Origin of the sequence: Metabacillus sp. YM-086 (assembly GCF_048059995.1) — a bacterium.
In the GTDB taxonomy this organism is placed as follows: Bacteria; Bacillota; Bacilli; order Bacillales; family Bacillaceae; genus Metabacillus; species Metabacillus litoralis_B.
Map to the genome: position 1 here is coordinate 8,678 of NZ_JBLUOI010000010.1, position 57,671 is coordinate 66,348.

A 57,671-nucleotide genomic window follows, 5' to 3' on the forward strand; every position below is an offset into this window, starting at 1 on the left:
CAAACTCAAAAGTAAACGTATCTCCTGCCTCGTTTAACACACCTTCTACACCACCAAAAGTTACTTCCTCTACTGTTGGCGCTTGATTATCTGCTTCTTCAAAAACCAATGTATATTCTTTTGGATTTCCAGCTTCGTCTTCTACTGTTAATGTAATTGTTCCTAAGTTAACTAAATATTCTGCTGTTAAATTTGGTGTTGCTGCTGAATATGAATTTTCTCCACTTCCTGGTGAGAATTCAAACGGCTGATCCACAGTTGGTGTCCCTACTTCACTTAATCGAATTGTTGCTCCACCCGTTGTTCCAATATCCTGTGCTAGATCGTCAAACTCAAAAGTAAACGTATCTCCTGCCTCGTTTAACACACCTTCTACACCACCAAAAGTTACTTCCTCTACTGTTGGGGCAGTTTGGTCATTTGGTGTTGTGTCTTCCACTGGTGTTGTTGGAGCATTCGGAGTACCTCCTCCACCACTTACCGGCGGCAAAGGCGTATTCCCCGGTACCTCAACCCCATCCGAATCCTCAACTCGACCTTTATTATCAATAACAATCTCCTCTGTTACCGACTTATCCTTCTCAATCTTCTTAACAACTGCATTCTCTGCAATTGAAATTGCAGCATTACTATTAATTATTTTTACAAGTGTAGAAGATAAATCCCCTTTTAACAGAACCAGAGAATTTTTATCTTTCGTCTCAACTTGAAGAGATTGTAATAATGCACCATTTTCTGCATCGATTGTTGCTTTAGCATTAAGAATCATTTCTAATACTTTAGCGCTTGCACCTAATTTAACCTCTGCACCTTGTCCGCCTACTGTTACCTTAGAAGATGATAGATCTCCATTTAAGGAAACAATTCCAAGATCTTGAGCAGGGCTGATTACTAAGGACGGAATTTTCACGCCAGTTTCTGCTGTGATATTTGCACTTTGATTAAGCACTAGTTCACCTATGATGCTAGATTTTCCAAGGATTAATTGAATAGGCACTGGTATATCTAAAATACTTGAGATTCCTTTAGTTGTTGATACAACCTTTTGTTCCTCAACTTTCACACTTCCTGTTACATTTACATTTGTTAATGTAACTTTACCAGCTGAAGCGTCTGCACCTTTAAGGATGATATTTCCTTTGACCTCAAGGTTTTTAAGCTCAATGAATGTACCTTTAGGAACTGTAACAACGACATCTTTTTCAATTGTTTGAACTTCATCTTCTCCGTATATTGTTGGCTTGCTAGCATCTGTTGAAGTTGCTTCTACAGTAATTGTAAAGCCACTTTCAATTACTTCTTTAGCTTCTTTTAAAGAGTCAGCCATTTTCTTTAATTCAGGGTATTTTCCTGGGTGAAGTTTATTTCCTTCAGCTTTGATCTCAACAGCTCTTTTTTCTAGGCGATCTAATTTTGCGAAGTTTTCTTCAGCATCTGCAACCTTTCCTTCTTCTAACTGTCGAGTGATCAGGTCTTGTAAAGTGTAGCGTGATACTTCATAGATAACTGATTCTCTAGCAATCTTTGCATCTAGAAGAAATTCCCCACGGATTAGTTCACGGTTTTGTTCACCGTATACTTTACTAAAAACACGTTCTGCTCTATTAATATCTGCTGATAATTCATGGTATGTTTCGACCATATCTTCATCAATAACATCTTCGTTTATGTATTGTGTTAATTCATTTGTTTTCGCAGTTAAAGCATCTCCAACTTTGATTGCGTCAATTAATCTTGCTGCTTTTGATTGAGTATTTTTTGCTGCATCTAATTGAGCAACAAGAGCACTTTTATTTGCGGATACGTTTGCAAGTGCTTTTTCAGCTACTACAATGTCTTTCTTCGCTTTGTCATAAGCATTGACGAATTCTTTGGAAAGGCTGATACTTTTTACTTTACTTAGATCGTAGTATCCTTTTAATTGATTGGAAGAATCATAGGCTTGTTTGACTAGTTTTGAAACATCGGTTGCTGCAGATGCGTCAGATGGTCCAGCTGCTACAAATGCCGCCCCAGTTAAAGCTGTAATTGCTGCTGCTTGTACGAGTTGTTTTTTCATTTTTTTCTTTTTCTTCAAAATAAACACTCCAATACTAGTATTTTCCACCTAGTCATATTACCACATTTATACAATACATGTGTAATAATATGTATTTTTCTTGAAGAAAATTGGTAAAATTGTATTTTAAAAGGATTTCTCACTAATTTTTATAGTATAAAAGGATTATTCAACACGAGCTTCACGATCATTATTAATTAGCAAGTAACAATTTCTCATTAAAGAATCCAATCTAAAAAACTATATTAAAATTTCAGCATAGGTAATGAAACCTATTTTCCATTCTCTGCAAATTAAGTTAGAATACAAATATAGACATATTTTTAAAAGGAGCACACAAATGAATTACCATTTGAACATAGTGAAAGGGCTATTTAGACCACAAATCAGCCTTTATCAACTACAGAAAGCAGAAGCCATCAAAGGAGTTTTCCCCAAACTGATTTTGCTATATGTTTTATGCTTAATCACTTATGCAACTAGTACATATTTCGGGATCGGAACGGAAACTTATTCTGGAAATATTACAAATTATACGTTATCAGAATATGAATCTGGCAAACTTCTATTACTTGGCGGAAAGCTTATTTCTAGCATTCTGTATCCAACCCTTTTTATCTGGTTTGCCTCCATATTTTTTTGGATCTTTCTAGAAATCCCTTATATAAAAGTAGTCATCGTGCAATCGTTTGGATTTGCTTTTCTACTACTTGGACAAATTGTAACAATACCAGTTTTGGTCCTACTTGATCTAAATCTGGTAAGCAATCCTTTTTCTTTTGGTGTACTTAGTCAATACGCATTTGAACATGAGTATTGGAACTCATTTTTCGGTTCCATCACATTGTTTCATCTAGTAGCATTAATGCTTCAATACTATTACTTAGCATCTCTTAGTGAAAAAAATAGATATGTAGCTCTTACTCTTTTGATATTGTTCTACCTAATAACTTGGCTACTAACAGGGTTAATGGCATACATTAAAATCCCTGTATTATTCTAAGGAGGTGGAAGATATGAAAAGATGGGTAAGTATTGTATTAGCAGTTTTGGTAATTGGATTTATTGGAACAAACGTTTATTTAATTTTTAAAGACGATAGTAAGGTTCAGCATACCGTTCATGTTGAAAAATGGTCTCGAGTACAGGAACGAGATATTGTTGAGACGTTTGAAACAGATGGGATCTTGGTCCCGAAGGAAGAACAGGATGTATATCTTCCACTGGAAAACATTGAATTTCAGCAATTTCTTGTAGAAGAAGGAGATGAAGTGGCGATTGGAACTCCTTTATTTTTATATACATCACCTGAAATCGATTCTTTGAAAGAAACACTCGAATCAGAAATCACACAGGTTGAGGGTGAAATAGAAGGTGTTGAAGACTACATTGACTCTCTAGAAGACTATCAAAGCTCCATCCCTACGACCACATCTGAAATAGAGGTAGACTCTATTCTTGAAGATGGGTTAAAGATTGATGTACACGCATCCTCTGAAATGATTGAAAGCACAATTGAGCAGGAAATTTATAAGCAGGAGCTTGAAAAACGAAAGCTTGAAGAACAAAAGACGAAGTACGAAAATCAGTTAGACAACATTAATGAACAAGAAAATTCGGCCTCTATGGTCAGTAATATCGACGGAGTTGTTGTTGAAGTTAATAAAAATCTCGGAAACCCTATTATTACAATCGCATCAAATGAATTAGCAATTGAAGGAGAATTTTCAGAAAAGCAACTCAAAAAAGCTGAAACTGGTATGAAATTGACTGCAACTGCTTCTGGCGAGAAAAAGAAGCTCGAAGGTACACTTGATAAAATCAATCCATATCCAGTCAATGAACCAACAATTGACCAGGAAAATGCGTATAACTTTGTTGCAAGCATTCTTGAACAGCCAGAAACATCTCCAATCGGGACAAAAACAACGGTTTCTGTTGTAACGTCGGAAGCAATTGAAGTACCTGCAATACGTGATGGAGCAATTCATGGAAAGAAAACTTCTTATGTTTATCAGTTAAATGAAGATGGACAAATTAAGAAGAAAACGGTTGAAAAAGGTTTGAGTTTTGATGGTTATACGGAGATTGTTAAAGGTTCTGACATTGGAGAAGTTACGATGCTCAGTCCAGAGAAATCACCTCAAACTAACACTAGCTTTGTAACCGAAATGAAGCCGAAGCAGATTACAAAGGCCGCTTTGAAGGACTTTACTTCTCGTGAAGTATGGAAATATATATTGATTGGTTTGGTGGAGAGATAATTAAAAAACCCGAGTATGTAAGAGATACTCGGGTTTTAGTTTTTGAAGTGCAAAATTAGAAATAATTTTACTATTCGCACTTAGATTAGCAAAAATGCTTGGAACATTGTGACTCCAAGCATTTTTACATTATTTTGCATAGAACTTTTACTAAATTTCAAAAGATAAACGGAAAAATTCCGTCTAAATAGAGAAATACCAGCATTTTTCACAAAATAAGGGGAATTACTCCGCTTATATGAACTTATTCTTTAAAATTAGCTATATAGAGAGCAGTTAGCCGGAATATTTCCGCTTATATCGGCCTTTTAAGCATCTATTGTATACTATAACCGGAATTTTTCCGCCTATTAATTGCTGTATTTCTTCGAAAAAATCAACAATGAATAACATCAGAGAGTCTTAACTACCATAACCCTGCCACTTTCAGTACATCAATCTCCTCGCACACTGACACTAATTTTGCCATCCTGTTAAAAGAATGCTAATTAAGCTTTTGTACTCGAAAACCGAATTACTTAATAGTAGAAACTCAGGTTTCTTATTGGTTATGATTCAGCGTGTAACAATCACCCGAACTTCTTTCTCAACTTCTTCCAATGTTTCCTCAATCATTACCGGCAGTAACTCATATCCACCTACCTGCTTAATCGCATCAGCTCTACCTTTCAGACGTTCTAAGACAGATAAATTTGCCTCAGCCTTCACTAACTGATTTTCGGCAGTCAATTTCCGCATTACTTCTATTAATCTAAGCTGCGAAACTTCATAAATTGTCCGTTCTACGGCAATTTTTGCAGGTCTAACATAGGTAGTATTTAATGCCTGTCGATTTGAAGCTCCACCAACTTGTCCAATTTTCACTTCCGTTAAGCGAAGCTGTGCTGTTAGTTGATCATATTGGCCGTCCACTACATAAAGATCTCCATTGTTAATCGCTTGGTTATATCTATTTAGTAAACGGATTAACAACGCACCCTGTGTCTCCGCTTCATTTTTTCTTAAATCTGCATTTATCTTACTAGGCAGCGCTTGATATCCACCTGCCTGCTTAATGCCAATTGCTCTTTTCTTTAAACGTTCAAGTTTCTTCGTCTCACTGATAGCTTGAGCGTAGTTCTCCTTACTAACAGTTGCTTGAATCGCATGTAATAAACGATATTGCGAAACCTCAAATATTGTTCTCTCCACTGCAATTTTTGCAGGCCTTACATAGCGTTCATTTAAGTTAGCACGATTAGAGGAACCTGAGACTTTACCTATTTTCATTTCTACATTTTTCAATTGCTTTGTAAAAGAGTCATAGAGTGTATTTACCTTATTAATATCTCCAGCTTCAATTGCTTTGTTATAGGCTGCTAACTGCTGAATTAATTTTTCCCCTTCAGCTGAGGCAGAACCATTCAAACCAAAGAAGCGATCAACTCCGTTCGCCATTCCTTCTGCAAGCTTTTCTTGGTAGGCATTTGTTGATAGTTTTTGGTCTTCCTCTGGATTTGACATAAATCCTACTTCAGGAAGAACAACAGGCTGTTTCGCCCAGTTAAAGCCCGTGATATCGGTTCGCGGTGATAAACCGTCGCCATTCGCCTTATTGGCACTGGTTGACTTGATCACTTCATTAATCATGTGAGTGGCTGCTAGTTTACTTTTTTCATTGATGCTTTTTGTATATGAGCCTGATGGATATAAAACATGAATACCTCTTATATTTCTGTTTGTGCTTCCATCTGCATGAACTCGGATTGTTAAATCTGCACTTTTTGCATTACAAAACTGCGCGCGATCCACATTGCTTAAATTCACATCATGGTGTGTTCTCGTCATATAAACTTGATAGCCTCGTTCTTTCAACTTCGCTTCTAACTTCTTAGAGATTTCTAGAACTAGCACATATTCAGGCTTTTTCGTTGAAACACCTTGTGTTCCTGAAGATACTTTAGCTTTCATTGTTTTAGACCCTGGTGCGTTTGGTTCTTTCGTATTATTACCTTTTCGTTGATGACCTGGGTCAATACAGATGACCTTGGATTCAGCGGCTTGTGCTTTAGCATTTGGTTGTAGCATTACCACAACTAAAAGTATAGCAATAAGAATGTTACCTATCTTTTTGTACATTTTTCTTCTCTCCAGACGTACTTTTTTTGCATATATATAGTATCGGCAATAGATTAAGGAATTTATAGTAATTTCCCCAGAAAACTCCACACCAAATTCACTAGGTTCAGTAGGGAAATTAAGTTTAATTTGAAGTTATTTTCCAATAACATCTTCACTTCTTCCAGAAAAATAGTATAATAGACTTATCAATCAACCACTAAAAAAATACTATGAAAAAGGCAAACTTACTGAAAAGTAAGGACGCAAAGCCATGAGTCTAAGGCAGTCACAAGCTGCTATGATCGTCAGGTTGCCATAGCAAGGAAGCACTATGGCCAAATTCTGTCATAGTGTTTTTTTATGTTTAAGGGGGTTTTTGGCAAGGTTACTCGCTTTTTATTACTTATTTCAACTTAGATTATAGGAGGAACTTACTTTGAATAGTAAAATTTTAAAGAATCTAGCCATATTGTCTGTTTTAGTTGTTATTAGCTTATTTCAATTTGATACAAAGGCACAAGCAGCAGAGAACACACTTCCATTTGATGTAGAAACAACCGGAAGCTTAACAGAACAAACAAAAAGTAATGATTATACGATCGATGTTACAGAAGCAGGACGTATTTCTTTTGATTTGACTTCATATGTGCATTCTTATGCATACATTAAATTCTATGATTCCAATAACAAGGAAATTTTTAATAATTATGTGTACGGGAGCTCTTCTACTCCTGGAAGATTCACACGTTGGGAAGATGTAGAACCTGGCACTTATCACCTGAAGATCTATAATGGAAGTTCAAATACTGTTCACACAGGTTCTTACAAAATTATCACTAACTTTACATCAGCAGGGAGTACAGAGGTTGAACCTAACAATGGAACAGTTGAAGCACAAGAATTGGCTTTTAGCGAATCTGTTAATGGGTTTCTAGCATGGGATGATAAGTTTGACTTCTTTAAAATAACTGTTCCTAAATCTGGACAAGTTGATTTTAATTTAACTTCTTACGTTGACACGTATACCTATATTTCTTTAATCGATAGTAATAACAAAGAAATATTTGAACATTATGTTAATGGCAGTTCAAAAAATCCCGCTAAATTTATTCGTTCTGAGGATTTGAATAAGGGTACTTATTATGTGAAAGTCTATAATGGTAGCTCAAATAACCGCCATACAGGAAAATATACTCTTAATACAACCTTCACTTCAGCTGGTAGCAATGAGTCAGAACCTAACAATGGAATTGTTGAAGCTGAGTCAATTGCTTATAACAAAACAAAAACAGGTTTTCTTACTTGGGATGATAAAGTAGATGTTTATAAAGTGAATGTTACGGTTCCTGGAAAAGTAGGCATTGATTTATCTTCATACGTAGACTCAACTGTTTATATCGAAATGTTAGATTATAATAATAACTCGCTTTTTGAAAAATATGTTCACGGAAGTGCTGTGACACCAGGAAAATATAAAAACACGCTTGAATTGGAAACAGGTACTTACTACTTAAAAGTCTATAATGGTAGTTCAAGTACAAGACATACAGGTAAATACCTACTAACTGTTACACCACCAGCTAATACTCATATTGGCCGTGTGTTAATTCGCAGTAATGACCAGTATTTATACAGTCCAAATGGTTCTAAGCATCGTAAATTAAGACAACATGAAGGTCTTCGCATTTACAAAGTGTTAAGTGATCGCTACGATGTTGGTGGTGGATATTATGTGAAGAAAACCAATGTAAATCTATTTTATATAGGACATGTTTGGAGTAAGGAATACAATCTAAAGGTGTACAAGCCAGATGGTTCATTCTATAAATACTTTGATCGAAATGAGCCGGTTCGTGTATATGGCTACAGCAACGGTCGTTACGATGTTGGTGCTGGTTATTTTGTCAAACCATCAGATGATGTGCAGCTTGATCGCTAACAGCACGTTATGAAAAATGCTCTGTAGAGAAATTCTACAGAGCATTTTTTTCAAGTTTCTGCCGGAATAACCGATACTTTTTCCATTAATTCGTATCAATCATGACCTTCGATACCTTCATATCTTTAAAGTAATAGGAATCGCCTATCTTTTCAAAATTAATATCTGCTTCAACACTGCTGTTCTTCACATGAACTTTATTTCCTTCTACCTCTACTGTATAGTCGTAATATCCTCCCTCATGGTCACTTGGAAAACGAAAAGCCGCTTCATACGCCAGTAACTGATCAAGCATGCCAGGATTTGAGACAATTCTTGATAACATATCAGCATTTTGATTTGTTAATCCATATAGTAAGGTTTTCGTTGAACCTAAGATATGGCCTGTTAGGAAGTATTGATTTCCTCCTGTTAATCTTTTTGACTCTTCATCTTCAAGTGTTGAGATTGAAATCTCTCCTCTATGTGTTTCTAGTAACTCGTCATATAACTTATAAATCTCTTGATAAAACGCTTCACTTTCATAGTAATCTCCACCTTCTGTTGCCGTTTCTTGCTCTTTTTTTGGCTCAGTGTAGAAAACGGATTGTGAATGTAAAACATAATCACCATCTACTAGTTGAAAAGAAAGAAGCTCTTCTGAGGTTGGACTATAAATATCTGCGATAACTGGTGAAATGTCCATTCCATCAACACTTCTCTCATCAGCTCCAATTCCTAGATCTTCTACTTGCTTAATAAAAATTTGATCATTGTATATGGCAAAACTTACGCATTCAGGAGAGATAGCTTGCACCTTATTAGTGCCGTCGATATTGCTTTTGAAAAGTCGATTATTTTCTATAAAATATAGCTCATTACGATAAATTTGCATATCTCCAAGTGCATTTGCTTCAAATACTTTGCTCATCTGTCCTTCTTTCAGGTCAAGCTTATGTAAAGCATCTACTGTGAAGGAGTCCTTCATATAATTTGTTGTAAAATAAAGAGTTTCGTTTGCGATATTAAGATCACCTATTAAAATCTCAGATGGTGAGTCAAATAGCACCTTTACATCACTACCGTCTGTTTTCATACTAAAAAGTAACTCCTTTGTTGCATTACCAGGAAAAGATTCTAAACTGATAAAGTAGATCGTATCTTGGTAAAGAATAAAATTTGTGATGTTATGTTCTTGTTCATCACTAAAAACAATTTCTGCTCGTTCTTTTCCATCTTTTTTCGCCTTCCAAAGGGTAGAGCCCTTTAAGTAATAAACCCAATCTCCATCACTTGTGACTGACCAAATTTTGTCATATTCTTCTGTTACTTCATCCACAAAGTACTTCTTATTTCTATCTTGTTTGTTTTCTGTAAACAGATGATTTCCATTTGTATATAGTAACCAGTTTTCATTTTCATAGCTTAATTTAGCAGGTAAGATCGTGTCGCCGGTATATAAAGCAGCTTCTGGGGTATCCTCGTTTTCTTCTACATCTTCTTCTGTTCCTGTTTGTTGTAATGTTACAGCTTCTTCATTGGTTGTAACGCTTTCCTTTTTCATCACTTCTTCTTTTTTGTTAGAGCATGCACTTAACATCAATATACATATAAGACCAATTACTACTAACTTACTCTTCATGCTGTTTCCTCCTGAAATATGGTGTTTTCTAAAAAAAATAAAAAAGTTGACCACAAAAAACGGGCCAACTTTACTTATAAATTGGTAACCCAGCCGTCATTGCAATGCATGCTTTAGACCTGTGGCTTTGCGTCCCTGCTTTTCAACAGGTTTGCCTTTGTCTCTATTATTCTATTTTTCCACTATAATCTTATTTTACTATGAAAACATTAGATCTTCATCACTATTAAGATGCCAATTTTAACCAAAACCTAAAAAAGAAACAAGCCTATTTAACTCAGGCTTGTTTCTTTTGCATTATTCCGCTACATCCACAATACGACCTTCAATCACCGGTTCAACCGTCACAAGATTCGCCACATAATCTCTTAAGTTTTCCCAATCAGATAAACCTAAGTCTGTTACACGTCCTGCAGCGTATGCATCAGCGAATACTGTATAGCCGTCTCCACCTTTTGCTGTGAAGGCATTAGTTGCGATAGAGTATTCTTTTGCTGGGTCAAGTTGAACAAAGTTACCTTCTGTTTCTTCTACTTCAACTGATACGATTCGCTCACCTACTGGCTTGCTGCTGTCATAAGTGAATTTCATACCCGATATGTGTAAGAATCCACCACTTTCGTTTGGTGCTTGACTTACGCTGTGTTCAAGGGCAGTTAAGATTTCCGCTCCAGTTAGGTTCATTGTTGCTAGTGTATTTCCGAATGGTAACACTGTTAACACATCACCTAACGTAATTTCACCTGTATCGATAGAGGCACGAATTCCACCACTATTTTGCATAGCAATGACTGTATTTGGCTTAAATTGTTTCGCTTTCGCTAACATACCATCTGTAATTAAGTTTCCTAATTCCGTTTCGCTGTTACGTACACTTGGAGCTGTTGGATTTTCAGCTGTTGTACGTGGATTTGCTAGTTCTTTTGCTGCTGTTGCACCAGTTGAAGTGTCTCTTATAGTAGCAATTTGATCTGAGTACTTTTTCAACAATACAGCTGCATCCGCGTTTTCTTCTTTATCTGCTACTTTAATTAACTGAGCTGCTTCATTCGTAATAATGCCTTCATTATTAAACTCAACATCTACCGTACCTAGATATTCACTGTATTGGTCAGCTTGCACAATTAGGGTCGGATTTTTATCCACACCCGCTTTATCTTTGTTAACAACAGTACCAGAGTTTAACCTCGTATGACTATGACCACCAACGATAATGTCGATTCCATCTACCATTTTTGCAAGCTCAAGATCATTATCATATTCTACATTGTCGTCATAGCCGATATGAGTAATCGCAACAATTTTGTTAATACCTTGCGCTTCAAATGCCGCAACTGCTTTTTCCGCTTCAGCAATGTAATTTTCAAAAACAACACTACCCGGGCTTGAGAGAGTAGCTGTTTCTTCTGTTGTTAAGCCGAAGAAACCAACTTTTTCGCCGTTAACTTCTTTGATAACACCACTATAAGCTTGACCATTAGCAGGCTCTTCAGTAATTTCATCGTGAAATAGGTCCTTCATGTTCTCATCCGCTGAAAAGTCAACGTTCGTGCTAACAAATGGGAACTCGGCACCTTTTACGAAATCAGCTAATGCCTTATGTCCTTCAGGGCTTGAGCCAAGGTCAAACTCATGGTTACCAAATGTCATAAGATCATATTTTACAAGGTTCATAAATTCAAGATCTGCTTGTCCTTTGAATTCATTGAAGTATAGCGTTCCAGAGAAAACATCTCCTGCGTTTAGTAAAAGTGCATCTGGATTTTCAGCTCTTACTTCATTCACAGCTGTTACAAACTTTGCGACATTTTCAATATGTGCATGTGTATCATTTGTATGCATAAGAGATAATTCAAATGGAAGCTTTTCTTTGATCTTGTCTTTACGTTCTTTAGCTTTTTGAGCCATTTCAGGTAAATCCGGATACTTACCTGGGTGTAATTTGTTTCCTGCTTCTTTAATCTTTACCGCTCTTGTTTCTAAGCGATTGAGCTTTTCATACGCTGCCTTCGCTTCTTCTATTTTATTGTCTACTAACAATTGATCAATTTGATTTTGTAGAGTATGCATAGACACTTCGTAAATAACTGTTTCTTTCGCAATTTTCGCATCGACTAAGAATGCATCGCGAATCACTTGTCGATTTCCTTCACCGTACACCTTACTGAACACTCTTTCTGCTTTGCTCATTTGTAAGGATAATGCATGATAAGCGTCAACAAGCTCTGTATTTAATGTATCAGCTTCAACTAATCCGTTTAACGTCTCTTGTAATGTTTGTAGATCTTGTCCAGTTTTAATAGCATCAATAATTCTAGCTGCTTTTAACAATTTATCCTTCGCTACATCAAGCTGTGCTGTTAGATTCTTCTTTTCTGAACCGTCTTTTAGCTGCTGCACTGCTTTTTCAGCTTTTTTAATATCTTCACTTGCTTTTGCATATGCTGTAGAAAAGTCCGTTGAAATCGCAACATTTTGTTGATTTCTCACATCATAAAACTTCACTAGCTTGTTTGCTGAAACATGTGCCTCTGCGACAGCGCTTTGAACGTTTGATGCTGCCTCCGCCTGTGGACCTGCTGCAACAAATGCTGCTGTAATGATTGCTGAAGTAGCTACTACTTGTGATACTTTTTTTGTTTTTTTCATTTTAAAAAAAGCTCCCCTTTTTCGTTTGTTTATAAAAATACAGCCACAATTAAAAACTGGAGAAGACGTTTTCAGTCATCCCAAAATGAGTATAGTATACAACTTACTAGTTTACTAGACATAAGTAAGATAATATATCTAACTTTTTACTTACTTTTTTGGACTATTTTGGTTTTTTTAGAAAAAATGAGAGGAAAGAAACAAGTATGAGCGTGTCGAAATAAAACCTTTCTATCTACAAAAACACATATCATTCGCTCCAGTTTTTTACATTTTTTTCATCTAGTAAACTTTATACTTGATAAAAAGAATCTAATAATTTTAGTGGGTGAGAGTATTGAAGAAAATCGGGATAATTTTACTTTTTGTAATCGGATGTTTAGTAGGATTACAGCAACCAGCGCAGGCAGCAGGGAATGACCAATTTATCATTATTAACAAGGCGAATAACAAACTAGCATTTTTCGATAATTGGAAGCTTGTAAAAGTATTTGATGTAGCGACCGGAAGACAGGACTCATATACTCCTGAAGGCAGATTTAGAATTGTGAATAAAATCAAAAATCGTCCTTATTATACGAAAAACATACCTGGCGGAGATCCACGTAACCCATTAGGAGACCGCTGGCTTGGATTAGATGCAAGAGGTACATATGGAACAACATATGCCATTCACGGCAACAGTAATGAAAGCTCGATTGGAAGATATGTTAGCTCTGGTTGTGTAAGAATGCACAATAGCGAAGTACGCTGGTTATTTTCACAAGTTGAATTATACACAACGGTTGTGATCACAAATTCAAGTTCATCTTTTGAAGAGCTAGCAGTGAAGCATAACTATTTATCTCCGGACGTTCTTAATAAAGTGAATGCTCAAAAAGCAGGAAACGCACTTCTTAATGAATTATCAAATTATCAAGCAGCAATGAATGCTGGCTCTGTTACAAATATGAATAGCCTATATGACCGCTTTACAAAACAATTAAGAGCAACAGAAATAGCAATTGGAAAAGTTAGTGGAAAAAGCAACCGTGATCAACTTGAAGCAACCTATGTTCGCCCTGCTAAAGTAGCTGTGGAACGTACCATTTATGAAATATCTCAATATCGACTATTAAAGACTGTAGAGGAGCATCTCTCAAAAAATAAATTAACACATGCAGAAAATGAAATCACAAAGCTAGCAGGCTTAAAACGACGTGCCATTGCTATTAAAAATGCCGGTAATTACGAAGCGTTAAACCCTAAAATTGGCCGATCACTTCAATCTCTTGAAGCAACTGTTCAAGGAACCATTACACAGAAATCTCTTGCCCATTTTAATCAGGCCATCGGCAGTGCAAACATAGCGAATGTGAATAATCTATACGATTCCTTCACACGCAAAATTAGAACAACAGAGGTAGCCATTGGTCAAGTGTACGGAAGTGCCAATCGTAAAGCCCTTAATGATCAATACATCACTCCTGCCAAAATCGCAGTGGAAAGAACCATTTATGAAGTATCGATTTATCGCCTATTACTAAAAATCGATGTGTTAATTTCATCTAATAAAATCGATCAAGCGAATAGTGAGCTTTCAAAACTAGATCGACTCAAGCGCCGTGCAATAGAAATTAAGCGGGCAGGTGGCTATCAAAGCCTACCAAGTCGCATTTCTTCAGACCTAACTAAGCTAGAAGAAAACCTTCGAGCAAAGCTATAAAAACATAAAAAGGTGACTCATATATCGTGTGTATGAGTCACCTTTTTTATGCCTACCCTTCCTTTTTCCGGTCGTAAAAAGGAATCATCGTATACTTAATAGCAACAGCTAAAAAAATCAAAGCAAAGCACTGAAGATATTCATTCAGCTCAAACATCACTTCTTCTTTAAACATAAATACATCTAAAAGGATCGCAGAAAGAAGTAAAGCACCTGAAATACTGCTAAGGTAAAACAAAAATCTTGAGAAGATTCGCATGTTTATACTCATCCCTTCGCTCAGAATGGAGGTTTTTTCTACAGAATATCCCTTCACCAGTGGATCTATACTGATTTTCATATCGAAAGTATGTATTTCTATACATGCAAAATAAATTGTAAAAGTTGCAAAAATCATATTAAAGTTGCAAGATCTTAGCTAGAAGTTGCAAAGAAAAAACTAAAGTCGCAAAGAAACTAGAAATAGTCGAAATAACCTGCTTATCACCTCTTTCCACCCAGAAAATTTGCTAGGCACCATTGACTAATTCCGACAAAATTAGCCGAATTCTCCAGTTATAATGAATGAGTTGTAACAATTTCATAATCCGGGAGGAAAGTACGTGAAAAATTTCTTTAGTAAATTCTTTATTCTTGTGATTGCTCTAACATTTGGGGTATCAACACAAGCATCCGCTGCACCTAGCGTCGCTTACAAAGATGCTGACAAAAGTGGAAAAGTATTAACTGAACTACGTTTATCGTTTGAAGACTCGATTGATGCTGGAAACCTAGAACTTATTGACTTATCTTATGATGACTACTCAGCAGCAATCAAAAAAACAGAGCGAGCAATTGGTAAGGTTTCAGGAAAAACAAACCGCCGCGCTTTACTAGATAAGTATGTAACACCAGCCAAAATCGCTAGAGAAAGAGTGATTTATGAAGTATCACAGCTGCGATTACTACATATTATCCTTGGATTACAAAGCTCTAACCAATTTACAGAAGCTGAAGCAGCTTTCCAAAAGCTTGAGCGCCTTAAAAAACGTGCAGTAGAAATTAAAGAAGCAGGCGGATATGATCAGCTTCCTGAAGAAGTTGCGTTAACATTAGATTATTATGAAGAAACAGTAGTAGAAATTTTTGAATCCTATAAAAATGGCGATCAATTAAAGCTATTAATTAACCTTTTATCTACTTACGGTTATTTAAACTCTAGCAGCCCAAACGAGTATTTTATTCTAGGTGCTGATCCAGAAGTGGAAAATGGGTTCTGGTTAGGCTATCAGTCACCAACTTACGGTGATGATGTTTTCATGGCAACACTGAAAAGCTTCGACGGAACAAAAGCTACCTTTGAATATGATCTTACTTGGGACGATAGCGATGAAATAAGAACTGGTGAAATCTTCTTTGAAAATGGTGTGATTACTCTACACTATCTTGATTTTGAAGGTAATGATGTGGCTGTGGAGTTTGCGTTATATTAATAAATCCAGAAAAAACCTGTTCCATAACGGAGCAGGTTTTTTTCTTTATTCGCTAATAAGCTCTCCATGAGTATTAGATGGGATATATTGAGAAAAAGAATAAAAAAGAAGCGCACAATCATTATGCGCCCTTCTTCTTAAAACCTATTTATAATAATCCAAAACTCCCAATAAAATAGCCTCCGCTGCATTATCACGGAATTGACTTGTTTTAAGTCTAGCCGCTTCAGCTTCGTTCGAAATAAAACCAAGCTCAGCTAGTACGCTAGGCATAGTCGTATACTTAATTACATAAAAACCAGCATCTTTTACTCCGCGATTTCTAGTACCTAGCTTTTCTATTAATCTAGTTTGGATTTTTTCTGCTAACTTTTTACTTGCAGCACTTTCATAATTTCCATTCCAATATGTTTCTGTTCCATTAGCCGATTCGCTTGTGGCAGCATTAATATGCAAGCTGATGAAAATATCAGTTTTTGCATTATTTGCAACCTTTGCCCGATCTTGCAGTTCCAAGAATGTATCATCTTTTCTTGTCATGACGACCTTTGCACCCTCAGCTTCAAGCAACTTCTGTACCTTTAAGCCAACATCCAGCACAATATCTTTTTCTTTAAGGCCAAAACCTACAGCACCGGAATCCTTACCGCCATGACCAGGATCAATGCCAATTACTTTGCCTGATAACAAGGCGTCACCTGTACCTTGAGACGAACCAATTACAAGATAGTTTTTATGCACATAACAAACAGTTCCATTTATCTTGATTTGTGCCCAATCACCAACAAACTTATATACAGTGACACTGTCTCCATTATAAAGCTTCCCGACAACATCTGAGTCTAAGGACGGCTCTGAACGAACATTTAACGCACTAGCCGTGACGACTGCTTCAACTGGAGATGAACCTGAGTTTCCACCAGCTGCATAATCTTGCTTCAGCTTTTGTTCTGTTTGAAGTAAAGATTGTGTAATCGAGGTTGGTACATTTGCATAATTACCAGCTTTTTTAATTTCTACTGCTCTGTTTTTTAACCTTTGTAAAACAGCAAAATTGCTATTAGCTTGTGTTAAACTTCCTTGAGAAATATACGTATTGATTTTGTTTAATAGTCGATATTGAGACACTTCGTATATAACACGTTCTTTGGCAACTTTTGCAGGTGTTATGTAATAATCAAGAAGGATACGGCGAGATGTTGATCCGTAGACTTTACCAATTGTTGCTTCCACCTTTTTTAGCTGTGTGGAATATTTATCATATTGACTATTAATCTCACTGATTTGTCCCTTATTAATAGCCGCTTCAAACTGCTGCATATACTTACGAAGTGTATCACCGTTTGTTACACTATCAATTAAATAAGCAGCACGAAGACGATAACCATTCGCTGCATTTAATCTTTTTTGTAAATCGCTTTTTCTAGAATCACTTAAGTTATAAATAGCTGTTTGCGCCTCATTAATAGAAGCTTTTGACTCGTCATAAACAGACATAAACGAGGAGGAAATATTAATTTGCTTTGACGAACTAAGATTATAATACGATTTTAAGGCTTCTGCATCTTCTTCCGCTTCACTGACTAATTTCTCTACCGATGTGTATGAAGTTGCCGCCGATACATTTGATGGAGAAATGTACCCAACTACACATAACAAGACTGTAAGAAACATAGCCGTGATAATATGTCGGTTCTTCAAGCTTTCAAACTCCTTTCAATCTGTGATTAGAATAATATACCAATGTGTTTATTTTACTAGAAAAGTGGATAATTTTATATGAAAATTGTAGAAAAGTGTTGTTTTTTAGGTAGGTATTTTGAACGATTTTTAACAAAACGAACCCCCTAGGAGATTATTTTTATGTTAAGAGTCTTGAAAATGAAATATTTCACTCAAAAACCCTTAACATTTTTAGGAATATTCTGTAAAATATTCCTAGAAAAAATAATTTGATACACAGGAGAAAAGCTATGATTAAGTTAAAGATTTATTTTCTTAAATTACGGATTTATATCTTAAGAAAACAAATGGTCTCTACAGGAATGAATAAAGGGCTTAATCATCCAACTACTCTTAAACATAGTCAAGAGCTAGATTATCTTTTAAATACATATCGTTATTATAAGGAAAAATAAAATAGGGCAATTCTTAATTAAAATAAGAATTGCCCTAAGCGGGACGCAGGGACAGGTTCTTTGTCCCAAATGGGACAAGGAACCTGTCCCTTAGTTTGCCTTAGTTTGCAATATGCAAGATTGTTACATGGTCATGGTCAACGCCAACACCAGAGTAGCTAATATCATTTTGGAGTAAAATTTCTCTGTTTTGTGAGCTGTTTAGTAATTCTGAAACAGTTTTACGTGCAGATCCCCAATTCTTGGCGATATTAACACCGTAGCTTCCACCACCTGATGTTAAGCCGTAGCGTTCTAATAGGTCTTCAATTGAGCCATATTTTGAAGAATAAAGAGAAAAGTAATTACTTACATACATATCGTTTGATTTCTTTCTTGCTACTGCACTTAGCTTTTTATGTATTGTTAATGGTTTAATTCCATTTTCGTGGCGTTCCATATTGACTAGCAATAGCACATCAAGCTCGTAATTGTTAATTGTAAAGCTTACAGCTGGATCTGGAATGGCAAACGTATTATTTTTTAAAGGAACTTCGATACTTTCCAATTGTTTATTGATTGATCCTGGTACAGCTGCATAGTTACCAGCTTTCTTAATTTCCACTGCTCTTCTTTTTAAGCGATCAAGCTTTTGTAAATCACTATTTACTACGCTTACCTTGTTCGCAATTGCGTTCTTCCCAATTGCCTTAAGCAAGCGGAATTGAGAAACCTCATATATAACGCGCTCTCTTGCAACCTTTGCAGGTCTTACATATTTTGCTTGTAAAGATTTACGTGTACTAGATCCTGAAACTCTTCCAATTGCTCTTTCCGTTTTCTTGATTTGATTAGATAGTGCATCGTATTGTGCATCAATATCATAAATCTCTCCACTGTTAATCTTTTTATTAAAATCATTTAACAAATAAAGAAGATACTCCCCTGCATTAACAGCAGTTCCCTTTGATGATGCCTCTGCCTTACCTGGAGTATAAAGAGTTAAAATTAGAACTACACTTAAAACCAAACTAAATGCGATTTTTGAAAACCTCATTCACTTAACCTCCTAAATTTTACATTTATGCCTAACCTACCCAATTATCCTATTATTGTCATATATGTGTCTAGAAAAATTAAAACCTGCAAATCTACATTCTCAGTTATATCAAGGGTTACAACGTCTAAAACACAACTTTTTCAGTAGATAAAAAAGAGGATAAAAGGCCTAAAGAACTAAAATGTGTTTTTTTTAGATAAAAAAGTACTGTTCTAAGCTCGACAAAATTCGCGGTGCATGGGGACAGGTTCCGCGTCCCGTTCTCATGGGACAGAGAACCTGTCCCTTTGGACCTTCATGAGACACAGAACCTGACCCTCTGTCCCACAGGTCCTTCGTCCCATTTCCAATAAAACCCCCTGGAAAATCCATTTCATTTCCTTTACCATAGGCGATGGATATCAATTAAGGGGGTATTCTTTTGATTAAAAAGAGAAAAAAGATACTATTAAACACATTACTATTAGGTACAACATTATTAATCGCTCCAGTTGTGACGAATGCGTCTCCGGGTGGACTTGATGGGAACGGTGGTCATACTTGTCGTACCAACTGTTCACAGTACGGCTTAGAAAACGGTGAATATCACTATCACAGAAATGGTGAGATTGTTAAGGTCACTACTCCAACTACAAACACACCTACAACAAATTCGAGCAATGTAGCTTACCAAGATGCTGTAAATCAAGGTAAGATCCTCAATTCAAAATTATCAGCTTATCATCAGGCAATAAACAGTGGCGATATCGCGAAAATAAATGGACTATACGATGCTTTTACGAAGCAATTAAAATTAGTAGAATCAAAGATTGGTAAGGTATCTGGTTCATCTAATCGCTCAAGCTTAAATGAGCAGTATGTAAGACCTGCAAAAATTGCGATTGAAAGAACAATTTATGAAGTGTCACAGTACCGTTTGTTAAGTGTTATTAGTGCAGATATTGCAAATGGTAATATTGAAAAAGCTATTTCAAATACAGAAAAGCTTGAGCGTTTAAAGGATCGAGCTGATGAGATTAAAGATGCTGGTGGATATCAACAGCTGCCAAGTGGAGTGAATAAATCATTACGTGCTTCTGAGGCTAACCACCAAGGAAATCTTCTTACTCATTTACTTGCAAAATATAATGAAGCAATAAATAGCGGTGATATTTATGAAATTGACTTCCTTTATGATCAATTTACAAAGCAGCTACGCATAACTGAATTAAAAATTGGACAAGTTTCAGGTCCGAATAATCGTACAGCGTTAAATGAAAAATATATTACACCAGCCAAAATCGCAGTTGAACGCACGATCTACGAGGTTTCACAGCTTCGTTTAATGTACGTAATCGTTGACTTAATTGAGAGTGGTCAAACAAGTGAAATTGACTCGAAATTTAAAGTATTAGATCGTTTAAAAAATAGAGCAGATGAAATTAAGGATACAGGTGGCTACAAAGCACTTCCTTCTATTATTAAAGAAGATCTAGAAGGCTTTGAAGGAGAGTTAAGAAATCCTCAAGACTTTTCAGATTTAGGACTTTTTGAAGCTCATTTCATTGATGTTGGACAAGGTGACAGTACGTTATTAGTTACTCCTAACGGTAAAACAGTTTTAATTGACGGTGGTAAAGAATCTGAAGCAGATCAATTGATTCAACACCTTACGGACTTAGGAATCCAAACGATTGATTTAATGGTTGCCACTCACCCTGACGCAGATCATATTGGTGGACTGGTTCCTGTTTTAGAAAAATTTGAAGTGAAAAAAGTGGTTGATTCAGGTAAATCACATACAACTCAAACATATATGGATTACTTGTCACTTATCGATCAGAAGAATATTCCGTTTGAAATTGCACAAGAGGGTTCATTTTTGAATGTAGATTCTGCAGTTACGATTGAGGTTTTAAACTCCTTAGATGAAAGCAGTGATACAAATGATTCATCTGTCGTATTGAAGGTTTCATATGATGAATCAGATTTCTTACTAACTGGTGATGCTGATGCTGAAATCGAAGCAGAAATGATCGCAGAAGGATACAATCTCGACTCAGAAGTGTTAAAGGTCGGTCATCACGGTTCTGACACATCAACATCACAAGCATTCCTAGAAGCAGTTGATCCAATCATAGCAGCTGTCTCTGTTGGAGACAATAGCTACGGACACCCTGCCCCAACTGTTATGGATCGCCTAACAAGCTATGGAGTAGACCTCTACACAACACTCCAAAGCGGCGACATCATCATCACAACAGACGGACAGGAACTCACAGTTTACACAGAACGTTAACAAGGGGACAGGTTCCTTGTCCCACTCTAATGGGGTGTTTTAGTGAAAGCCAAAGTTTACACAATTGACCGCTTTGAAAAGGACTTGGCTGTTTTGCTTCTAAGGGTAGATGAAACAATTCAGGTTGATGTTCCCCGCAAACAGTTGCCGGATAGAATAGAAGTAGGTAGTATTCTCGAGGTTGAGTTTGCTGATGACGGGTCTGTTTTATTCGCAAACGTTCTAGAAGACGAAACAAGTACTGCTAAGAATAATGCTCAAGAGTTACTAAATAAACTAGCCAATAAGAATTAAAGCAGTGGGACGTGGGGACAGGCACCTTGTCCCACCATTATAGAGCTAGGATGAATTCTCCATATTGAAGATAAAGAAGGGGTATCCAACGGATACCCCTTCTCCTATGGGACAGTGAACCTGTCCCTCTGTCCCGACCTTTGGGACAATGAACCTGTCCCTATTAAGCCTCAAATCTTTTAATCAATCCATTTAGGTCATCAGATAATTCCGATAGCCCTTCTGCACTTCTGGCTATTTTTTCCATAGAAGTGCTTGTTTGCTGGATTGAAGCAGATGTTTGCTCGATTCCTGCGGCTGATTCCTCTGAAATTGATGCTATATTTGAAATTGAGTTGTTCATTTTTCCACATTCAATGTCAATATCGCTTAATCTCATGGCTACACCCTGAATTTTATCGACAACTTCCGTAATAGCCTGGTGAATTTCTTCAAATGTTTTCCCGGTAGTTTGAATATCACTCGTTCCTTTTTCCACTTCACTGTAGCCTTCCTCTAAAGACAACACAACATTGTTGGATTCCTTTTGAATGCTGGATACTATTCCTGTTATATCAGAAACAGATAAAGTAACCTGCTCAGCCAGCTTACGAACTTCACTGGCTACAACTGCGAATCCCTTACCATGTTCCCCTGCTCTAGCTGCCTCTATCGCCGCATTTAAAGCAAGTAAATTTGTTTGTTCAGCAATGGATTGAATAACGCCAACTAAGTTTGATATTTCCTTTGATTGAGTATCAAGTTGTTTTACTTTATCAACAGACTCTTTCACAATTGTATTAATTTTATCCATTTGACTAATGGAGGATTCCATAAGTCTAGTTCCTTCCTCTGTAAGCCCTTGTGCTGAAACTGCAGAAAACACAATGGTTTCTCCAAAAGAGTTGGATTCTTTAATTTTATCTACAAAGCCACTCATTGTTTCTGCCAGCTCTGATGCATCATTCGCTTGGGTTTCTGCACCAGCTGATAATTCTTGCATGGTGACTGCCACTTGGCTGCTTCCTTCTCTTACTTCAGCAGAAGATTGTGTTAGCACTAAACTTTGTCCTGATACATTTTCTGAAACAGAAGAAATCTGCTTGATCATGTCTCTTAAATTAACCAACATAGAGTTCATCGCCACACTAAGTTGACCAATCTCATCTTTACTATCATAATCACTTTCTTCTACTAATAGATTTCCATTCGAAATCTCGGTTGCCATATTGATAACATTATTTAATTTTTGCTTAATTTGACGGTTCACAAAAAATGCAATAATTACTCCTATGATGATATTAAAGAGAATAGCACTGAAGATGATTATGATCGTCTCTTTAATACTAGCCTCTGTTGCAACTATCGCTTTACCACGCGCTTCGTTGATCATTTCCTTTAATTCCATTAAGTGCCCAACGACCTCATTGCTCAATGCCTGAGTTAAATTTCTTTTAGCATCAAGACCTTCTGTACTCCCACTTTCTACTTCTGGAACAATTTCTTCCAAAAACACTTTATTCATTTCAGTATCACTATTTTGAATAAAAGTGAAAAGCTCTTCTTCTCTCTTAGTATCAGTCGAACTTTTTAGTTCTTCTTGAAGACTATTAAAAAGTGCTCGTTTTTCTTCAAAGTCAGTAACAAATTTTTCTTCCGGTGAGTAAATATAATCTGCGATTCGACCATCTTTGTCTCTAAAGATACCCGCCATATCAGCTGTTTTTACTGCTCGTTCTGATCTTCTCTCAAGTGCAGATAATTGATCTTGTATTTCTTGCATTTCATTGTATATAAAAAATGCAGAAATCGTGAAAAGAATAATCGAAATACTCAGTGCAAGATTATACTTCACACCAAGTTTAAGGTTTTTAAAGCGTTTAAATAACATCCTAAGTGCCCCCAAAAATAGTCTTTTGTTTTTATTATCGGTTAATTTTGTAAGCACTTTAGTAATTAAGCAGATAAAGTGACAAAAAGGGAGATTTCTTTCGACAAAATTCGGGAAGTGACAGGCACCCCCTACCTACCTATCTACCTATCTAGGTCTCCAGCTAATCAAAGCCGCATTATACTCATTCCTATAAATAAACTTCCCGTTCTCACACACAATATATTTACTTAGAACATCCTCCACCAATGATATATCTACGTTATCGGTTAGAATTTTACTCATATTTTTCTCTAAGCATTCTTCATACGATGAATATACTTGTGTTCTGGATAAAGGAATGATCTTACAATCTGCATAAATTCCTAGTTCATATAATAGATTGAGCAAATCAATATAATCTTTACGTGGAAACTTCACCTCAATACCATATTGTTCATGAAGTTCTAGGTAATGTGGCTGTATTGGACCTGTTGTCATCCCAATGACCGCTAATCGCTTCGCATGTTTATGAATATGAAGCAATGCTTTTTTAATTTCAAACATCCGATAAAAGCAATTAAAGCCAAAGATAACATCATAGTTTTTATTTAGATCGATATGTTCCCACTTTTCATGAATGAACTCAACGTCCGTCATATTTCGTTTATGTAATTCTCCCTTTAAAAAATCAAGAATTGCTGAAGAACTATCCACAAGTGCTAGCTTCTTTACTCTTTCAGCTAACGAAAACGTATAATTTCCCCATCCTGGTCCAATTTCAAGTAATTCATCTTGATCATCTATTAAACTTGAAACATGGTTCATTATTTCTATGGCATAAGGATCTGGTTTCCCGATGTTGTTTTTCTTTTTTAGCAACTCTTGCCAGAAGTTCTCCTCACTCTGATCATTTATCATTCTCTCAGGCAGATTTCCTTGCCAGTCTTTTATCCCTTCCTGCCACTTTTCTTCAATACTCAGTAACCTATTCTTTATATTTTCCATGTGACCTCCAGCATAAGTTTTTGTTTCCACTGTTCCAACATATATATTTATCTTAGCTACTATTATTATATCTTTATTATTGGCTTTATTACTAAGGAATAGGCTCTGCTAAATAACAGTAAGAGGTAATCACTTTATTTCAATTCCCGAAACTTTTGATTCACATTTTCACCATAATAATGTAAAATAATTAGGTAAATATACCTATCAGGAGTGACTGAGATTGGTTACTGCATTAACATCCAACACTCTAGAACTACTAGAGAAACAACTTGAAAAATCAATTATTGAACTACAAGAAGAACTAAAGAAAACTGTTAAAAGCTTTGGCCTCAACAGTACTAGAACAATAGGCAAGAGTAAACAATTAGATAAATTCATTTTCGAACTACAAGTATTAAAGCAACTTAAGAAGAGTTTATAGGGGGACATGCACCTTGTCCCATTTTTTAATTCAACATTAAAAAGGGTGTCCAATGGCGGACACCCTTTTTTGGTGGGACAAGGGACCTGTCCCTCTGTATTCTTCCTAAAAAACAGAAATTACAAAATACCTTGATTTAGGTTCAATTTCTATAACCTCTTCATGACTACCATTTTTGTCGTTCCAATTTATTGTTACAAACACTTCATCCGTTTTATTTTCTATCATCCTCAGTTTGATTTCCTAGGTTATTATTTTTGCACGGGACAGAGGGACAGGTTCTTTGTCCCCATTAAACTTGGCAAAATCAGTTAGTTTAGTGGGACAAGGGACCTGTCCCCTTGTCCGCAATTTTATTGTATACTTAAAAAAGAGCTTAGGGACGAGGGTGATTTTCAATGGTTAATGTATTAGTTGTCGATGATCATATCGCAGTAACTGAAGGAACGAAGGCTATATTAGAAACGTGTAATGACATTTTTGTTGATACTTTGTCGCCACCTTTTTCTATCGATTTGATCAAGGACAAAGATTATGCAAAATATGATGTTATTTTAATGGATATTAATTTAGGTTTGGATCAAAACGGAATTGAAGTGTCTAAACTCATTCTGAAGGACCAGCCTGATTGCAAAATCATTATTTATACGGGATATGATATTGAGGATTATTTTGTAGAGGCTGTCAAAAATGGGATTTACGGAGCTATAAATAAAAATACAACGAAACAGAATATCGTTACCTATATTCATCATGTTCTTAACGGTGAAATTGTAATGTCTTTAGAACTGTGTAAAAGATCGCTTAAGACCTCGGCAAAACAACCACCAAGAGAGAAAGTCGGCTACACGGAGCGAGAACGGAGAATCCTGGAATTATTAGGCGAAGGTCTAACAAATCAGGAAATTGCAGATAAAATCTACGTTAGTAAACGAACAGTAGAGTATTCCATTACTGAGATATTCAATAAGCTAAACGTATCGTCACGTGCAGAAGCGGTTTTAATCGCAAAATCTGAAGGATTGTTATAAAAAAAAGATAACCTCTCCTTGTCTTAGGCAAGGACAGGTTATCTTTTTATATTTCAATGATTACTTTAAATCCGTCACCAGGGTTCGTATCAATTTTCATTGTTCCATTTAACAACGCTACTCTTTCACGTATTCCAGACAATCCCATGCTGCTTTCTTTGGAGAAAACTGAATCTAAACCAGCACCGATTCCATTGTCTTCATAATGAATAACGATGGTCTCTTTAATGTTAACAAGGATTAGATTAATATGGGAAGCTTCTGAATGCTTAGCAGCGTTGTTTAATAGCTCTTGGACAATTCGATATAAGTTTAATTGAACATCCAAATCTTCAGGCTCGTTGAGATTATTCACATTTAAATTTACCGTCATATGATGGTTTTCTTCATGTTGATAAATTAACTTTTCCAATCCCTTTTTCAACCCTAGATCATATAAAACATTCGGTCTTAATTCATAGCATGTTTCTCTAGTTGTTTTAATGACCTTTGTGATGTGATTCATCATTTTGTTTATCTCATCAATACTTACATCATTACCGCTTATATACCATTCACTCGCTCTTTCAAAATTCTTTTGAAACGAAAGCAAATCTTGTAAAACGGAATCATGAAGGTCCTTCGCAACCTCTGATCTTTGTTTTTCTTCTAACTTATAGAGCACGCGGTTAAGCCATATTGGATTCGATTCTTCCTTTGAATGCTCCAAGTTTTCTAGATAAGACATGAGGTTTTCGATCTTTAAGAAGTTCTCAAGGGTTACATGGGTGTAATAGGCAAGAGTTTTTAGATACGAGAGTTCATCTCTCGTTAGGATAGGAGTATTTATTCGGGAAATACATACAAGTAAGTAAAAGTTTTTATCCGCTTCACCGACATTGATAATAAATCCCCTATTTAATTCAATTATCTGCCCGACAGCCTTATTACATTTCTTAATTTCTTGTTCGTAGTCCACAATGTCTTGGTCTAGCTCACTCAGTATAGTTGAATTCTTACCAATCTCAATATGGTAGATATCACTAACCAGTGTTATTTCTAGGATTGTTTTTTTCAGTTCATCCATGACCTGACTAATATTGTTAGCTTTCCTTAAGCTCTCCGTATATTGGAGGATACTATGTTGATAGTTTTTCTTTTCTGAGAAACGATTAAATTTTGTATCTAATATTTCCTTATAGTAGAAGGTTATCATATAGATCACTAATAAAAAGATAAATAACCGGATTGAATATAGTATTGGATTATTCCCTTTCGTCATTGCGACAACAGAAATACTAATTAATCCAGGGATTAATCCAATGAGAAAATAGTACCTTACTCGCCCAATCACAAAATCGATATCATGGATTTTATCTGCTAAAAATTGATAAACTAATGCAGTTGGGATAATGATTAGGAATCCAGCTAAAATAATTGGAGGAAAGATATAAACCTTGAATAGTGCATAAGGAATGATATAAAAAACGATAAAAGGTGAGATAGCAATGATATTTGATATAAGCAGAATTTTAATTAAATATTTTTGTGCCCTATATTCAATTCGTCTTAATCCTAAAACCATCACCAAAAACCCTACTAAATATAGGATAAAGAATGACAATAGATTTAAAGACTTTCGAAAAGATAATTCTACAAAGGGCAGTTGCTCAAGCAAAACATTTAGAATAACCAAAAGATAGCCAAGTTTATAGAAACATCTACTAAACCAAGCCCTTCCAATATCTGAGAAGTAGTGGTAAATAAAGTGCAGAAACAATACCGGAACCGCTAAAAACGTAACAAGGTTTAAATTTCTAAGGAGAAAATCCCCTCTCGTAGAACCACCTGCGCTAAAATGTGCAATGGAGAGATCCAATAGGAAAATAATTAAATAGATTGAAGGAAGATTTAAACCACCTTCATATGTTCTATAAATATGGAAACACGCATAAAGAACAAGGATACCAACAATAGATGGTACGATAATTAGAAATACGGTTTGTAAATCAAAAGTATAATCAAATTGAAATTCTTTTACTTCCCCATTATCCTTTTGCACAGTTATTCTTTCAGACTGTTCAATTCTTTCGTATTTATTTACTAATTCATATTTATGTGGATCTTCACCATTAACTGTAAGAATAATGTCCCCTGGTTCTAGTCCAAATGATTCAGCTATTGAACCCGGCTCTATCTCAACGACTGTAACAGGTACAGCTGGATCATTGGTAACCCTAGCCCCAATAAATGGATGCATAGTAATAAAAATTGTATTATATGCAATTATAATTAAAAAGACAATAACAGCTAAGGTGAAGAACCCTTTTGATTGTCTTTTATTCACTTTCTTTTTTAATGACTCCTTTTTGCTTTAAAAAGCTTTTGATTAGAACCAATATTTAGATAGAGACACCTTGCTGTGATCTGTAATCATTTTAATAACCTGAAGAGTCTCTTCCTTCGTTACTTTCACTAAAGAAGCTGTACCTGCTAAAACCGCTTGCTTTTCTACCTCATTGTTTCTTAGGTAATTAACTGTTTGCTCAACTGTTGGATTCATTCGAATCTCTCCTTTTTAGATGGTTTCTAAAAGTACATCTTTTATTGCTTTTTGTTCTATCTCATCTACAAAAAGTAGGCATGAGCGATTTAAAAGTATTTGTTCTAGTTCCTCTTTGTTCTTAGGATCAATTAGGTATGCTACTATATCGGATATTTCATAGTTTGATCGATTCATCATACCCTCCTTTAACACTTCTATTTTACTAAAATTGTAAGGTAATTGAAAATAAATTTTTTGTAAAATTAGGAGATATGTTGTTGATAATGGTATTTTTCGGTAAATTATTGTTGAAAGATAGATTAATCAATATGCAATTCTACTCATTGATATTTACAACCTCTTAGCAGTTACCCTTACTTTTAAGACAAAAAAACTCCCGCCTTCAAGTTCGGGAGTCTCAATTTCACTATTCATTCTCTTTAATGCTGGTCAGGTAAATCAGCGTAACTCGGTCCACTCACCGAAGCTGAAGTATCGATTTTAGCTGCTGATACTTGCTGAGGCTCAGAAAATAAAGAAATACTAGAAATCGTAAGTGCTACTGCAACAACTACATGTAAAAAGTACCGTTTCATAAACATGACCTCCTAACTAGTTTCTTCTATTATAATTGGAATTTACCTTTCATGATTTGGGCATGATGGGCATCTAGCTTTTGTTTCACCATGTTGTACTCTGTTTTAGAACCATACACATACGAAATTATAATAATAGGAATATTTTTATTAGATTAGGAGGCGCCTTTTTCCAAGAAGCCAGCCTCAATCCTTTGAGCTGCATGAATCATTTCTTCTTTTCCTTGCAATCTGAAGATCGTAATGGACTTTTTGATAAAGCTAGAACCATGATCAACATCACCCATACGATAATAATTCGAGCCACATTGAAAATAGAGCTCTCCTAATAAATACAAGGTTTCCATTCTTAATGCTTTTTTTATTCCTTTTTGACAAAATACAAGAGACTTTTGATAATCCCCCAAATCAGTATATGCTTTTCCGATACCATAGTAGATTCTCAAATAGATTGTTTCATCCTTTATCTCTTCTAAAAACTTCATACTTTGAAGCAGCTTTGTATATAGCTCTAGTGATTGTTCATATTTCCCTTTCTCTTTATAGAAAATGGCAAGGCTGTTGGCTATTTCAATTTCTCTTTCCTTCATTAGCGTTTTTCCATCTTTATAAGTCATAGAAAGGGCAAGCTTCAGCTTATCTATTCCACTTTGAAGATCTTTAAACAGGTAATGTTGACAAATTCCTTCATGCCATGTAAAAAACTGTTGATGCTCAATGGTTTGAAACAAAGCGTTTCCTTTTTCTTTTTGAACAATATGATAGACAGACTGATAATCACGTTCACGGATGTAATATCTGATCATTTGATACACATCCCTTACATAGTCCAGTCGTGGTGTTTCTGCTATTTCAAAAAAATAATTCATATCGACTCCGAGCTTACGAGATATTTTATATAAAATAAGGGAAGATGGGATTTCATTTGAATTTTCAATCTTACTAATTTGAGCTTGAGTACAAATTCCCTCAGCTAACTGCTGTTGACTTAAATTCAACGATTTCCTTAAGTCCTTAATGACACGACCAATATCAACAGTTTCATACATACTCCACGCCCCCTGCTCAGTATCTTAATCATAATCTACTAAAAAGAACATACCATGAAAGTGAACTATACATCTATGTTACTCTCTTCCATATTTAACATAAAAGAGAATATTCGTATAATTATAAAATATTTTAAAATAACAAGGACAATGGTTTTTTGAAAACACCTTGCCTTCTGTAAGGTTTGTTATTCGTTCTACACCACTTTGACCAGATGCTTCTAACCTTCTAAACTAAAAAAACGATAAAGCTTTCGCTAATCGTAAAATTTTTGTAAAGGGGATAGAAAAGATGTCAAAAAAACTAGCTACTATTGTTCTTGGTACCTCATTAGCATTCAGCACCATCTTACCCACATCCACATCATTTGCCCAAACTTCATCTGAAAAGCTCATGGAACAAATGAATCTAGAGCAAAAGCTGATCGAAAAGGACAAGGATGCTCCATTATTCCTCTCTGGAAAACTCTCAAAAGATAAAATGAAAAATGACAAAGATGTGAAGGAATTTTTAAAAGCAAACAAAGAGTTATTTAAGATTGATTCCCATAAAGAACTAACATTACTAGAAAAAGAGACGGATGAACTTGGCATGACTCACTACAAGTTTGCCCAAACCATTCATGGTGTGCCAATTGACGGAGCTGTCTTTGTTGTTCATACGAACGAAAACGATGAAGTCATCGCTACAGCTGGACAACTATATTCTGATGCTGCTGATAAGCTAGCAAAAGCACAAACAAAGGCTTCCATCACAGCTGAAAAAGCGGTAGATCTAGCCTGGAAAAAAATTGACTTAACAGAAAAAGAAACGAACAGTGGACATGAACATCAAGACGAGCTTTCTAGCTCAGAAAATACTCAAGTTAAGAAGGATTTAGTGATTTATCATCACGAGGGCACCTACACATTAACCTATAAAATCCAGCTACAATTCATAGAGCCATATGGAGCAAATTGGCAAATTTTTGTTAATGCAAAAGACGGTTCAGTTGTGGATGCTTACAACGCTGTTAACGATGCAGCTACTACCGGAACTGGTTATGGAGTACTAGGCGATTCTAAAACACTCAACACCTATTCCTCAGGTGGCACGTATTATTTATATGATGTAACCAAGCCGATGAATGGTGTGATTGAAACATTCACAGCACAAAATCGTTCAACATATCCTGGCGCACGTTCTGTTGATAGCAATAATGCTTGGACAAGCTCTACGCAACGAGCTGATGTTGATGCTCACTTTTATGCAGGAAAGGTATATGATTACTTCTTAAACACACATGGCAGAAATAGCTTTGACAATAAAGGTGCTACTATTCGTTCAACTGTTCATTATGGCAGTAACTATAACAACGCCTTTTGGAATGGTTCACAAATGGTGTACGGAGATGGCGACGGTAGTGTTTTCGCTCCATTATCAGGCGCACTCGATGTTGTTGCACACGAACTAACACATGCTGTAACAGATCGATCAGCATCTCTTGAATACCGCAACCAATCAGGAGCGTTAAATGAATCGTTCTCAGACGTTTTCGGATACTTCCTAGATCCACAGGATTATTTAATGGGAGAAGATGTTTATACACCAGGACAAGCTGGCGATGCCTTACGAAGTCTCTCAAACCCAGCTCAATTTGGCCAGCCTGAACATATGAATCAATATGTGAACACCACATCTGACAACGGTGGAGTTCATACGAATAGTGGAATTCCAAATAAAGCTGCTTATTATACAATCAGTAGCATTGGCAAAACACAAGCAGAAAAAATCTACTATCGTGCACTAACTGTTTACCTCACACCAACTAGCAACTTCAGTTACGCACGTGCTGCCTTATTACAATCTGCTGCTGATTTATATGGTAGTGGAAGTAGTGCTTATAGCGCTGTGAAGTCAGCTTGGGATCGTGTTGGGGTTAATTAAGATACACACGGTCGTCCCCATCTTTACACACGAGGGACATGGGGACAGGTCCCTCTCCCCAACCTTTAAACCCGAAATAAAAGGGACACGGGGTCAGGTCCCTCGTCCCCACCCTTACACACGAAGTATGGCAGAAATAAGTTAAAAGGACATGCTCTATATAAGGCATGTCCTCTATTAATTAGTCTCATGATTTCTACTTTAACCTTGGTCACTAATAATCTTCACATTTAAAATATCCGTCCCTTTACGATCAATAACCTGTATAAAGCTATCTACCACAGCCGGATCATAATGTGTTCCTCTACATCTTAAAATTTCCTTGACTGCAAATGAGAAACTATTGTTTTCCCTATATCTTCGATTAGAGGTCATCGCATCAAAGGAATCTGCAACAGCAATAATTTTTGCTTTAATCGGGATTTTCTGCCCCTCAAGGCCCGAAGGATAACCGCTTCCATCTTCTCTTTCATGATGATATAAAATTGCATCTAAAATTCCATTGTTACTAAATGTTTTTATGTGCTTAACTATATCATATCCTATCATTGGATGGGTTTTTATAATTTCATATTCTTCCTGAGTTAATCTACCTGATTTATTTAATATACTCTCAGGAATACCTATTTTTCCAAGATCATGTAACTGGGCAGCGAGTTTTATCTCACTACAAAACTTCTGATCAAACCCCATTTCCTTAGAAATTAATTCAGCATATCTAGCAACATTTGAGGAGTGAAAGGCAGTATACTTATCTCTTTTATCTATACTATTTGCCAGAGCTGTTGTCATCCTAACGAGATTTTCTTTTTGTTCAATACTATTTCGTACCAATGCTGATATCGCATACCAAATGGCAAAATAACTGATCCATTGAAAGAAAATAACTTCAATCTCAAAAGGTAAGCCATCTGGTGCTACAACATACCTAATAATAGTAACTAATATACTCTGAAGAATACCTTGCCAAACTGGTTTAAAAACAAGTCCTGAAAAAACCATAATGATACTATAAAGTCCGACTAAACTTCTGCCAGTATACACATGAAAATCTATCCAAATAAAAAGCGCAAAGACCAAGAAGAACAAATATCTATATGTTATTAATATTTTAATTTTTGAATTTAAGTAATCACTTTTATGAATAAAGGTTTGGAATAACTTCAACTTCTTCCACATCCACTAGAGTTTTCTTCGCATGGTTAAAAAAGAAAGCCTTCACAACATCCATTCAGCTAACTTTTAAACAGGTACATTTTTGATAGACTACGATTAATTGGTCTAACTCATGACTTTTCATAATTGTCTTTTCATCCAAAAATCCAAAAGCCTGGGCTGTATAAAATAAGTTCTGACGAGCTGCTTCGATTTTTTGAACTAACTTTTCTTTATCTCCCTCTACAAAAACACATCGATAACAACTTTCTTTCCTACGGTTATGCATATATTTTCTCATACTTAATTTTTCTATATCTTTTTTCAACACTAATAGCCGTTCTATCTAAAATATCAGCTATCTCCTTGAATCTCTTGCCACTTTTTCTTAACTTTAGTAATTTAAAGTCTTCACTTGTTGTCCAATGTTTGTATGTTCTCATTTTTCATCCCCTACCATTTGTAATTATTATGAAAGAGACCAAGAAGGCCTCCCCAAGAGATCGCCTTGTCCAAGAGTTACTTTTAATTTCTTTAAATAAGATAAATCTATTGAAGATTTTATTCCTTCCATTATGAGTACAATTCCCTCTTCCGTACAGTAGTCAACAAGGAGAGAAACGACCTTTTGCTTTTGCTCTGACGTATTTAAATTTAAAGATAAATAACTGCTTAACTTCACAATAGAAGGCTTGATTTCAGTCATCTTTTTTAGCGAATTAATCCCTTTTCCAACGTTCGTAAGCGCAACAAATATACCAAGCTCTTGTAGTGTATTAATTGTATTCTTTATATCTGATAGGTCTCGTCTATGCTCTTCCTCATTTGTTTCATCTAATTGAAGAACTAATCGACCGATTATATCTGGGAACTTCTTAATTAACTCATTAAGAAATTTTGGAAAGGTTTCATGAAACAAAGTAGATGGAAAGATACTAGTAAACAAGAAGTGCGATTTTAAAAAAGGAAAAGCTTCTATCGCCTTCTCAATTGAATAAATATCATGTTGGTATAAATGATTATGTTCACGCACTATACTATATACTTTTTCTCCATTTAAGCCCGGATTATTCCTAGTAAAACTCTCATATCCATATATAGTTGATTTAGCAATATTCCAGATAGGTTGAAAGCTATGATGTATACCATACATTTCGGATTCATTACTAAATGACATGAAAATCCTCCTCTTTCTAATTGAAACCATACTAAATACCTACTTTCGTCAAGTATATTTCTCAATTACAAATATGTCCAAGTGCGTTCATGTATCCTAACTAAATGTTTACACTCTCTTTAAATCCTTTTAGACAATATAATGAAACAATTAGACAAAATTATAAAATTTTAAGAAAAAAAAGAAATAGCAAGATTTCGCTATTTCTACTGTCTGGCAATTATAGTTTGGATTGATTTTAATTGAAGCTTGGATATCCTAGCTGGTTCTTTGTACCCAGAGAATTTAGCAAAGTAGGTTTGACCATGTGATTCAATATATTCGATTTGACTAACATTCACAATGTTTGATCGGTGGGATTGGACAAAATTATCCGGTAATTTGTCTAATAATTCTTCCAACGATAAAGATGATTGATAAACTTTATTACTTGTATGAATAAATGTTTTTCGCTCTTGCTTCTCAATATAATATATATCATTCGTTGGAATTACAGTAATATTGTTATAATATTTTAAAACCAATTTATTTTCCTGTTTTTTACTAGAAGGATCTTCTACTAATTCTTCTTCCTTTATTACCATATGGGAAGCTCTTTGCAGCGCATGTTTAAAACGGTCGAACTCTATAGGCTTAATAATGTAATCTACAGCATTTACACCAAAGGCTTCTAAGGCATACTCATCATTTCCAGTGATAAATATAATTTGCAAATTAGGTAACAATTTTTTACAAGACTTTATTGCATCCATACCATTTATTAAAGGCAATTCAATATCAACAAGGGCAATATCCGGTTTTTCGGTCACAATATACCGAATAAGTTCTTCTCCATTATTCGCCTCACCAACAATTTGATAGGATGGCATTTTTGAAAGAAACAACGATAAGATTTTTCTAGAAGGGAGATCATCTTCAGCAATAACTACCTTCATTTCTCTTTCACCTTCTTAAATAATAATTTAGTACCTCAAATAACTCTCCAATATCTATTGGTTTCGTTAAATAACGATTGCAGCCAACTTTCAATGCATTTTCAATATCTTCTTTGATAGCATTAGCACTTAATACAACGATAGGAACATTACTTTTATCTTCATTTCTTATTATATCAATGAACTCCAACCCATTAATATCCGGGAGACTTAAATCTAACAAAATAAGGTCAATATGACTACTCCTAAACATTTCAAGCCCTTTTTGACCTGTGGGAGCTATAAAGAGGTTTAACTTCTGATTCTTCTCATTCAACACATTTCTCATAAGCTCCCGATTCATTTCATTATCCTCTATATATAAAATAGTAGAATGTGAAATCGTCAAATTAGCCTTTTCAGCTTCCCTTTGTAATGAAAATTCATTTTTATTATTGGAGTGGATTAAAGGTATTTTCACTAAAACCTGTGTTCCTTCACCAAAGTTGCTAGATAATTTTATTGTGCCATTAAAGCGATGTAGAATTTGTTGCACAAGTGCAAGTCCTATACCAGCACCAGGGATTTGACTCTTATGAGAGCCGCTCCTATAAAATGGATCAAACACCCTCTTAATATCCTCTCTCGGTATGCCTATCCCAGTATCTTTAATCGATATACAAATATGATTGTTTTCTTCGTAAGTATGAAGAAAAATTTTACCGTTTCTTTTGTTGTACTTTATCGAATTGTCTAAAAGGTTTATAAATAGCTGTCTCAATTTTGTGCTGTCAGCCCAGACGATAGGGTCATTCGCTTGTTCGTTAAAGTAAAGTTTTAGATCCATCTTCTCAGTAAGTGGTTCTACCATCTTTACACTCTGTTGTAAAACGGAATTTACTGATACTTCTTCCATTTCAAATCTTAGATTCCCAGCTTCAATTCTAGAAAGATCTAATATGGAATCAATTAGTTTTAACAAATGGCGTCCTGCAGATAGGATTTCATAAACGTGTGAATGCTGTGTTTTCGTCAAGTCTGGCTCCATATCTAATACCTGTGCAAACCCTAATACACCGTTAAGTGGTGTTCGCAATTCATGACTCATCTTAGATAAAAATTCAGATTTCGCCCTATTTGCTTTATCTGCCTCTTCCTTTGCTACTAACAACTCTTTCTCAACCATTTTCTGCTTAGTAATATCTACAATCGTACTTACCACTTCGACTGTCTTTCCATCTTTAACTATAGGTTTTAACGAACTAAGTAAATTTAAACCGTTAATACTGTTTTCATAAATTACCTCAGCACCATTCCAGGCTTTTTCATATTGCTTTAAATGAAAGTGGTACATCTCGGACGATATCGGTAATTCCTCTAAAGCTTTTCCTAATATATCACTTGGCACTAAACCTACCTTATATAAAAATTGACCATCCACTAATGTATGGACAAAGCGGCTTCCCTCTTTTTTAAACTTATTAATAATACATAATTGATTATGTACAAGATCACGCATATCATCTTCAATTTCTTGTTGTTTACGAAAAGCTTCATTTCTTTTTGAAACATCTCTACCCATTAGATATAACCCGATTATCTTCTCACCATTTTTAATAGGGATAAAAATAAAATTAAAATCAATGAGCTCCCCATTTTTTTTAACAATTTGAATCTCAATAAAACTATTCATATCAGATTTTGCATCGTTTAGGGCCTTCTCAATATCTCGTTCTTGTTCCTTCATAAACAGGAAGTGAACGTACTGCCTTTTTACTTCTTCCTCCGTATAGCCGAGTAAGTATAATAATGTTTCATTCACTTCCCTAATAACTCCTTTTTCATCTACCTCGATAACCATTATAGGAGTTGAATGAAAAAGTGATTTAAATTTCTCGTCTACCAAATTTTTACTTATTTTCATATTTTCTCTATCCATGTAAACCAGAAAAAGGAAGTTGATAAAAATGAACAAAGCAGCAATTCCTATAAATAAAGCAATATGCTTGTGATCACCGTCATAAAAAGATAAATTTGATTGATCAGATATAAAAGTTGTAGCAGACAATAAGGAATATTGCACTCCGATTACGAGAATAGACATGACAATGGAGCATACCGTGGCCAGCGCTAAATAGCGAATCCTACTTAAAGACATACACTTAGCATATTGGATATAGTAAGGGGCAACCAACGTTAATATGATAGAAAAGCAAAGTGCTACTAACAGTCGAAACCAATCAAAATGTATCTGCCCCAAATGTCCAATCGAATAAATACCTGTCAGATGCATAGCGATAATGGTTAATGAAAAGATTAGACCTGCAATGAAACGATTGGTTTTTGTTTTATTCCCTAAAGTAAGATTATAAAAAGTAAATAGTAACCCCATAGAACCAAATAATAGAGAGATACCAAGCAAGACAAAATCGAATGTCGGAGTATGAGGATCTTGATAACCAATAAGTCCGATTAGAACAATCGACCATTGTGCGCATCCTGATCCGATTGCCATAAGGATAAGCGTAAGTAATCTAAATTTCCCATCTGAAGAAATTAATCTCCTAATGTACATTTGTCCTAAAAAGAAGCCAATAAAATTAATAATAGCAGCAACACCTAAGTAAAATAGATGTTTGTAATCCAAAATCTCCATTTTTATATCTCCTTCTAGTCTCCCTTTTATGTAAAACCCAAATATAAGATAAAGCCTGTATTCATCGAATACAGGCCCTTTCTATTAACTCACTGTCTTAGACATATAATAAAGAAGCTCTTTTTCTAACATTTTTGTCATTTGTTTTTTTTGAACTGGTGGGCTTATAAGGAATCCCTGAACTTCATTGCAGTGTAAATCATGTAAATAATGCAGTTGTTCATCCGTTTCTACACCCTCAGCAACAACGATTAATCCTAACTTAGTAGCCATTGAAATAACAGCTGTTGCGATTACTGTATCATCTTGTTCCGTTAGGATACCTTGAATAAATGAACGATCAATTTTCAATGTGTCAACAGGAAATCTTTTTAAGTAGTTCAATGATGAATATCCTGTACCGAAGTCGTCAATAGCAATAGATACTCCCATCTTCTTTAGCTGTTTCAAAGTACGTAGTATAGACCTTTTATTCTCCATGATGGCCGTTTCTGTAATTTCTAATTCAAGCCATATCGGATTCAAGCCTGTTTTCTCTAATATCTGCTGCACTGTTTTGACAATATCCGAATGTTTAATTTGCCATACAGAAAGATTGACAGACACTTTAATTGGCGGATATCCTTCATCCTGCCATCTCTTATTTTGCAAACAAGCTTGCTCCAACACCCACTCGCCTACCTGTAAAATCAATCCACTTTCCTCTGCAATAGGGATAAATTCTGAGGGCGAAACCATACCAAGCTCTTTCTGTTCCCAACGAAGTAGTGCCTCAATTCCTGAGATCTTACCTGTATGTGTGTCCATCTTGGGTTGATAAAAAAGATGAAATTCCTCTTTTTCTAAAGCGTCTCTCATATAATTTTCTAGCTTGTATTTATTTGATAATAATGAGTTCATCTCACTATGGAAATAACGATAAGTATTTTTCCCCTGATTCTTTGCTTGATACATAGCTGTATCAGCATTTTTAATTAAAATATCAACGTCTTCACCATCATTAGGATACATACTGACCCCAATACTAGTAGTTGTTACTAGTGAATGCCCGTCGATCTGATAAGGTTGCCCAAGAGCATGAATTAATTTATTCGCAATACTGCTCACTTGATCTTTATCATCTATATTAGAAAGTATAACAGTAAACTCATCTCCACCAAACCTTGAAATCGTATCTCTTTCATGCAAATTCTCTTTTAATCTGGACGTAACGGCTTGTAGTAATTTATCACCCATCATATGGCCAAAATGATCATTTACATATTTAAAACGATCAAGGTCCATAAACAATACGGCAACGTTCATTTGTTCATCGTATGCTAGTTCTAGTTCCTGCTCCAATGCTTTTTTAAACTTATATCTATTTGGCAGCTGAGTCAAACTATCATGTGAAGCATGGAACTTTATTTTTTCTTCATTCATAATTCGCTCAGTTATATTAGTAGCAAAGCATAAAAGAGAATGTGATGAACCGTCCTCTTCAATAATCGGTATTTTCATAACTTGCATCCAATGTTGATTCCCCTCACTATCAGTGAGAGAGGCTTCGGGTATAAAACGGTCCTTTTTACTGTTAATCACTTCTCGGTTGATTTGAAAATAGCGTTCAACCTCTTCATCATCTGGGTTAAACTCTGATTCTTTTTTCCCTACAATTTCCGCAGGAGTTGTTCCTAATAACTTTGTGAAAGCTTCATTTGCTAACTTGAATCTTCCGTTATAATCTACAACATATATCGCGTTAGGACTTTTACTGATAATCTTACTCAAGAAATTTTTTTGAGATTTCAGCTGCTTCTTCGCATGATTGAGCGATGTGATCATCTCATTAAACCTTTTTATTAGGGCTCCTATTTCTCCTTTTGATTCATCATTTTCAATTTCTGAACGAAAGTTCCCTTTTGCTACCTGATCTACTGCATAATGAAGCTTTCTTATAGGATTCATTGTCTTAACAGTATGAATAGCAGCTAGAAATGTTAATAGAATGATTAGGATGATACTACTTAACCAGAGAGATTTATGAAATTTCTTTACCCCTAAATAAGTAGTTTCTGATGGTACTTGTGCAACTATACCCCATTCTAAGCCTGGAATATATTGATAGGAGGAATACATTTCCACATCAAATTGATTGATTAATTCCATATAACCTGTCTTCTTTTTTAAAATTGCTTGTACAGCTGGATTATCAGAAACATCTTCACCTAGCATTTCCCTTTGAGGGTGAGCTATTAAAGTTCCTTTTGAATCGACAATATAAGCATAGCTATCCTTTCCTATATTCAGCTCTTTAAACATAGACTGAAATAACCCCTTTTGATCAAGGTGGATGGCCATATGGACGATTCTTTTTATCTCATCCTTCTCGTTATTAACAGGAAAGGATAATAGAATAATAGACTCATTTTTATCAGATTTGTTTACTAAAACATCACTAAAATGTAACGTCTCCTTCGTACTTATTTGTGGTTCATACTTACGTTCACTTCTCGTAATAAATTCATTAAGGTTTAAGTTTTTTGCAACTAAAATCTCACCTTCAACATCGGTCATTGTTCCCCCGTCAAAAAAAGGAGAGGAATCAAGAAGTCTCGTCAATTCACTATTTAAAACTAACGAATCATCCTGTAATAAATCCTCATTTTGTTTATTCGTTTCAGATATAGCGTTTGCATTCTCGACAATCATTTTCGCCTGGTTAGATAAGCGATGTACGGCTAGATCAGTCATTTCTCTATATTGATCTTGAGCTATTTTGGGAAGAATGATGCTTGAGGCTACATAGATAAAACCAGTAAAGAATATAATCGATATAAATAAAAACAAAAAGGTTCTTTTAAATAATCTAGACTTTACTACATTAGAAATTTTAAACTTTAAGTTCATAACACTAATCTACCCTCCTTAAAATGGGCTGTCCCACATTTGTGAAAACAGCCCTCCACTCTTTACTCAAGAATAAATTTTTTCAATTCTTCTCTCATTTCTTGTGAATATATGTCTAGTTTTTCTGCTAACTTATTTAATTGTTCCATCGAGGCAGTTGTTTCTTCAATTGATGCAGAAACTTCTTCTGTACCCGCTGCTGTTTCTTGACTGATTGATGTTATTTGGGTGGCATTCTGTACAATAACATCCTTTTGTTCAACCATCTGCTTCATAGATATAACAATATCCATAATCTTAGTATCCGTTAGAGTAATCACATTTTCGACCTTCTTGAATGCTTCTTCGGTATCTGTGACGGCTGCCCCTTGTTCACCCATAACAGAATTTGTTTTTGTAATTAACTCAACAGTATGTTTTGTTTCACTCTGCATTTGATTGATAATTTCTCCTATTTGCATGAGTGCTGTTTCAGATTGCTCCGCTAGCTTACGTACTTCATCCGCGACAACAGCAAAGCCTTTTCCGTGCTCACCCGCTCTGGCAGCTTCTATTGCTGCATTTAAGGCTAATAAGTTTGTCTGACTAGCAATCTCTGTAATTGTGTTTACAATAGCATTAATATTATTCGATTTTTCACTAAGTGAATCTACAGCATGAACCATTTCATTCATCATATTATTGGTTCTGTCAAATTGGTGTTGCAACAAGTGAATCTTCTTTGTTCCTTCACTTGAAATAGTTAATAATCCACTAGATTCTTCCTGAATATCACTAGATTGTTCTTCAACCTTTTTAATCATCTCAGCAAGCTCATTTGTTACATTTGCATTTTTTTCAAGTAATTCCGTTTGATCTCCAGCTCCGGAAGCAATTTGCTCCATTGTAACGGCTACTTCATTTGAAGCGACCGTATTTTCATCAGCACTTGTAACTAAGGTTTTAGAAGCTGATGTGACTTCTTCTGAAACGTGAGAAACTTTCTTTAGCATTTGGCGAAATTCCGTTAGCATGTTAGAAAAGCTTGCTGAAAGCTGACCTATTTCATCCAGACGAGCTATATCTAGCTTAGTTAGTAGATTTCCTTTCTCAACCTCTTTCATTGAGCTTTGAAGCTTCTTAATCGGTCTTGTGATCCCTCTTGTAATAAACACAGATAGCAAAATACCAATCGTAATAATTAAGGCTAAGGTAATAGCAATTGGCATGATTACCCCTTTTACTTTTTCTTCTAATTCAGAAATATATACCGTTCCACCGATCGTCCAATTTGTTGTTGGGTTTGTTATAAAGGCCATTACCTTCTCGTCGCCTTCAAATTGATAGTGAATCGTACCACTTTCCCCACTTTGCTTTATACTCTTATAAGGCTCTTGATTTGATACATCTTTATCAAGATATTCTTTGTTAGGATGAACCATATACCTCCCCGAACTATCAAAAAGGACAGCATAGCCTGTTTCACCTATTTTCACATCCTCAATAATATGAGTAAGAGCTTTAATATCTATATCAACAGAAAACACACCTACAACCTCACCAGACTGTTCCACCACTTTTGCTGCACTAACAAGAAGTTGATTTGTCTCCGTATCTAAATAGGGATCCGTCCAAATGACTTTATCAGGATTTTCCACAGCTTTTGTATACCAAGGTCTTGTTCGTGCATCAAAATCGGATGGTAAATCAGCTTGTGGATAGAGGATCATCTCTCCAGCTTCACTTGTACCCATGTAGATATTAATAATGGCGTCTTTACTTTCTACATTTTGCTTAAATGTATGAAGGATGTTATCCATATTGCCGTCATTTTTATAGTTTATTAATGTGGGATCATGACTAAATCGATTAACAATGTTGCTGATATTACTAAAGAATAGTTCATATGAATTATTAATACTTCCCATTTGACTTTCAACACTTGTCACCAATTCGTTTGTCGTGACAGACACACTTGAACGGTAACTAACAATTGAAATAATCGCACCCGTTAAAATAATCATTGTAATAAAAGGTATTAAAATCTGCCTTTGTATCGTTTTTTTAAAGAAATTAAGGTTTATCTTAGTTTTTCTTTTCCCCATACTCGACACCCCCGTAAGCATCATTACTTTTGGACTATTTTCTTACAATTTTATTTACCATTCCCTATATTGTCCAATTGGTTTAAGGTGATATGATTCTCCATATAGATCAATTACTAATCCTTTCAGACTTAAAAAGAACGCTTATAGACAATATCCGACAATATCTGAAAATATTTTAATGAATGATTTGTTGTATTTAGATCTGGAAAAGATGAAAGAAAAGCAAGTAAGTTGCATGGAGGGTAAGTGGAGAATATAAAGCTTTAAAAAAGTCTATAATTTATAGCTTGAGGTATTTTGATTAGCCTACGTATGGGATGAGGGAGGTTGCTGCTCCTCCAGTTACATACATTTTTCTGAGGTGTCTGATATTACCGGGCACGCTAATAAACAAAAAGCACTTGTTACCTAACAGGCAAACAAGTGCTTTATTAACTTTATATCTCATCTCTAAACTGATGAGTATATTAATCTCAAAATTTTCATGCTACAAACCTATAACATCTTTTTATTCTTTTTCCTCCATTTTCTTCTTTAAATATTCAGCAATTTCTTTTTGCCCATATTGTCTAGCATATTCAGATGCATCCATATTCTCAATATTCTCTCCAGTATATCTAATTGAAATATTTATTCCTTTTTCGACTAGAAACTCAGCTACTTCTTTATGCCCCGCCATAAATTGCTCCAAATAGCGGATTTCTTTTTGCTAAGCTTACATCTAATTCTGCGCCGGCTTCTATTAAATACTTTACTATCTCAATATGCCCCGCTCCAGCAGCCACTCTTAAAGGAGAAGCGTCAAATATATCACCCTTTGTATTAACATCAACTCCTTTATGGATTAGATATTCTACTATTCCAAAGTGTCCTTTCTTTGCTGCAACATGTAACCACGTGCCAAATGGTGTCATTGAGTGTAAAGATTCTGCATTATCGCCTAATAAACGCTTTACTTCATTAATATCACCAACCTTAATAGCATTTCTTATAGTTTTATTTAGACTTTTTTCATCCATAATATTACCTCCTATATTCCTGCTACCTTGTACTAGCTATGTCTCCTAAATCTTCAAGCGCTTCAACAATATCATCAAAGTCACCGCCCATTTCTTCAATAGCCTTTAATCGATTAACTACTAACTCTAGAGCATCAAGACTATGTTGTCCTACTACGGCATTTGGTGCCTAGACAAGGTTTCTCCCCAATTATTGGATCTATCCCATACCTTCTTAATATTTCCTGACCTTCTCGAACCAGTTCTTGCTGCTTCTGACCAAGACCTTTTTTAAATAGAATATGATGTGCATGAGGATTTATCATAGCAGTAGGTGGGTCACAGTGCATTTGCCCATGTTCTAGTACATTTATCTTACCTTAAGCAGAAAAACACCTACGAGTCAAAACCAGGACAATACCTGTTTATAGAATCGAAGGTGTTTTTCATTTTGAATTTATTTTAACGGTTTCATATCTATGTGAGATTATTCAAATAGATTTTCGTACTCAGTAGACCAAAAGAATCCAGTTTGCACACACCTACTATCAATTCTCTCTAGCTCATCTTTTAACCAGTCTATTACTGATTCAGGTATATCGTTATCAATAAAGGCATCCTCATCGTTAACCTCTATTGCTTTATCAATCATGGATATATAGGCTAGTATACACTCTGCAAACTGGTTCAAGGAAGAATTAACAAATATTTCTTCATAATTATCTCCATTAGGAAACACTATATTTTCTTCCTTCTCCGTTATACATATTGGATCCCCGAACCAGTTGACCCTAAAAACCAATACTTTTGAAATTGTTCTGGCATATCAAATAAATTAGTAATAGGTCTAAATTGTGGCGAAGTAAATTCCAAATACGGCGGTGATGTCTCCGGTAGACCTCCTATAGACAAAAATCTCTTAACACCATCCGAAAAAACTGTATCCATTAAATCTTGTTCTTTAAATTTATTTAATGGCCCATTCTTAATAACATCCATCTATCAATAAATTCTTCTGGTGTTATCATTCTATCACCTTCCTGAATCTTTTATAAAGGTATCTAATCTTCTTGCAATTTCATCATCTACTCCAGTTATACCCCAGTCCTTCTCCACATTGTGGATACCACAATATCCAGGATGCAGACTTTTTGGAAGAGCAACAGCTTGCCCACCTTCTCCAATATGATGATGCCTCATTGGTTCTTCTATATACTCCTTGTATTGGGAAAGTGTTTTAAAAACTTCTCATCAACTTTTGGAACACGCCCTCTTTTTATCAGAGCTGTATTTTCAGTACTCCAAAATAAATTACATTATATCTTAGGTATATCAATCTCTTTGCCTGGAGACTTACTAATTAGAACGTCAGGAAGGCCTGGGTTATTCTTTTTCAACTTATACTTTTGAATTTTTGTTAATTCAGGGTCAAAAGAAATGTTTTGTGATTTAAAGTCTAAGCTTAAAAGTTTATTATAAATCTTCCTCAAAAAAACTCTCCATTCCTCTAATGAAGAACTTAAAATTTCATCTGAACTCTCTAACAAACGGCAGCCATCTGCATAATGAAACATTAGTAAACCTGTTCCTAAGTCACAAGCCTCATTATCTAAGATGACTGTTAGTACCTCAAACCCACTATTCCAATTATAATTTGCAGTAAAGTAATGGAGTATTAGTGGATTATCTACCTTTTTTAACTGGCTGATTAAAATACTTTTATCTGTATTATAAAGTAACCCCACCAGATAAATAATTTCTGAGTTAACCATCAACTAAACCAATTCTCCTTACCTTTAAGATTTCTCTTACTCATAATTTGTAGCAGCAATAAAATCAAAAGCACCTGTTGAACTAATTTCATTTTTATATTCAAAATTATATATTAAAATTACTGCATTATATGATTTCTTTAGGTTTATACTTTTCTGGATTTTTTGGATGACAATTTCTTCATATGAACACCCATCTAATAATGCTGAAATATCACTACTACTATTCTTATAGACCGCTTTTTCTATAGTATCCTTATCTGTTTCATCCATATCAATATTAAAATCGATAAAGAATTGAGATGGGACTGACTCGCCATCCTCAACATACGTTAAATCAACATACTCTCCTATTGAATCCTCATCGTTAAAATTCCCTAACCAAATTGAAACCCATCCTTGTTTTTCCATTATAGTAGCCTCCTACTGAATTAAAACAATATACCTTGATGGTACAACCATCATGAGTTTTGACTTTCAAGTAAGCATTTTTAATCATCCTGACATAAATACTTTATTAGAAAACAAAAGCACTTGTTACCTATAAGGAAATCAAGTGCTGTTTCTATGCATAATAGGGATTCCTGCAACTTTATACTGCAAACATCCTTTTCTAATTTGATAACTCTAATCCAAAAAAGTTCATAAAATAATACAGAAATAGTTAATTTTGTATTTGTAATTCCCTTAAAACTTCTGTGCGCAAATCACTCTCAATATTCCCATTCTTATAATCATTCAATAAAGAATTTATTCTTTGAATATAACTATCTGAATTCTCGATACATCCTTCAAAACAATCCATAAAATGGTCTACTAATGTATCATCTACTAAAGCAATTGGTTCTGGATAATATTTGACACCTTCTCTTTCAAATGCTTTCCTACTAGTATAAGCAACTGCATCAATAACACAGTTCCAAGCCATGACATCTGTTTCATTATCTGACATCTCTTGAATTATTGTTATACCATTTTCCTCGTTATCTAATAATTCATAAAGGTTTTCTCCTATATTTTCTTTATATTTTAGCCACTCCCAACATTTATATATAATTTCCTGAGCTAAAATTTGATCTTCCTTTTGAGAAAATACCGATAAAACTTTCTCTGAAAGTCCAAGAAATAATATTACTTTACCATCATCTGTTAAACTACTAAAGTTAGTATTAGCCATAATTAACCTCCAACTAGTCAACATACTTTCCATTTTTAATTATTAGATTAAGCCTACCAGTTACTTTAATGCTTTCATCAATTTCCGATGTTACTGCGATTTTTAGATTAGGATATTTTAAACTTAATTGCTTTAACACACCAGGCGGAACTTTATCGTTCGCCAACCCTTGATAACACTTTCTACATACACCTGAAGGATTCGATTGATGTAGTTTTAATGTTCCTGCTACATCTTCTGGTTTTATACCTGCCTTTATTACTGCTGAATCAAATTCATTCAGAACGCCTTCCTCTGCATGCCTAGTGAACAATGGGTTATTTCCTGGGGCTTTAATATTCCTGTTTGGCATTACTTCATCTAAATCAGGCAAACCAGCTTCTTTACGTACTTTTGGTGATCCTCCTTCAAAAGTCAAATTTTCTAATCCTTTTACATCAGTCTTTCCAACTGCAACTGTTTCGGTTTCTGGAACATTCCATTTTCTTCTTAATGCATCTATATCATTTTTACCAATATTAATTGTACTTTCTTTACCCGTACCCTTATCAACCTTCACACTAGACCTAGAAACAACCGAATCAATCCGATCTTCCACCGTCGACCTACTAAACACATTCACCGGCACTGAATTCGCCGTACTCATTTGAAGGGACTGATTGGGAAATAAGGTTCTGCCTAAGAAGTTGGTGACGTCATCAACAAATTGGGTTCCTCCGTTTTTTACATCTTTATATAATTCTACCGTTTCTTTCTTGATTCCTTCAAATACTTTGTTGTTTTGGACGATTTCTTTTACTTTTTGAGAGATGGCTGGGTTTACTGCTTTGGTGTTGGGTGCTTTGTCTTTTTCTACTTTTAATAGCTTGAGGTATTTTGATTGGCCTACGTATGGGATGAGGGAGGTTGCTGCTCCTCCAGTTACATACATAATCCCCTCTTTTTCTGAGGTGTCTGATATGGATTGGGCTACTGATTCTAGGACGATGATGGGGTCATCGATGATTTGCTCGAGCGTTCCGGCAAAAGTCTCTACTCTTGTGTTTGCCGCCTTCTTTAAGAATTCGGGTTCAATTGAGTCTGGTATTTTACTAGATATCGCGATGATTCCCGCATCAATGACAAGGCTAATCAGGCCTTCTGCGATTTCATAGATGGCAACACCTAATCCTTTTATGAAATTCCATACCCCTTCAACCGTTACAGAAACAACATCACTTACTCCTTCAAAGAAGTTGGTGTAGGTATCTTTGACTGCAGAGGCTTTGTTTGAGTATTCATCATCAACATTTTCAAACTTCTTTACTTTTGTTTCATAAAGGTCCCATAAACCTTCTATATTCTTTTCAAGCATTGCCTTGGAAGATTCAATATTCGTCCGAATAGCATCGAGCTGTTGTTTATTATGTCTGCTTCTTTCTATTTCTTCTGGAGTTGGATCGTCAAACAAACCAAATAAGAAGCTTGGGGACTTATGTGTTTCTAGGATCGCATGGAACATATTGTTGTTTACCCCTGATTCAATCTGTGTGAGGTTCCACCAGATATCATTACGATCGACTCTCATCATACTATTTCGAGAAATAGGTGTAATGTAGGCAGTTGTATCGGTCACGTAGTTTTCAAATAATGATAGAAGGTCTTCTATTTGAGCTTGGTAGCTAGTAATATTTTTCTTTGATTGCTGAATGGTGTCATCCCAAACATCCAAGCTTTTTCCCGCGTTACTTTCTACATAAACAGCTATCGAGGTTAGGGAACTATGCATTTGATTTAAGGCATTTTTGTATGTATGAAGTTGTTCAATAATCTGATCCAATATTCCATAGTTAATTTGGATGTCTCTTTTCATGACTGCCCACTCCGAATCATTTCACTCGCTTCTTCGTCGGCCTTCTTCATTTCTTCTAGCATTTCTTTACCAGCAGCATGAATAGCATACATATCCTTTAGCAAATCCTTATTGATATCATCATTCATATTATCTAGAATCGCATCTACTTTTTCTATGAAATCAGAATTAAAGTTCTTTAATTGATCTCTTGTGCCAGTACGGAAGGTGTCGGTATAACTACTAAACTCTTCAATACTTGATTGAAGTGTTTGTAAAGTGGTTTGTAAATCGTGAACACTCATCTTTATGTTTGTTGTTCCCAATACGTAAACTCCTCTCTACCAACTTTTTATCTAAAATGAACAGATTGAATCGTGGCAAGTAATTGATCAATCTCTGCTATCATTTCTTCTATCATTTCTCTCATCTCTTCTTCAACAGATGCATTTTCTAAGTCCATTTGCTCAAAATTTTTCTTAATCTCATATTTGGCATCCTCCAAAGACGAGCTAATACCAGAAACTAAGTTATAACAAAAGCTTGACGTATAAAGTGCCATTACCTTTTACCCGCTCTTTCCTTAGATTGGATTTCAAGCTGAAGACGTTTCATGTCATGTGCTGAGAATTCGATTGACTTCATATTTTTTTGAACAATAAAATCTTCTTTTATAAGCAGAAGAAAGGCTTCTTCCATATCATCCTTATAGCCTGTATGGATCACATTTGTAATCAAGGGCTCTGTAAAATAAATCGTTGTATCTTTCTTCATCTCTCCTACAGGATAAATAGCACCACCGTACGGGAAATACGTTTGATACCCTGTTGGTGCTATGAAACGCTTTGTAATCACAACTTTAGTAGGTGAAGACGTTTGATGTTCCGGAATAAAATGAAGTGGATTAAGTTCAACAACTGTTCCTAGTGGTAGTACCTCTCTCATGATTTCAATACAGGATGTAAGAAAGAGGACAAAAAGCCTTTCAGGTAAACAAAAATATGTTTGTGCAAACTGAATCACGTGCTCATAATATTCTCTTCTATAAGTAATCGTTTCTCCATTTGTACATTGTATATCGTAGGAAGATCGCTCTTGCTTGTAAGCAAAGTAAAGTTCTTGAAAGACAAGTTCATCATCAAGAAACACATCTGCAAACTCATTGATTGCCACACAATATCTAATCTTTGCTTCATTTGATAAAGAATCAATGACTTGAGCCACTTTTTCCATAGCGAGTGTTTTTAACTCCATTTTTTCATTCAACCCACTCACTCACTTTCATGTTAATTTTTTACATACATATGTATTATAAATGAAGTAGTTGGAAATTATATGGTAAAGATTATCTAAAAATAACAGTTGCACATCTATGCTCCTAGATATATGTACTTACTTTTTGAAGAAAACTAGTCTGAAAGGTTACTAAGCAAATAAAAAAGCGTCCTACATGTTGTAGAAGTAGTTCGGTTTTCAAGTACAAAAACATAATTAGCAAACAAATTTTTTGTGGCTTATCGAAGGTTTTCATAAATGTAACGTTATTTTAGCACCCTAATGTGCATTCCTTTTAACAGGATGACAAAAGTTAGAATCAGTGTGCGAGTTTGTTTGCTAAATTATTTCGGGATCAATGTGGTAATGTTTTGGATATTCAAGTTAGATATTAGACTCTCTGATGTTATTCATGGGTAGGAATTGATAGGCGGAGAAATTCCGGTTAAGGTATATAGTAGGTGCTTAAAAAGCCGATATAAGCGGATATATTCCGGTTAACTTCTCTAAATATAACCAAATCTAAAGTTTTGGTTCAGATAAGCGGAAAAAATCCTCTTATTTTGTGAGAAATGTTGGTTTTTCCTAATTTAAACGGAATTTTTCCGTTTATTTTTCAGGAAACACTACTATATAGTGCAAAAAAATGCTTGGAGACACAATGTTCCAAGCATTTTTGCTAATCAATTATCTGTAAATTCAAGTGTGAATTACCGTTCAAATAGTATGGTTATTTCTAATTTAGCACTTCAAAACAGAATTATTATATGTTGTAGAAACGTTTTTTTATCATTCATGCTCTTTTGACAAACTTCGGGGAGGCACCAAATAATTCGCAATCACTTTCACATTCTTCCCATAATCCACAACAGTTGTGGCAACGGCAGGCTTACTTTGTATATGTACCTTAGATCTTTCTTCATCCACCTTCTCTACAAAAACGGATATCTTGTCTCCCCAGGTTAAGGCGTTTACTGCTGTTTTTGCACGGATCATACCTTCCTGTTCATTCTCATAGGTGATTTTCGTTCCGTTGATGGAAAGAACAGCATTTTTACATAGCTCGAAGGTAGTTTTGTATGGTAGGGTTAATTCCATTTCTTTTTCCTGCTTCACACTGCTAGTACCTGATTCTCCAATTGATTTCATTGAAATTTTGTTAATGACCCCTACTATAATCGTCATTCCTAGTCCAAAAAAGAGACCTGCCATAACTCCTATTTCCAATTCTTGAAACATAAGTCCCATGATGACTCCAAAAGGAATGCTAGTGAAGAAAAACATTTGCAGCAGCTTCTTCATCCTTTATCATCCTCCTTTAAGCACACCCACATGTTGTAGAAATGCTGTTGTCTAATCGACAAAATTCGGGAAGTGACAGGCACCAAAAACTCCGGACCAGCACCTATCCCGAGCGTGACACCTACTCCGGAACCCCCACCGCATTCACAGGATAAAACCGAAACTTCACTTCACCAATCACGGAGTCATAGGGAACGAATCCAAAAATTCTGCTGTCTTTGCTGTTTAAGCGGTTATCTCCCATAACAAAGAGCATGTCTTTTGGTACTTTTGTTTTTCCAGTGATTTCTTCGAGGGTGAAATCAAAGGTTAATTCTTCTAATGTATTATTTTCTTTATTTTCACTCAAATACTCTTCTGGATATTCTTTGCCATTGATAGAAAGCACATCATCTTCCATCTTAATAGAATCTCCAGGGAGACCTATTACTCTCTTTATATAGTGTTCACCTTCAAGGTCTGGAGCATCAAACACGACCACATCAAAGCGTTGGATCTTTGATGTTTTACTCACTATCACCCGATCCGCATCATGAAAGGTAGGAGACATTGATTCCCCAAATACAGAAGTTGGAGTAAAGATAAATTGTCGACAAATAAAAACAATGATAATCGCAAGCACTAATGTTTTCACCCAAGAAAGAATTTCCTTTTTTGTACTAGCTTTCATTCTTGATCTTCACCTCATATTTCTATTTTCTATAAAAAACACTTCCAATTTTAAACAGTTTTTCAACCACTTAAATCATACCACACTTCTGAAAAGCATTTCCCACCCATTCCCTTAAAAGAAAAGGTTGTTTTTCCATTCATTTTTACCTTTAAACATCATATAATAAAATTTGTCTGTTAGAAACTGTTAGGAGTTGAACAAATTGGAAAATAATAAAAATCTTGTCCATAAGCATGAAGAAACGCTATTTATTATTTGTATTATCGTCAGTGTTTTTATGGCATTATACTTACTTCTTTCGATCATTGGCGTTTTTATTGTATTAGCGATTGGGCTATTATCATTATTCTCACATGCCCTATCTATGGCACACATCCAATTAAACGGGGTGAGATTAAGAGAAAATCAGTTTCCTGAGCTTCACAGCAAGGTTATTACTCTTTGTCAAAAGATGAATTTAGATAAAATACCTGAAGTGTATGTGATTGAATCTGGCGGACTTTTAAATGCATTTGCTACAAAAGTTCTAGCATTATTCGGGAAAAACATGGTTGTACTATATTCTGATTTCATTGATATTGCAGACGATTCAGAGGACTTCGATATTGATTACATCATCGCTCACGAGTTAGCTCACATTAAAAGAAATCATATCGCTAAAAGTATCCTACTCTCATTATCTATGTGGGTACCATTCTTAGGCACAAGTTATTCAAGAATGGCAGAATATACATGTGACCGCATGGCAGCTTATTATACAGAAAAACCGGAAAATGCTATAAACGGTCTTTTAGTTCTAGCTGCTGGTAGAAGGCTTTATAACAAAGTTAATATTCAAGAATATTTAACGCAATACAACGAAAAACGGGGGATTTTCGCTATTTTAACTGAGCTACTATCAACACACCCTCCTATTCCAAAGCGCATTCATGAGATTGAACGTTTCACATACGGAGAACCTTCCTTACAGCTTAAAAGCAGAACAAAGAGAATTGTTCTGTTAATGTTTGTTATCTTTGTTGTTATTCCTACAATTTTCATTGGTATTGGTGTAGGAACAGCAGTTGTTCTATCACAATTTGGCAGCAAGTTAGAAGAATTTTTCATGGAAAGTGACTACGGGTATAGCTATGAGTATACTCCTTTAATGCAGGCTGTAATTGATGCTGATCAAGCAGAAGTGGAGGACCTTTTAGTAAGTGGTGAAGACCCTAATGAAATAAATGAGTACGAAGAAAGTGTCCTAATGATTGCTGTTGATAATAATCGTGGAGACCTTATTCCCTTACTCGTAGAATATGGAGCAGATCCTAACTGGCAAGATAGCTGGGGATGGACAGCATTAATGACTGCTGTTTATAACGAGGATATTGCTTCTATTAAAAGATTATTAGATGCAGGTGCAGATCCTACTCTTACTGATTCTGAGGGGATATCCGCTGTTGATCATGCTTATGATATTGGGAATGATGAGATTATTGAGTTGTTGAATTCCACTATTTATTAGATCCAAAACTCATGACAAAATTGGTTGATTTAAGTTGTAAATCATTGGTGCATAAGAAAAACCTAAGTAAAAGAAGTCTTCTACTTAGGTTTTTTTTTGTATTTCGCAAGACCATCTTCATTCACAGACGTTTTGTTTTTGGATAGTCAATCATCTTGTTTAAAATGTATTAGATAATTTTTTCAAAGAACTAATAGTAACCTCATACTTGTTCCCATATGTCCTAGGCGACGGAATTTCTTCCTTCGGCCCATAGAATAATACCTTAAAGTCATCATCTTTGTATTGAACAACAAAAAAGTCATCAAATTGGTCAAAGGTATTTTTGTTGATTGTGATAAAGCTATTATCCTGCGCAGTTGTTTTCACGCTTATTCTTCTGCCGTCTTTCATCACATCAAATCCATGCTGGTTGGTAACTTTGGCAAGCTCACCATTTGTATAAAGAACGCAAAAGAATTCACCTAGACGACCGATGAGATGTCTTAGTTCAGTTGCCTTGCATCCAAGAACATTCATTTCAAATCGTAGCATTTCTAAATATTCTTCATATAATTTTTTTATTTGTGAGATTCCGATTGTAGATTGATCCTTGTAGAGCTGAAGCTTCCCTTTATCCCACTCACCGACTACAGATTCAAATTCTGCCCCTTTAGCCTTGTGAAAAATAAGCCCAGTATAAGGATAATTTTCACCGACATATCGATATGTACTTCTATTAATATAAATAAATAGATGTTTAGTAAAAGCTATCCCGTTGTTATAACGGTTATAGCAATAGTCGGACAGAATAATGCTACCTGGATTCGTATTAAATTTTGTTACTAAACGTTCTTTTATTTCTGCTGATGTTAATGTTTCACCTTTTCTTTCTTTAAGAACCTCTATTATTTGTTCATAAATGGTCAATGGAATCCTCTCCTCTTGAAACGGGTTATTTCTTTTATAATCTAAGAACCCCGTCACAGATGAGTAAGGACGGGTTTTTGATCTTATCATAACCTCATTAATTACCATTCACAATAGTTCATTGCCTTTTTCTTACTTCGGTTTTTATAATCGGCAGATCAAGACAGAGGCAAGACGGAGGGACAGGTACATTGTCCCTTAAATTTCCTTTAAATATATTAGCACTAGAAAATCAGCCTAAAAACTATAAAAGAGAGTACTGTTAACACAGTAACTCTCTTTAGGACACACTAGACCCTATTCTTCTTTATCTTTACCTTTATCACCGTTTGCATTTTTATTATCAGCTTTTTGCTTATTTTCGTTCGCTTTCTGTTGAGCTTCTTGTTTTTTCTCATTAGCTTTTTGCTGGTTTTCAGCTTTTTTCACGGAAGCTTCTTGCTTTTGTTCGTTAGCTTTTTGTTGCTTTTCTGCTTTTTTCACTTGTGCTTCTTGCTTTTTCTCAGTAGCTACTTCTTTAACTTGAGCAGGTTTTTCTTCTTTCGGTTGCTTTTCAACAACTGATGTTGTAGTCACAGTACTCACAGGCTGTACGGCAGTTGTTTCTTCTTCAGTAGAATTCTCTTCTTCTTCTACCGTTTCTTCATTCATTTCTACTGGTTGTTCAGCATCCGCAAGGTTCTCTTCTGTTTGCTCTTCTGTTTGCTCTTCTGTTTGCTCTTCTGCTTCTTCACTCTTTTCACTGTCTTCGAGGCCAAATTTAGCCGCTTTTTCCTCAAGCTTTGCTAGTTTTTTATCTAGTTTAGCAAATGATTTTTGGATATTTTTCATTAATGCCTTTTGTGCTGTAGGGTTTTTCACTTGAGATAATGCTTTTGCTAATGAGTCAATGTTATTTGCAAGCTTAACTTCAACCTCATCTTCAGTTTCTTCTAGACTTTCATCGGCATTTTCTGCTGCCACTGCTTCTTGTGTATCTGTTGCTTCAACAATATCCTCTGCAGATTCTGTTGTATCAACCGCTGCTTCTTCAGTTTCTATAGTGTCGCCCGCTACCTCTTCCGATTCAGCTAAGTGATTAGCTGCTTCCTCTTGAGTAGCAATTGCTGCATTAAGTAGTTCTTCTGCTTCTTCACTTTTACCTTCAGCTATTAATTTATTGGCTTCTGCAATACGTTCTGCTGCAAAATCTGCTAATAGGCGAGCTTCTTCATAGTCGTCAAATGTTATAGCAAGTCTTATTTTTTCCATCATCGTCTTTACAAAATAAAAGAAATCTCCCGGAACTAATGAAGGCTCTTCTTCTTGAATTTCTTTTTCAGTGGTTTCAGTGTCAGTAGCAGTATTCTCTTCTACTTCTTCTTCAATTGTTTCGATGTCGATAGCAGTACCCTTTTCTACTTCTTCCTGAGTTGTTTCAGTTTCGGCAGCAGTATTCTCTTCGTTTTCATCTATAGCTGCTTCTTCATTTTCTACTACATTTTCTTCTGTTGTAGTATCTTCACTAGTTGACGTTTCGTCACCTACTGTGATTGTTTCTTCTGTTACAGCTGAATCTTGCTGATCCTCCACACCTTCAGTTGCTAATGCGGCTGGTGTTATTAATGAAAAGATAAGTGCTGACGCGATTGGCCCGCAGACCAGAAATTTCTTAAACTTCTTGTACTCCATGTAATTTTCCCCCCCTAAAATGATAGTAAAATAAATCATTCGGTGAGAGCTGATAAGTATCTGTCCGTATCTAGAAGAAAAAACGGAGCATAGGGACTGTTATCTTATTCCATATGAAAGAGTCTATATAGTTTTCCAAAAAGATATGGGTACCTAGCCTCATTTTGAGATAAGTCTACATAGTTTTTTTCTAAAAAAAGCCCATACGAGATTTCTCTCGCATGAGCTTTCATCATCATAATATTCATAACGGGGAACACGGGACCTGTCCCTGTTCATCCTGGGACGAGGAACCTGTCCCCATGTCCCTTCCCTAAAACAACATCCCAGCGATCGCAGCACTTAAAAGTGATGCCAATGCTCCGGCGATAACACAGCGCACGCCTAGTTTAGCAATGTCTGGACGTCTACTTGGGGCAAGACCACCTAAGCCACCTAGAAGAATTGCAAGTGATCCGAAGTTTGCAAATCCACATAAAGCAAAGCTAATAACAATGTTTGTTTTATCTGATAAATTAGCCATTTCAGGTGTAAATGCTGCATATGCTACAAATTCGTTTAAGACAATTTTTTGTCCGATAAAGCTACCAGCTTGGAGTGCCTCTGCCCAAGGTACACCGATCATAAAAGCAATTGGAGCAAAAACCCAGCCTAATATCATTTCTAGAGAAAGTGATTCAAATCCGAACCAGCCACCTACTCCACCTAACATTCCGTTAACTAATGCTATTAACGCAATAAATGCAAGTAACATCGCACCAACATTTAGAGCTAGTCCTAATCCGTCAGATGCTCCTCGAGCTGCAGCATCAATAACATTTGCTGGTTCGTCCTCTTTATCATTAATTTCTTCAGATAAAGCTGATTCAGCTGTTGCAGCAGTTTGTGCTTCTACTGCATCTTTCGTTTCAGGAATCATGATTTTTGCCATGATTAAACCTGCAGGTGCAGCCATAAAGCTTGCTGCTAAAAGATATTCAAGTGGTACACCCATTAATGAATATCCAATTAAAACAGAACCTGCTACAGATGCAAGACCACCTGTCATAACAGCAAAAAGCTCTGATTGAGTCATTTTAGCAATATACGGACGAATGACTAATGGTGCTTCTGTTTGTCCAACAAAAATATTCGCTGCCGCTGACATTGATTCTGATTTACTTGTTCCTAATAACTTTGAAAGTCCACCACCAATGATTTTAACAACCCACTGCATAATTCCAACATAGTAAAGAACTGAAATTAGCGAAGAGAAGAAAATGATAACTGTCAAAACTTGAAAGGCAAAAATAAATCCGATCCCTTCATTTCCTATTAAACCACCAAATAAGAATGTTACACCTTCATTTGTGTAGCTCGTAATATCTTGTATCTTCGTAGATAACCAGTTAAGAGCTTTTTGCCCTAGTTCCCATTTCAAAACAATGAAAGCAAATAAAATTTGAATAGCAAGTCCACCTAAGACCGTACGATAGTTAATCGCTTTCTTATTGTTTGAGAATAAAAATGCAATTCCTAAAATAAAAACAATGCCCATAACTCCCCAAAGAAAATTCATTATGGATCCCCCCATATTATTAATTTAAATAAAACTGTAATCCCTTTCATTTCACAATATGTCAGATGTCCTACCTCTATTAATTACATAAAGTTACCACTCAGTTGGTAACCGCATACATAGAATACTATATTCGGATGTTGTTTGTCAAATG

The 57,671-nt window shown here is 35.4% G+C and carries 45 protein-coding genes, 4 pseudogenes and 2 riboswitches; of the genes and pseudogenes, 12 read left to right on the forward strand and 37 right to left on the reverse strand.

Annotation, left to right across the window (positions count from 1 at the left end; translation table 11 throughout):
* Positions 1-2,077, reverse strand: a pseudogene (locus ACEWK1_RS06475) (hypothetical protein); the annotation flags it as partial.
* A 322-nt stretch (positions 2,078-2,399) separates the two neighbouring features.
* Between ACEWK1_RS06475 and ACEWK1_RS06480 the strand changes: the two are divergent.
* Both ACEWK1_RS06480 and ACEWK1_RS06485 read left to right on the forward strand, forming a co-directional pair.
* On the forward strand, positions 2,400-3,062 hold the full coding sequence (locus ACEWK1_RS06480) for a hypothetical protein (RefSeq protein ID WP_416635770.1): 663 nt from the start codon (positions 2,400-2,402) through the stop codon (positions 3,060-3,062).
* 13 nt (positions 3,063-3,075) lie between these two features.
* A complete protein-coding gene (locus tag ACEWK1_RS06485; protein ID WP_416635771.1) occupies positions 3,076-4,323 on the forward strand; it encodes an efflux RND transporter periplasmic adaptor subunit in 1,248 nt (415 codons plus the stop codon).
* A 555-nt stretch (positions 4,324-4,878) separates the two neighbouring features.
* Here the strand turns inward: ACEWK1_RS06485 and ACEWK1_RS06490 are convergent.
* The gene (locus ACEWK1_RS06490; RefSeq protein WP_416635772.1) at positions 4,879-6,441 is read right to left on the reverse strand and encodes an N-acetylmuramoyl-L-alanine amidase; all 1,563 of its coding nucleotides are present in this window, start codon (positions 6,439-6,441) and stop codon (positions 4,879-4,881) included.
* A gap of 210 nt (positions 6,442-6,651) precedes the next feature.
* Positions 6,652-6,741: riboswitch (cyclic di-GMP riboswitch) on the forward strand.
* Between the two features lie 118 nt (positions 6,742-6,859).
* On the opposite strand from ACEWK1_RS06490, the gene ACEWK1_RS06495 reads away from it, so the two are divergent.
* Positions 6,860-8,362, forward strand: coding sequence for a hypothetical protein (locus tag ACEWK1_RS06495; RefSeq protein ID WP_416635773.1), 1,503 nt, complete (start codon positions 6,860-6,862; stop codon positions 8,360-8,362).
* A gap of 85 nt (positions 8,363-8,447) precedes the next feature.
* Here the strand turns inward: ACEWK1_RS06495 and ACEWK1_RS06500 are convergent, their stop codons facing one another.
* Both ACEWK1_RS06500 and ACEWK1_RS06505 read right to left on the reverse strand, forming a co-directional pair.
* Complete coding sequence (locus ACEWK1_RS06500; RefSeq protein WP_416635774.1) at positions 8,448-9,983, reverse strand: hypothetical protein; 1,536 nt, start codon at positions 9,981-9,983, stop codon at positions 8,448-8,450.
* 80 nt (positions 9,984-10,063) lie between these two features.
* Positions 10,064-10,149: riboswitch (cyclic di-GMP riboswitch) on the reverse strand.
* 131 nt (positions 10,150-10,280) lie between these two features.
* Positions 10,281-12,632 carry a 5'-nucleotidase C-terminal domain-containing protein gene (locus ACEWK1_RS06505; protein WP_416635775.1) on the reverse strand — a complete coding sequence of 784 codons (2,352 nt, stop codon included), beginning with the start codon at positions 12,630-12,632 and terminating at the stop codon, positions 10,281-10,283.
* Between the two features lie 337 nt (positions 12,633-12,969).
* Between ACEWK1_RS06505 and ACEWK1_RS06510 the strand changes: the two genes are divergently transcribed.
* Entirely contained in the window at positions 12,970-14,337 is a 1,368-nt protein-coding gene (locus ACEWK1_RS06510; protein WP_416635776.1) for a L,D-transpeptidase family protein, read from the forward strand.
* A 52-nt stretch (positions 14,338-14,389) separates the two neighbouring features.
* On the opposite strand, the gene ACEWK1_RS06515 is transcribed toward ACEWK1_RS06510, so the two are convergent.
* The gene (locus ACEWK1_RS06515; protein ID WP_416635777.1) at positions 14,390-14,608 is read right to left on the reverse strand and encodes a hypothetical protein; all 219 of its coding nucleotides are present in this window, start codon (positions 14,606-14,608) and stop codon (positions 14,390-14,392) included.
* Between the two features lie 331 nt (positions 14,609-14,939).
* On the opposite strand from ACEWK1_RS06515, the gene ACEWK1_RS06520 reads away from it, so the two are divergent.
* A complete protein-coding gene (locus tag ACEWK1_RS06520) occupies positions 14,940-15,809 on the forward strand; it encodes a hypothetical protein (protein WP_416635778.1) in 870 nt (289 codons plus the stop codon).
* A gap of 144 nt (positions 15,810-15,953) precedes the next feature.
* Here ACEWK1_RS06520 and ACEWK1_RS06525 read toward each other — a convergent pair whose 3' ends face one another.
* Entirely contained in the window at positions 15,954-17,510 is a 1,557-nt protein-coding gene (locus ACEWK1_RS06525) for an N-acetylmuramoyl-L-alanine amidase (RefSeq protein WP_416635779.1), read from the reverse strand.
* 272 nt (positions 17,511-17,782) lie between these two features.
* Between ACEWK1_RS06525 and ACEWK1_RS06530 the strand changes: the two genes are divergently transcribed.
* Complete coding sequence (locus ACEWK1_RS06530; RefSeq protein ID WP_247346403.1) at positions 17,783-17,947, forward strand: aspartyl-phosphate phosphatase Spo0E family protein; 165 nt, start codon at positions 17,783-17,785, stop codon at positions 17,945-17,947.
* 100 nt (positions 17,948-18,047) lie between these two features.
* Here ACEWK1_RS06530 and ACEWK1_RS06535 read toward each other — a convergent pair whose 3' ends face one another.
* The gene (locus ACEWK1_RS06535; RefSeq protein WP_416635780.1) at positions 18,048-18,983 is read right to left on the reverse strand and encodes a CAP domain-containing protein; all 936 of its coding nucleotides are present in this window, start codon (positions 18,981-18,983) and stop codon (positions 18,048-18,050) included.
* A 424-nt stretch (positions 18,984-19,407) separates the two neighbouring features.
* On the opposite strand from ACEWK1_RS06535, the gene ACEWK1_RS06540 reads away from it, so the two are divergent.
* Entirely contained in the window at positions 19,408-21,264 is a 1,857-nt protein-coding gene (locus tag ACEWK1_RS06540; protein ID WP_416635781.1) for an MBL fold metallo-hydrolase, read from the forward strand.
* A 42-nt stretch (positions 21,265-21,306) separates the two neighbouring features.
* Positions 21,307-21,558, forward strand: a complete 252-nt coding sequence (locus ACEWK1_RS06545; protein WP_416635782.1) for a DUF3006 domain-containing protein — start codon at positions 21,307-21,309, stop codon at positions 21,556-21,558.
* Positions 21,559-21,721: 163 nt separating this feature from the next.
* Here ACEWK1_RS06545 and ACEWK1_RS06550 read toward each other — a convergent pair whose 3' ends face one another.
* Complete coding sequence (locus tag ACEWK1_RS06550) at positions 21,722-23,428, reverse strand: methyl-accepting chemotaxis protein (protein WP_416635783.1); 1,707 nt, start codon at positions 23,426-23,428, stop codon at positions 21,722-21,724.
* Between the two features lie 147 nt (positions 23,429-23,575).
* The gene (locus ACEWK1_RS06555) at positions 23,576-24,415 is read right to left on the reverse strand and encodes a class I SAM-dependent methyltransferase (RefSeq protein ID WP_416635784.1); all 840 of its coding nucleotides are present in this window, start codon (positions 24,413-24,415) and stop codon (positions 23,576-23,578) included.
* Between the two features lie 223 nt (positions 24,416-24,638).
* Between ACEWK1_RS06555 and ACEWK1_RS06560 the strand changes: the two genes are divergently transcribed.
* Positions 24,639-24,839, forward strand: coding sequence for a Spo0E family sporulation regulatory protein-aspartic acid phosphatase (locus tag ACEWK1_RS06560; protein WP_416635785.1), 201 nt, complete (start codon positions 24,639-24,641; stop codon positions 24,837-24,839).
* A 398-nt stretch (positions 24,840-25,237) separates the two neighbouring features.
* A complete protein-coding gene (locus ACEWK1_RS06565) occupies positions 25,238-25,870 on the forward strand; it encodes a response regulator (RefSeq protein WP_416635786.1) in 633 nt (210 codons plus the stop codon).
* A 46-nt stretch (positions 25,871-25,916) separates the two neighbouring features.
* On the opposite strand, the gene ACEWK1_RS06570 is transcribed toward ACEWK1_RS06565, so the two are convergent.
* The 5 genes from ACEWK1_RS06570 to ACEWK1_RS06590 all read right to left on the reverse strand — a co-directional run bounded on the left by ACEWK1_RS06570 (position 25,917) and on the right by ACEWK1_RS06590 (position 30,039).
* The gene (locus ACEWK1_RS06570; protein ID WP_416635787.1) at positions 25,917-28,196 is read right to left on the reverse strand and encodes an ATP-binding protein; all 2,280 of its coding nucleotides are present in this window, start codon (positions 28,194-28,196) and stop codon (positions 25,917-25,919) included.
* 42 nt (positions 28,197-28,238) lie between these two features.
* Positions 28,239-28,412, reverse strand: a complete 174-nt coding sequence (locus ACEWK1_RS06575) for a hypothetical protein (protein WP_416635788.1) — start codon at positions 28,410-28,412, stop codon at positions 28,239-28,241.
* A 15-nt stretch (positions 28,413-28,427) separates the two neighbouring features.
* Positions 28,428-28,589 carry a hypothetical protein gene (locus ACEWK1_RS06580; RefSeq protein ID WP_416635789.1) on the reverse strand — a complete coding sequence of 54 codons (162 nt, stop codon included), beginning with the start codon at positions 28,587-28,589 and terminating at the stop codon, positions 28,428-28,430.
* A gap of 245 nt (positions 28,590-28,834) precedes the next feature.
* Positions 28,835-28,990 (reverse strand): hypothetical protein, encoded by a 156-nt coding sequence (locus tag ACEWK1_RS06585; protein WP_162987491.1) that lies wholly within the window; start codon positions 28,988-28,990, stop codon positions 28,835-28,837.
* Between the two features lie 155 nt (positions 28,991-29,145).
* The gene (locus tag ACEWK1_RS06590; RefSeq protein WP_416635790.1) at positions 29,146-30,039 is read right to left on the reverse strand and encodes a helix-turn-helix domain-containing protein; all 894 of its coding nucleotides are present in this window, start codon (positions 30,037-30,039) and stop codon (positions 29,146-29,148) included.
* A 292-nt stretch (positions 30,040-30,331) separates the two neighbouring features.
* Here ACEWK1_RS06590 and ACEWK1_RS06595 point away from each other — a divergent pair, with 292 nt between their 5' ends.
* A complete protein-coding gene (locus ACEWK1_RS06595) occupies positions 30,332-31,966 on the forward strand; it encodes a M4 family metallopeptidase (protein ID WP_416635791.1) in 1,635 nt (544 codons plus the stop codon).
* 201 nt (positions 31,967-32,167) lie between these two features.
* Here ACEWK1_RS06595 and ACEWK1_RS06600 read toward each other — a convergent pair whose 3' ends face one another.
* From ACEWK1_RS06600 to lepB, 20 genes and pseudogenes are all read right to left on the reverse strand, one after another.
* Entirely contained in the window at positions 32,168-33,133 is a 966-nt protein-coding gene (locus tag ACEWK1_RS06600; protein ID WP_212135635.1) for an HD-GYP domain-containing protein, read from the reverse strand.
* Between the two features lie 64 nt (positions 33,134-33,197).
* The gene (locus tag ACEWK1_RS06605; protein WP_255301506.1) at positions 33,198-33,452 is read right to left on the reverse strand and encodes an aspartyl-phosphate phosphatase Spo0E family protein; all 255 of its coding nucleotides are present in this window, start codon (positions 33,450-33,452) and stop codon (positions 33,198-33,200) included.
* Positions 33,403-33,564, reverse strand: a complete 162-nt coding sequence (locus tag ACEWK1_RS06610; protein WP_162987492.1) for an SANT/Myb domain-containing protein — start codon at positions 33,562-33,564, stop codon at positions 33,403-33,405. Before ACEWK1_RS06610 ends, ACEWK1_RS06605 begins: the two co-directional genes overlap by 50 nt.
* 26 nt (positions 33,565-33,590) lie before the next feature.
* Positions 33,591-34,298 (reverse strand): EAL domain-containing protein, encoded by a 708-nt coding sequence (locus tag ACEWK1_RS06615; protein WP_212135634.1) that lies wholly within the window; start codon positions 34,296-34,298, stop codon positions 33,591-33,593.
* A gap of 206 nt (positions 34,299-34,504) precedes the next feature.
* Positions 34,505-35,233 (reverse strand): LytR/AlgR family response regulator transcription factor, encoded by a 729-nt coding sequence (locus tag ACEWK1_RS06620; protein WP_212135632.1) that lies wholly within the window; start codon positions 35,231-35,233, stop codon positions 34,505-34,507.
* Positions 35,234-35,240: 7 nt separating this feature from the next.
* On the reverse strand, positions 35,241-37,868 hold the full coding sequence (locus ACEWK1_RS06625) for an ATP-binding protein (RefSeq protein ID WP_212135630.1): 2,628 nt from the start codon (positions 37,866-37,868) through the stop codon (positions 35,241-35,243).
* A gap of 84 nt (positions 37,869-37,952) precedes the next feature.
* Positions 37,953-40,757 (reverse strand): EAL domain-containing protein, encoded by a 2,805-nt coding sequence (locus tag ACEWK1_RS06630; RefSeq protein ID WP_212135629.1) that lies wholly within the window; start codon positions 40,755-40,757, stop codon positions 37,953-37,955.
* Between the two features lie 62 nt (positions 40,758-40,819).
* Positions 40,820-42,841, reverse strand: coding sequence for a methyl-accepting chemotaxis protein (locus ACEWK1_RS06635; protein WP_212135628.1), 2,022 nt, complete (start codon positions 42,839-42,841; stop codon positions 40,820-40,822).
* A 511-nt stretch (positions 42,842-43,352) separates the two neighbouring features.
* Positions 43,353-43,863, reverse strand: a pseudogene (locus ACEWK1_RS06640) (ankyrin repeat domain-containing protein).
* 466 nt (positions 43,864-44,329) lie between these two features.
* Positions 44,330-44,870 (reverse strand): annotated as a pseudogene (locus ACEWK1_RS06645) (SUKH-4 family immunity protein).
* A gap of 4 nt (positions 44,871-44,874) precedes the next feature.
* Positions 44,875-45,125 (reverse strand): annotated as a pseudogene (locus ACEWK1_RS06650) (hypothetical protein).
* A gap of 33 nt (positions 45,126-45,158) precedes the next feature.
* Complete coding sequence (locus ACEWK1_RS06655) at positions 45,159-45,614, reverse strand: DUF4274 domain-containing protein (RefSeq protein WP_121665123.1); 456 nt, start codon at positions 45,612-45,614, stop codon at positions 45,159-45,161.
* A gap of 36 nt (positions 45,615-45,650) precedes the next feature.
* Complete coding sequence (locus ACEWK1_RS06660; protein ID WP_212135627.1) at positions 45,651-46,025, reverse strand: immunity 22 family protein; 375 nt, start codon at positions 46,023-46,025, stop codon at positions 45,651-45,653.
* 253 nt (positions 46,026-46,278) lie between these two features.
* Positions 46,279-46,791, reverse strand: coding sequence for an Imm6 family immunity protein (locus ACEWK1_RS06665; protein WP_121663706.1), 513 nt, complete (start codon positions 46,789-46,791; stop codon positions 46,279-46,281).
* A 13-nt stretch (positions 46,792-46,804) separates the two neighbouring features.
* Entirely contained in the window at positions 46,805-48,643 is a 1,839-nt protein-coding gene (locus ACEWK1_RS06670) for a hypothetical protein (RefSeq protein ID WP_232273773.1), read from the reverse strand.
* Positions 48,640-48,948, reverse strand: a complete 309-nt coding sequence (locus ACEWK1_RS06675; RefSeq protein ID WP_098794741.1) for a hypothetical protein — start codon at positions 48,946-48,948, stop codon at positions 48,640-48,642. Before ACEWK1_RS06675 ends, ACEWK1_RS06670 begins: the two co-directional genes overlap by 4 nt.
* Positions 48,949-48,974: 26 nt before the next feature.
* The gene (locus ACEWK1_RS06680; protein WP_098794740.1) at positions 48,975-49,184 is read right to left on the reverse strand and encodes a hypothetical protein; all 210 of its coding nucleotides are present in this window, start codon (positions 49,182-49,184) and stop codon (positions 48,975-48,977) included.
* Entirely contained in the window at positions 49,184-49,888 is a 705-nt protein-coding gene (locus ACEWK1_RS06685; RefSeq protein WP_212135626.1) for a DUF4176 domain-containing protein, read from the reverse strand. Before ACEWK1_RS06685 ends, ACEWK1_RS06680 begins: the two co-directional genes overlap by 1 nt.
* 798 nt (positions 49,889-50,686) lie before the next feature.
* Positions 50,687-51,199, reverse strand: a complete 513-nt coding sequence (locus ACEWK1_RS06690) for a hypothetical protein (RefSeq protein ID WP_212135625.1) — start codon at positions 51,197-51,199, stop codon at positions 50,687-50,689.
* Positions 51,200-51,320: 121 nt separating this feature from the next.
* Entirely contained in the window at positions 51,321-51,869 is a 549-nt protein-coding gene (gene lepB / locus ACEWK1_RS06695) for a signal peptidase I (RefSeq protein WP_212135624.1), read from the reverse strand.
* A 205-nt stretch (positions 51,870-52,074) separates the two neighbouring features.
* Between lepB and ACEWK1_RS06700 the strand changes: the two genes are divergently transcribed.
* Positions 52,075-53,379, forward strand: coding sequence for a M48 family metallopeptidase (locus ACEWK1_RS06700; protein ID WP_212135623.1), 1,305 nt, complete (start codon positions 52,075-52,077; stop codon positions 53,377-53,379).
* A 159-nt stretch (positions 53,380-53,538) separates the two neighbouring features.
* Here the strand turns inward: ACEWK1_RS06700 and ACEWK1_RS06705 are convergent, their stop codons facing one another.
* The 3 genes from ACEWK1_RS06705 to ACEWK1_RS06715 form a co-directional block, all read right to left on the reverse strand.
* Complete coding sequence (locus tag ACEWK1_RS06705; protein ID WP_212135622.1) at positions 53,539-54,288, reverse strand: DUF7225 domain-containing protein; 750 nt, start codon at positions 54,286-54,288, stop codon at positions 53,539-53,541.
* Positions 54,289-54,585: 297 nt separating this feature from the next.
* A complete protein-coding gene (locus tag ACEWK1_RS06710; RefSeq protein ID WP_212135620.1) occupies positions 54,586-55,959 on the reverse strand; it encodes a DUF5667 domain-containing protein in 1,374 nt (457 codons plus the stop codon).
* A gap of 313 nt (positions 55,960-56,272) precedes the next feature.
* A complete protein-coding gene (locus ACEWK1_RS06715) occupies positions 56,273-57,517 on the reverse strand; it encodes a NupC/NupG family nucleoside CNT transporter (RefSeq protein WP_212135618.1) in 1,245 nt (414 codons plus the stop codon).
* Between the last annotated feature and the right edge of the window lie 154 nt (positions 57,518-57,671).

Bases quoted from the DNA above. Each gene is read 5' to 3' on its own strand.
- ACEWK1_RS06595 (WP_416635791.1), top strand. From the start codon at position 30,332: ATGTCAAAAAAACTAGCTACTATTGTTCTTGGTACCTCATTAGCATTC.
- ACEWK1_RS06580 (WP_416635789.1), bottom strand. From the start codon at position 28,589: ATGAATCGATCAAACTATGAAATATCCGATATAGTAGCATACCTAATT.
- ACEWK1_RS06585 (WP_162987491.1), bottom strand. From the start codon at position 28,990: ATGAAACGGTACTTTTTACATGTAGTTGTTGCAGTAGCACTTACGATT.
- ACEWK1_RS06590 (WP_416635790.1), bottom strand. From the start codon at position 30,039: ATGTATGAAACTGTTGATATTGGTCGTGTCATTAAGGACTTAAGGAAA.
- ACEWK1_RS06630 (WP_212135629.1), bottom strand. From the start codon at position 40,757: ATGAACTTAAAGTTTAAAATTTCTAATGTAGTAAAGTCTAGATTATTT.
- ACEWK1_RS06660 (WP_212135627.1), bottom strand. From the start codon at position 46,025: ATGGAAAAACAAGGATGGGTTTCAATTTGGTTAGGGAATTTTAACGAT.
- ACEWK1_RS06610 (WP_162987492.1), bottom strand. From the start codon at position 33,564: ATGAGAACATACAAACATTGGACAACAAGTGAAGACTTTAAATTACTA.
- ACEWK1_RS06575 (WP_416635788.1), bottom strand. From the start codon at position 28,412: ATGAATCCAACAGTTGAGCAAACAGTTAATTACCTAAGAAACAATGAG.
- ACEWK1_RS06635 (WP_212135628.1), bottom strand. From the start codon at position 42,841: ATGGGGAAAAGAAAAACTAAGATAAACCTTAATTTCTTTAAAAAAACG.
- ACEWK1_RS06655 (WP_121665123.1), bottom strand. From the start codon at position 45,614: ATGGTTAACTCAGAAATTATTTATCTGGTGGGGTTACTTTATAATACA.
- ACEWK1_RS06615 (WP_212135634.1), bottom strand. From the start codon at position 34,298: ATGTCATTTAGTAATGAATCCGAAATGTATGGTATACATCATAGCTTT.
- ACEWK1_RS06625 (WP_212135630.1), bottom strand. From the start codon at position 37,868: ATGGAGATTTTGGATTACAAACATCTATTTTACTTAGGTGTTGCTGCT.
- ACEWK1_RS06715 (WP_212135618.1), bottom strand. From the start codon at position 57,517: ATGAATTTTCTTTGGGGAGTTATGGGCATTGTTTTTATTTTAGGAATT.
- ACEWK1_RS06710 (WP_212135620.1), bottom strand. From the start codon at position 55,959: ATGGAGTACAAGAAGTTTAAGAAATTTCTGGTCTGCGGGCCAATCGCG.
- ACEWK1_RS06485 (WP_416635771.1), top strand. From the start codon at position 3,076: ATGAAAAGATGGGTAAGTATTGTATTAGCAGTTTTGGTAATTGGATTT.
- ACEWK1_RS06690 (WP_212135625.1), bottom strand. From the start codon at position 51,199: ATGAAGAAGCTGCTGCAAATGTTTTTCTTCACTAGCATTCCTTTTGGA.
- ACEWK1_RS06670 (WP_232273773.1), bottom strand. From the start codon at position 48,643: ATGAAAAGAGACATCCAAATTAACTATGGAATATTGGATCAGATTATT.
- ACEWK1_RS06535 (WP_416635780.1), bottom strand. From the start codon at position 18,983: ATGAGGTTTTCAAAAATCGCATTTAGTTTGGTTTTAAGTGTAGTTCTA.
- ACEWK1_RS06555 (WP_416635784.1), bottom strand. From the start codon at position 24,415: ATGGAAAATATAAAGAATAGGTTACTGAGTATTGAAGAAAAGTGGCAG.
- ACEWK1_RS06515 (WP_416635777.1), bottom strand. From the start codon at position 14,608: ATGAGTATAAACATGCGAATCTTCTCAAGATTTTTGTTTTACCTTAGC.
- lepB (WP_212135624.1), bottom strand. From the start codon at position 51,869: ATGAAAGCTAGTACAAAAAAGGAAATTCTTTCTTGGGTGAAAACATTA.
- ACEWK1_RS06505 (WP_416635775.1), bottom strand. From the start codon at position 12,632: ATGAAAAAAACAAAAAAAGTATCACAAGTAGTAGCTACTTCAGCAATC.
- ACEWK1_RS06565 (WP_416635786.1), top strand. From the start codon at position 25,238: ATGGTTAATGTATTAGTTGTCGATGATCATATCGCAGTAACTGAAGGA.
- ACEWK1_RS06480 (WP_416635770.1), top strand. From the start codon at position 2,400: ATGAATTACCATTTGAACATAGTGAAAGGGCTATTTAGACCACAAATC.
- ACEWK1_RS06620 (WP_212135632.1), bottom strand. From the start codon at position 35,233: ATGAAGGTAGTTATTGCTGAAGATGATCTCCCTTCTAGAAAAATCTTA.
- ACEWK1_RS06680 (WP_098794740.1), bottom strand. From the start codon at position 49,184: ATGGCACTTTATACGTCAAGCTTTTGTTATAACTTAGTTTCTGGTATT.
- ACEWK1_RS06490 (WP_416635772.1), bottom strand. From the start codon at position 6,441: ATGTACAAAAAGATAGGTAACATTCTTATTGCTATACTTTTAGTTGTG.
- ACEWK1_RS06500 (WP_416635774.1), bottom strand. From the start codon at position 9,983: ATGAAGAGTAAGTTAGTAGTAATTGGTCTTATATGTATATTGATGTTA.
- ACEWK1_RS06665 (WP_121663706.1), bottom strand. From the start codon at position 46,791: ATGGCTAATACTAACTTTAGTAGTTTAACAGATGATGGTAAAGTAATA.
- ACEWK1_RS06530 (WP_247346403.1), top strand. From the start codon at position 17,783: ATGATTAAGTTAAAGATTTATTTTCTTAAATTACGGATTTATATCTTA.
- ACEWK1_RS06550 (WP_416635783.1), bottom strand. From the start codon at position 23,428: ATGTTATTTAAACGCTTTAAAAACCTTAAACTTGGTGTGAAGTATAAT.